Annotated in this window: 51 protein-coding genes (1 of these 51 running past the window's edge); 18 read left to right on the top strand and 33 right to left on the bottom strand. The window is 74.4% G+C overall.

Features of this window, described 5'->3' with window-relative positions; all coding sequences use genetic code 11:
• Positions 1-180 precede the first annotated feature (180 nt).
• From AC07D6_RS04500 to AC07D6_RS04515, 4 genes are all read right to left on the bottom strand, one after another.
• Positions 181-357: a hypothetical protein gene (locus AC07D6_RS04500; protein WP_315878622.1), complete on the bottom strand. Its 177-nt coding sequence runs from the start codon at positions 355-357 to the stop codon at positions 181-183.
• 208 nt (positions 358-565) lie between these two features.
• A complete protein-coding gene (locus AC07D6_RS04505; RefSeq protein ID WP_315878623.1) occupies positions 566-766 on the bottom strand; it encodes an antitoxin in 201 nt (66 codons plus the stop codon).
• An 85-nt stretch (positions 767-851) separates the two neighbouring features.
• Positions 852-1,709, bottom strand: a complete 858-nt coding sequence (locus tag AC07D6_RS04510) for an arylamine N-acetyltransferase family protein (protein WP_479041905.1) — start codon at positions 1,707-1,709, stop codon at positions 852-854.
• A gap of 65 nt (positions 1,710-1,774) precedes the next feature.
• Entirely contained in the window at positions 1,775-3,613 is a 1,839-nt protein-coding gene (locus tag AC07D6_RS04515; protein WP_479041907.1) for a serine hydrolase domain-containing protein, read from the bottom strand.
• Between the two features lie 173 nt (positions 3,614-3,786).
• Between AC07D6_RS04515 and AC07D6_RS04520 the strand changes: the two genes are divergently transcribed.
• Positions 3,787-4,944 (top strand): calcium:cation antiporter, encoded by a 1,158-nt coding sequence (locus tag AC07D6_RS04520; protein ID WP_479041909.1) that lies wholly within the window; start codon positions 3,787-3,789, stop codon positions 4,942-4,944.
• Between the two features lie 34 nt (positions 4,945-4,978).
• Here AC07D6_RS04520 and AC07D6_RS04525 read toward each other — a convergent pair whose 3' ends face one another.
• Both AC07D6_RS04525 and paaK read right to left on the bottom strand, forming a co-directional pair.
• Positions 4,979-7,402, bottom strand: coding sequence for a penicillin acylase family protein (locus AC07D6_RS04525; RefSeq protein WP_479041911.1), 2,424 nt, complete (start codon positions 7,400-7,402; stop codon positions 4,979-4,981).
• A gap of 91 nt (positions 7,403-7,493) precedes the next feature.
• Positions 7,494-8,777, bottom strand: coding sequence for a phenylacetate--CoA ligase PaaK (gene paaK / locus AC07D6_RS04530; RefSeq protein ID WP_479041913.1), 1,284 nt, complete (start codon positions 8,775-8,777; stop codon positions 7,494-7,496).
• Positions 8,778-9,364: 587 nt separating this feature from the next.
• On the opposite strand from paaK, the gene AC07D6_RS04535 reads away from it, so the two are divergent.
• From AC07D6_RS04535 to AC07D6_RS04545, 3 genes are all read left to right on the top strand, one after another.
• On the top strand, positions 9,365-9,973 hold the full coding sequence (locus tag AC07D6_RS04535; RefSeq protein WP_479041915.1) for a CGNR zinc finger domain-containing protein: 609 nt from the start codon (positions 9,365-9,367) through the stop codon (positions 9,971-9,973).
• A 186-nt stretch (positions 9,974-10,159) separates the two neighbouring features.
• Positions 10,160-10,660, top strand: a complete 501-nt coding sequence (locus AC07D6_RS04540) for a hypothetical protein (protein WP_315878630.1) — start codon at positions 10,160-10,162, stop codon at positions 10,658-10,660.
• Positions 10,661-10,674: 14 nt separating this feature from the next.
• On the top strand, positions 10,675-11,073 hold the full coding sequence (locus tag AC07D6_RS04545; RefSeq protein ID WP_315878631.1) for an RNA-binding S4 domain-containing protein: 399 nt from the start codon (positions 10,675-10,677) through the stop codon (positions 11,071-11,073).
• A 9-nt stretch (positions 11,074-11,082) separates the two neighbouring features.
• Here the strand turns inward: AC07D6_RS04545 and AC07D6_RS04550 are convergent, their stop codons facing one another.
• Complete coding sequence (locus tag AC07D6_RS04550; RefSeq protein ID WP_479041917.1) at positions 11,083-13,305, bottom strand: terpene synthase family protein; 2,223 nt, start codon at positions 13,303-13,305, stop codon at positions 11,083-11,085.
• A gap of 226 nt (positions 13,306-13,531) precedes the next feature.
• On the bottom strand, positions 13,532-14,647 hold the full coding sequence (locus AC07D6_RS04555; RefSeq protein ID WP_479041919.1) for an aminoglycoside phosphotransferase family protein: 1,116 nt from the start codon (positions 14,645-14,647) through the stop codon (positions 13,532-13,534).
• 232 nt (positions 14,648-14,879) lie between these two features.
• Between AC07D6_RS04555 and AC07D6_RS04560 the strand changes: the two genes are divergently transcribed.
• Complete coding sequence (locus AC07D6_RS04560) at positions 14,880-16,370, top strand: DNA-binding protein NsdB (protein ID WP_479041921.1); 1,491 nt, start codon at positions 14,880-14,882, stop codon at positions 16,368-16,370.
• 182 nt (positions 16,371-16,552) lie between these two features.
• Here the strand turns inward: AC07D6_RS04560 and AC07D6_RS04565 are convergent, their stop codons facing one another.
• Complete coding sequence (locus AC07D6_RS04565) at positions 16,553-18,028, bottom strand: PP2C family protein-serine/threonine phosphatase (protein ID WP_479041923.1); 1,476 nt, start codon at positions 18,026-18,028, stop codon at positions 16,553-16,555.
• Between the two features lie 398 nt (positions 18,029-18,426).
• On the opposite strand from AC07D6_RS04565, the gene AC07D6_RS04570 reads away from it, so the two are divergent.
• Positions 18,427-19,461, top strand: coding sequence for an NAD-dependent epimerase/dehydratase family protein (locus AC07D6_RS04570; protein WP_479041925.1), 1,035 nt, complete (start codon positions 18,427-18,429; stop codon positions 19,459-19,461).
• Between the two features lie 96 nt (positions 19,462-19,557).
• Here AC07D6_RS04570 and AC07D6_RS04575 read toward each other — a convergent pair whose 3' ends face one another.
• Complete coding sequence (locus AC07D6_RS04575) at positions 19,558-20,427, bottom strand: VOC family protein (RefSeq protein ID WP_479041927.1); 870 nt, start codon at positions 20,425-20,427, stop codon at positions 19,558-19,560.
• Between the two features lie 201 nt (positions 20,428-20,628).
• Here AC07D6_RS04575 and AC07D6_RS04580 point away from each other — a divergent pair, with 201 nt between their 5' ends.
• Positions 20,629-22,137 carry a DUF6056 family protein gene (locus AC07D6_RS04580; RefSeq protein ID WP_479041928.1) on the top strand — a complete coding sequence of 503 codons (1,509 nt, stop codon included), beginning with the start codon at positions 20,629-20,631 and terminating at the stop codon, positions 22,135-22,137.
• Between the two features lie 24 nt (positions 22,138-22,161).
• Here the strand turns inward: AC07D6_RS04580 and AC07D6_RS04585 are convergent, their stop codons facing one another.
• The 3 genes from AC07D6_RS04585 to AC07D6_RS04595 all read right to left on the bottom strand — a co-directional run bounded on the left by AC07D6_RS04585 (position 22,162) and on the right by AC07D6_RS04595 (position 25,112).
• Positions 22,162-23,136 (bottom strand): glycosyltransferase family 2 protein, encoded by a 975-nt coding sequence (locus tag AC07D6_RS04585; RefSeq protein ID WP_315878639.1) that lies wholly within the window; start codon positions 23,134-23,136, stop codon positions 22,162-22,164.
• 551 nt (positions 23,137-23,687) lie between these two features.
• Entirely contained in the window at positions 23,688-24,566 is an 879-nt protein-coding gene (locus tag AC07D6_RS04590; protein ID WP_315878001.1) for a trypsin-like serine protease, read from the bottom strand.
• Between the two features lie 252 nt (positions 24,567-24,818).
• The gene (locus tag AC07D6_RS04595; protein WP_315878000.1) at positions 24,819-25,112 is read right to left on the bottom strand and encodes a hypothetical protein; all 294 of its coding nucleotides are present in this window, start codon (positions 25,110-25,112) and stop codon (positions 24,819-24,821) included.
• 214 nt (positions 25,113-25,326) lie between these two features.
• On the opposite strand from AC07D6_RS04595, the gene AC07D6_RS04600 reads away from it, so the two are divergent.
• The gene (locus tag AC07D6_RS04600; protein WP_479041931.1) at positions 25,327-26,163 is read left to right on the top strand and encodes a lytic polysaccharide monooxygenase auxiliary activity family 9 protein; all 837 of its coding nucleotides are present in this window, start codon (positions 25,327-25,329) and stop codon (positions 26,161-26,163) included.
• 315 nt (positions 26,164-26,478) lie between these two features.
• Here the strand turns inward: AC07D6_RS04600 and AC07D6_RS04605 are convergent, their stop codons facing one another.
• The 5 genes from AC07D6_RS04605 to AC07D6_RS04625 form a co-directional block, all read right to left on the bottom strand.
• The gene (locus tag AC07D6_RS04605; RefSeq protein ID WP_479041933.1) at positions 26,479-30,240 is read right to left on the bottom strand and encodes a hypothetical protein; all 3,762 of its coding nucleotides are present in this window, start codon (positions 30,238-30,240) and stop codon (positions 26,479-26,481) included.
• Positions 30,237-32,063: a hypothetical protein gene (locus tag AC07D6_RS04610; protein ID WP_479041935.1), complete on the bottom strand. Its 1,827-nt coding sequence runs from the start codon at positions 32,061-32,063 to the stop codon at positions 30,237-30,239. The genes AC07D6_RS04605 and AC07D6_RS04610 overlap by 4 nt, the downstream gene beginning before the upstream one ends.
• A gap of 308 nt (positions 32,064-32,371) precedes the next feature.
• The gene (locus AC07D6_RS04615) at positions 32,372-34,831 is read right to left on the bottom strand and encodes a SpoIIE family protein phosphatase (RefSeq protein WP_479041937.1); all 2,460 of its coding nucleotides are present in this window, start codon (positions 34,829-34,831) and stop codon (positions 32,372-32,374) included.
• Positions 34,832-34,945: 114 nt separating this feature from the next.
• Positions 34,946-35,242 carry a VOC family protein gene (locus AC07D6_RS04620; protein ID WP_479041939.1) on the bottom strand — a complete coding sequence of 99 codons (297 nt, stop codon included), beginning with the start codon at positions 35,240-35,242 and terminating at the stop codon, positions 34,946-34,948.
• Between the two features lie 543 nt (positions 35,243-35,785).
• Positions 35,786-37,834, bottom strand: a complete 2,049-nt coding sequence (locus AC07D6_RS04625) for an FUSC family protein (RefSeq protein ID WP_479041941.1) — start codon at positions 37,832-37,834, stop codon at positions 35,786-35,788.
• Positions 37,835-37,966: 132 nt separating this feature from the next.
• Between AC07D6_RS04625 and AC07D6_RS04630 the strand changes: the two genes are divergently transcribed.
• The gene (locus AC07D6_RS04630) at positions 37,967-38,221 is read left to right on the top strand and encodes a hypothetical protein (RefSeq protein ID WP_479041943.1); all 255 of its coding nucleotides are present in this window, start codon (positions 37,967-37,969) and stop codon (positions 38,219-38,221) included.
• Positions 38,222-38,300: 79 nt separating this feature from the next.
• Complete coding sequence (locus AC07D6_RS04635; RefSeq protein WP_479041945.1) at positions 38,301-39,011, top strand: hypothetical protein; 711 nt, start codon at positions 38,301-38,303, stop codon at positions 39,009-39,011.
• A 57-nt stretch (positions 39,012-39,068) separates the two neighbouring features.
• Here the strand turns inward: AC07D6_RS04635 and AC07D6_RS04640 are convergent, their stop codons facing one another.
• From AC07D6_RS04640 to AC07D6_RS04685, 10 genes are all read right to left on the bottom strand, one after another.
• Positions 39,069-40,529, bottom strand: a complete 1,461-nt coding sequence (locus tag AC07D6_RS04640) for an aminotransferase class I/II-fold pyridoxal phosphate-dependent enzyme (protein WP_479041948.1) — start codon at positions 40,527-40,529, stop codon at positions 39,069-39,071.
• 84 nt (positions 40,530-40,613) lie between these two features.
• Positions 40,614-40,889 (bottom strand): gas vesicle protein K, encoded by a 276-nt coding sequence (locus AC07D6_RS04645; protein ID WP_315877992.1) that lies wholly within the window; start codon positions 40,887-40,889, stop codon positions 40,614-40,616.
• On the bottom strand, positions 40,886-41,071 hold the full coding sequence (locus tag AC07D6_RS04650) for a gas vesicle protein (RefSeq protein ID WP_315877991.1): 186 nt from the start codon (positions 41,069-41,071) through the stop codon (positions 40,886-40,888). The genes AC07D6_RS04645 and AC07D6_RS04650 overlap by 4 nt, the downstream gene beginning before the upstream one ends.
• Entirely contained in the window at positions 41,068-41,862 is a 795-nt protein-coding gene (locus tag AC07D6_RS04655; RefSeq protein ID WP_315877990.1) for a GvpL/GvpF family gas vesicle protein, read from the bottom strand. Before AC07D6_RS04655 ends, AC07D6_RS04650 begins: the two co-directional genes overlap by 4 nt.
• The gene (locus tag AC07D6_RS04660; RefSeq protein ID WP_315877989.1) at positions 41,859-42,173 is read right to left on the bottom strand and encodes a gas vesicle protein; all 315 of its coding nucleotides are present in this window, start codon (positions 42,171-42,173) and stop codon (positions 41,859-41,861) included. Before AC07D6_RS04660 ends, AC07D6_RS04655 begins: the two co-directional genes overlap by 4 nt.
• Positions 42,170-42,406 (bottom strand): gas vesicle protein GvpG, encoded by a 237-nt coding sequence (locus AC07D6_RS04665; RefSeq protein WP_315877988.1) that lies wholly within the window; start codon positions 42,404-42,406, stop codon positions 42,170-42,172. The genes AC07D6_RS04660 and AC07D6_RS04665 overlap by 4 nt, the downstream gene beginning before the upstream one ends.
• A gap of 3 nt (positions 42,407-42,409) precedes the next feature.
• Positions 42,410-43,126 carry a GvpL/GvpF family gas vesicle protein gene (locus AC07D6_RS04670; RefSeq protein WP_315877987.1) on the bottom strand — a complete coding sequence of 239 codons (717 nt, stop codon included), beginning with the start codon at positions 43,124-43,126 and terminating at the stop codon, positions 42,410-42,412.
• Complete coding sequence (gene gvpJ, locus AC07D6_RS04675; RefSeq protein ID WP_479041951.1) at positions 43,123-43,509, bottom strand: gas vesicle protein GvpJ; 387 nt, start codon at positions 43,507-43,509, stop codon at positions 43,123-43,125. Before gvpJ ends, AC07D6_RS04670 begins: the two co-directional genes overlap by 4 nt.
• 111 nt (positions 43,510-43,620) lie before the next feature.
• A complete protein-coding gene (locus AC07D6_RS04680; RefSeq protein WP_391653350.1) occupies positions 43,621-43,923 on the bottom strand; it encodes a gas vesicle protein GvpO in 303 nt (100 codons plus the stop codon).
• Positions 43,924-43,975: 52 nt separating this feature from the next.
• Positions 43,976-44,254 carry a GlsB/YeaQ/YmgE family stress response membrane protein gene (locus tag AC07D6_RS04685; RefSeq protein WP_479041953.1) on the bottom strand — a complete coding sequence of 93 codons (279 nt, stop codon included), beginning with the start codon at positions 44,252-44,254 and terminating at the stop codon, positions 43,976-43,978.
• A 249-nt stretch (positions 44,255-44,503) separates the two neighbouring features.
• Here AC07D6_RS04685 and AC07D6_RS04690 point away from each other — a divergent pair, with 249 nt between their 5' ends.
• The gene (locus AC07D6_RS04690) at positions 44,504-44,761 is read left to right on the top strand and encodes a WhiB family transcriptional regulator (protein ID WP_479041955.1); all 258 of its coding nucleotides are present in this window, start codon (positions 44,504-44,506) and stop codon (positions 44,759-44,761) included.
• Positions 44,762-44,814: 53 nt separating this feature from the next.
• Here AC07D6_RS04690 and AC07D6_RS04695 read toward each other — a convergent pair whose 3' ends face one another.
• The 3 genes from AC07D6_RS04695 to AC07D6_RS04705 all read right to left on the bottom strand — a co-directional run bounded on the left by AC07D6_RS04695 (position 44,815) and on the right by AC07D6_RS04705 (position 47,119).
• Positions 44,815-45,252 carry a hypothetical protein gene (locus tag AC07D6_RS04695; RefSeq protein WP_479041957.1) on the bottom strand — a complete coding sequence of 146 codons (438 nt, stop codon included), beginning with the start codon at positions 45,250-45,252 and terminating at the stop codon, positions 44,815-44,817.
• A gap of 200 nt (positions 45,253-45,452) precedes the next feature.
• Positions 45,453-46,238, bottom strand: coding sequence for a class I SAM-dependent methyltransferase (locus AC07D6_RS04700; RefSeq protein WP_479041959.1), 786 nt, complete (start codon positions 46,236-46,238; stop codon positions 45,453-45,455).
• A gap of 428 nt (positions 46,239-46,666) precedes the next feature.
• Positions 46,667-47,119, bottom strand: coding sequence for an Imm63 family immunity protein (locus AC07D6_RS04705; RefSeq protein ID WP_479041961.1), 453 nt, complete (start codon positions 47,117-47,119; stop codon positions 46,667-46,669).
• A gap of 91 nt (positions 47,120-47,210) precedes the next feature.
• Between AC07D6_RS04705 and AC07D6_RS04710 the strand changes: the two genes are divergently transcribed.
• The 6 genes from AC07D6_RS04710 to AC07D6_RS04735 all read left to right on the top strand — a co-directional run bounded on the left by AC07D6_RS04710 (position 47,211) and on the right by AC07D6_RS04735 (position 53,717).
• Positions 47,211-47,894 carry an acetoacetate decarboxylase family protein gene (locus AC07D6_RS04710; RefSeq protein WP_479041963.1) on the top strand — a complete coding sequence of 228 codons (684 nt, stop codon included), beginning with the start codon at positions 47,211-47,213 and terminating at the stop codon, positions 47,892-47,894.
• A 342-nt stretch (positions 47,895-48,236) separates the two neighbouring features.
• Positions 48,237-49,442, top strand: a complete 1,206-nt coding sequence (locus AC07D6_RS04715) for an FAD-dependent monooxygenase (protein ID WP_479041965.1) — start codon at positions 48,237-48,239, stop codon at positions 49,440-49,442.
• Between the two features lie 283 nt (positions 49,443-49,725).
• On the top strand, positions 49,726-50,253 hold the full coding sequence (locus AC07D6_RS04720; RefSeq protein WP_315877977.1) for a hypothetical protein: 528 nt from the start codon (positions 49,726-49,728) through the stop codon (positions 50,251-50,253).
• A gap of 223 nt (positions 50,254-50,476) precedes the next feature.
• A complete protein-coding gene (locus tag AC07D6_RS04725) occupies positions 50,477-50,647 on the top strand; it encodes a hypothetical protein (RefSeq protein ID WP_315877976.1) in 171 nt (56 codons plus the stop codon).
• A gap of 803 nt (positions 50,648-51,450) precedes the next feature.
• A complete protein-coding gene (ppk2, locus tag AC07D6_RS04730; RefSeq protein WP_479041967.1) occupies positions 51,451-52,476 on the top strand; it encodes a polyphosphate kinase 2 in 1,026 nt (341 codons plus the stop codon).
• Positions 52,477-52,772: 296 nt separating this feature from the next.
• Complete coding sequence (locus AC07D6_RS04735) at positions 52,773-53,717, top strand: DUF5995 family protein (protein WP_479041969.1); 945 nt, start codon at positions 52,773-52,775, stop codon at positions 53,715-53,717.
• Positions 53,718-53,820: 103 nt separating this feature from the next.
• Here the strand turns inward: AC07D6_RS04735 and AC07D6_RS04740 are convergent, their stop codons facing one another.
• Positions 53,821-55,278 (bottom strand): sulfatase-like hydrolase/transferase, encoded by a 1,458-nt coding sequence (locus AC07D6_RS04740; protein WP_479041971.1) that lies wholly within the window; start codon positions 55,276-55,278, stop codon positions 53,821-53,823.
• Positions 55,279-55,508: 230 nt separating this feature from the next.
• Positions 55,509-55,613, bottom strand: coding sequence for a putative leader peptide (locus AC07D6_RS04745; protein ID WP_479042337.1), 105 nt, complete (start codon positions 55,611-55,613; stop codon positions 55,509-55,511).
• 404 nt (positions 55,614-56,017) lie between these two features.
• Here AC07D6_RS04745 and AC07D6_RS04750 point away from each other — a divergent pair, with 404 nt between their 5' ends.
• Positions 56,018-56,096, top strand: partial view of a carboxylate-amine ligase gene (locus AC07D6_RS04750; protein ID WP_479041973.1) — the 5' end (the start) only. Its footprint extends 1,085 nt past the window's final position; 79 of the gene's 1,164 nt are visible here — the first part of the coding sequence; it begins with the start codon at positions 56,018-56,020; the stop codon falls past the right edge of the window.

The following is a 56,096-nucleotide window of genomic DNA, read 5'->3' on the forward strand; positions in this document are numbered from 1 at the left end:
GGGGCGGGGCGCCGCCGGGTGGGTGTTGCGGGGGGGGGGGGGGGGGGCGCGGGGGGGCGGGGGGGGGGGGGGGGGGGGGGGGGCGGGCCCCCCCCCCCCCCCGCCCCGCCCGCCCGGACAGCGGCCCGGGCGGGCACCCCGCAAGGTGCCCGCCCGGAAGCGACGTCGCTGGGGAACCGGTCAGTCCATCTCCCAGCAGACCGCGTCGAACGTGGCGGCCTGGGCCTTGCCCGCCTGGACGTAGCTGCCGTCCACCCAGCAGCCCCTCATGTCGCTCGTGTGCGCGGCGGCGGGGGAGGCGGTGAAGAAGCCGACCGCGAGCAGACCGGCCAGAGCGATCGAGACGCGACGAAGCATGTTTCTCTCCTTTGAGTGAGTGGGGACTCGCCACGACTCTTCACCAGCCGGGGCGGTACCGCACGCCGGGACGTACGACCGGGTGGTCCGCCCCTCTCCGCCCCCCGCCCCTCCACCCGTCCGCGCGCGGGTGCCCGCTCCCGTGAACGGCCCCGGGCCGGCCGCGTCGCGCGGCCGGCCCGGGGACCCATGCGGGGGAGAGGAGGAGTCACGTGGGGGGCGGCGGTTCCCGGCGCTGCTCGGGGTCGCGGCCCAGCTGGTCCTTGAGCCGCTCCTGCGCGGTGTCGACCTGGCCGCTGTACTGGCCCTGCGTCCGCTTGTCGACGTAGTCACCGGCCTTGTCGACGCCCTTGCCGACGTGGCCCTCGTGCCCCTTCAGCATGTTCTTGAGCTTGTCCATCATGGACATGGGTCGTCCTCTCGCCGAGTGACCCCCTGCCGTCCAGTCTCCCCGCCCCGCCCCCCGCCCGCATCCGGGAACGGACCCCCGCGACTCAGGCCCGTCCGGCCGTCTCGCGCCGGGAACCCAGCCACTCCTCGTGAGCGCGGCCCACCCGCTCCCACAGGGTCGCCCGATCGGCCGCGTCCAGGTCGCCCAGGTCACGGCGGAAGGCGCCCTCCAGCAGCCCGAACCACTCCTCCGGGGTGTCCACGACACGCTCCTGCGCGCCCGCGGCGCCGATCCGCAGGAGCACCCGGCCGCGCAGCACGTGCACGGTGTCCGGGTCGCGGCGCAGCGCCGTGAACGTCGTCATGAACGGCGAGTCCGCGGCCGTCGACAGCCGCCGGTGCTCGTCGGCGAAGTCCTCCGGCGAGGCCGCCTCCCCCCGGAACTCCATCACGGGGAACGTGCTGCGCGCGTCGTGGTGGAACGTCCACCCGCCCGGCTCGGCCACCGAGGGTTCCATCCGGTACGTGAACGGGCCCCGCCGGTACGTCCCGGCGCGCAGCGGCAGCGGCTCGTGCGGCCCGTCGCCCAGGCCGACGTCCACGAACCACCCCTCACCGCCCACCCGCACCGTCAGCGCCATGTGGTCGCCGGTCGCGCCCCGCCCCGCCGGGTCCTGGTGGACCCCGCCGACGTGCCGGGCCACGTCGTACCCGAGGGCCTCCAGCAGCGCGGCGAAACCACCGTTCAGGTGGAAGCAGTAGCCGCCCTGCCCGGCCGCGAACCGGCGCACCGACAGCTCCGCCTCCATCCCGGGCGGCCGGCCGAGCTGGATGCCGACGTTCTCGTACGGGATCCGCTCCAGGTGGGCCCGCTGCAACGCGAACAGCTCCTCCACGGACGGGCTCCCGGAGGGAACGACACCGAGACGCTCCAGGTACCTCGCGAAACCTTCTGGGATCATGGTGCCCGACCATAATCCGCCGGGCGGCCGGGGCGGTCGGCGGGGTGGGAGGGGGCGGGCGCCGCTCAGTCGGCCGACGCCGTCCAGCCGTCCGCCTCGATCAGTGCCGCGTCCGACGGCCGCGCCTCGTCGAACAGCGTCCGCCCGCCGTCCAGGACGCGCAGCCCGTCCACGTACACGCCGCGCCCCACGTAGCGCGTGTCCGTCGCGTACCGCCAGCGCAGCCGTACGGGACCGGCGCCCGACCACGCCGACAGGTCGGCCTCCAACCGGTGCCAGACCCGCCCCGACCAGCCCGTCACCGACCCGCCCGGGTGCCCCGCCGGCTCCCCGCCCGGCCGTACGGTGACGAACGGCACCGGCCGCCACCCCGCCGCCCCGCCCCCGGCCGGCTCCGCCGACGCCTCCAGGACGAGCGTGTCCGCGCCCGGCTCGGTGTCCCACCACAGTGCGCACCGCAGCCGCGCCCGCGCCGTCACGGGCCGTACGGCCGGCAGGGTCAGCGTCGCCGCCGCGGCCGACGCCGTCCCGGCGAACCAGGCGGTGCGGCCGTGCGCCGGGCGCACCGGCACCGCCCGGGCCAGGCGGTCGGCGGCGGCGACCCGCGGCGCCGACCCCGAGCGCCAGCTCCGCACCGGGTGCACCGAGTTGCCCAGCAGCACCAGGAACGAGTCGGTCGTCGGGTCCAGCACCAGGCTCGTCCCGGTGAACCCGGTGTGCCCGGCCGTGCGCGGCGTGGCCATCGCGCCCATGTACCAGTGCTGGTACAGCTCGAAGCCCAGCCCGTGCTCGTCGCCGGGGAACGCGGTGTTGAAGTCCGTGAACATCAGCTCCACCGACTCCGGACGCAGGATCCGCGCGGAGCCGTAGGCACCGCCGTTCAGCAGCGTACGGGCGAGGACCGCCAGGTCCCAGGCGCGGGAGAAGACCCCCGCGTGCCCGGCGACCCCGCCGAACCCGTACGCGTTCTCGTCGTGCACCTCGCCCCACACCATGCCCCGGTCGATCCCCGACCACGGCCGGCGCGCGTCCTCCGTCGCGGCGATCCCCGGCCGCCAGGAGGCGGGCGGGTTGAACCGGGTGCGCCGCATCCCGAGCGGACCCGTGATCCGCTCGCGCAGCAGCACGTCCAGCGACCGCCCGGTGACCTCCTCCAGCAGCAACTGCAACGCGATCAGGTTCAGGTCGGAGTACCGGTACACCGTGCCGGGCGGGTCCAGGGGCCGCTCCTCCCACAGCAGCCGCAGCTTCCCCTCCCGCGTCGGCTCCAGGTACAGCGGCAGCCAGGCGCGCAGCCCCGAGGTGTGCGTCAGCAGGTGACGCACCGTGATGCCGTCCTTCCCGCCGCCGCCGAAGTCCGGCAGGCGCTCGGCCACCCGGCCCTCCAGCTCCAGCGCGCCGCGCTCCAGCAGTTGCACCACCAGGATCGACGTGAACAGCTTCGTCAGCGACGCCAGGTCGAAGACGGTGTCCTCGCGCATCGGGATCCGCTGCTCCGGCGGCAGCTCCACGCCCCGCCCGGTCGTCTCGTCGTAGGCCGCGTAGCGCACCGCGTAGCCGATCGCCCGGTGCAGCGCCACGGTGGGGCCGCGCCCCGCGAGGAGCACCGCGCCGGCGTACCAGGGGTGCGCGGGGGAGGGGCCGAGGAACCGCTCGGCGTCGGCGACCAGCAGGTCGAGGTGGCGGGGCAGCAGACCGGCCCGCTCGGCCGTGCCGTGCCGCAGCACCGGCCCGGCCGCCCCCCGCGGGGCCCCGGTCGAAGCGTCCCGCGCGGCCCCGGAGCCCTCCCGGCCGGCCGCGGCGGCGCCCGGAAGCGGGCCGATCACCAGCGCACCCCCCAGTGCCAGCGCCCCGCCGCCGAACCCGCGGCGCCCGATCCCGCCCCCACCCGGCTCCCGCACCATGCCCGCCCTCCCCGCCCACGGCACCGCCGTCTGAAGGAAACCTTCGCCGTCGCGCACATCAGGTGAAACTTTCTTACCGCCGCATCCGCCCGTCAAGGAGGCGGACGGCGGAACCGAGACCCCGCCGGCCCCGTCGGCGTGCGGGCCGTCCGCGGCTCTGGCAGCGTGGCCGCATGGGTACGCAGACCGACGGGGACCGGGGCCGCGCCACCGGGCCGGAGCCCGGGGGCGGGGCCGCCGCGCCGCGGCCGTGGCGCCAGAGCACCACCTGGGTCCCGCTCCTGGCGCTGGCCGTCCTCGCCCTCGGCTGGGGCCGCGACCTGCCCGGACCCGCCGTCGCCGTCGTCGGGCTCTGCCTGGTCGGGGCCGTCCTGTCCGCCGTCCACCACGCCGAGGTGGTCGCCCACCGGGTCGGCGAGCCCTTCGGGTCGCTCGTCCTCGCCGTCGCCGTGACCGTCATCGAGGTCGGCCTGATCGTCATGCTGATGGCCTCGGGCGGCGACAAGGCGGCCACGTACGCCCGTGACACCGTCTTCGCCGCCGTCATGATCACCTGCAACGGCATCGTCGGCCTGTCCCTGCTCGCGGCGACCCTCCGCGGCCGTCGCGTCGCCGTCTTCAACGCCGAGGGCTCCGGCGGCGCCCTCGCCACCGTCACCACCCTCGCCACGACGACCCTCGTGCTGCCCGCCTTCACCACCGGCGCCTCGGGCCCCGAGTTCACCGGGGCGCAGTTGACCTTCGCCGCCGTGGCCTCCCTCAGCCTGTACGGGCTCTTCGTCACCGTGCAGACCGTCCGCCACCGGGACTACTTCCTGCCCGTCACCACCGAGGGTCGGCCCCTCGACCCGACCGCGCACGCCCCGCCGCCCTCCCGCGCGGCCACCGGGTGGAGCCTCGGCCTGCTCATGGCGGCCCTCGTCGCCGTCGTCGGCCTGGCCAAGCTCGCCTCGCCGACGATCGAGTCCGGCGTGGCGTCCGCCGGCCTGCCCACGGCGGTCGTCGGCGTCGTCATCGCCCTCATGGTGCTGCTGCCGGAGACCCTGGCCGCGCTGCGGGCCGCGCGCGGCGGGCGCGTCCAGACCAGCCTCAACCTGGCCTACGGCTCCGCGATCGCCAGCATCGGGCTGACCGTGCCGGCGATCGCGCTCGTCTCCGTGTGGATGTCCGGGCCCCTGGTCCTGGGACTGGGCGACGTCCACCTGGTGCTGCTGGCGCTCACCGCCGTGGTGAGCGCCCTGACCGTGGTGCCCGGACGCGCCACACTCCTGCAGAGCGGCGTCCACCTGCTGCTGTTCGCCGCCTTCCTGTTCCTCTCGTTCAGCCCCTGAGGGCCGCCCCTCCGGGGGGAGGCGGCCCCCGGGGTCACTGCGCCACGCGCACCACCCGCAGCGCCGGGTCGCGCAGGATGTCCCGCTCGCAGAACCGCGCGGTCACCCACCGCTCCTGCGAGTACAGCCGGGTCTGGTCGGCGTGGTGCGGCGAGCCCGGGTCGGAGGACTGGGAGTACGACAGCAGCGTCCGCGCGACCGGGCACCGGCTGTCGTCCCAGCCGACCGCCTGGACGTGGCTCGTGCCGTGCCGCACCTCCGTGTAGCCGCCGCCCGCCGCGTCCCACACGGGGACCGTCATGTTCCACACGCCCGTGTTCGTGCCGCCGTGCACGGGGATGCGCTGCCCGCCCCGCACCACGAACTGGTGCTCGCCCAGCGGGGCGTCGAGCGGGATGCCGGCGGCGCGCAGCTCGTCGACCGCCCCGCGCAGCGCCGTGGCGAAGCCGGGCGCACCGGTGTTCAGGCCGCGCGGCGTGCCCACCGGGTCGGCCGCGGAGAACGGCACCTTCCACCGCTCGGCGTTCGTCGTCTCCCGCTGGAGCCGGATCCAGAACCGGTCGAACAGCAGCGCGCCCCGGCTCGCGGTGTCCATCCGGCGGTCCCACCGCGCGAGCGCCCCGCACGCCTCCGGGTCGCCCGGGAGCGCCGCCGGGCACGCCCGCACCACGTCGTCGGCGGTCAGGTCGGCGGCGGGCACCCGGTTGGCGAACTGCTGCCGCTGGAGGTCGGCCACGGTCAGCCCGCCCCGGTCGGCCATCGCCGCCACGTCCTCGATGGCGCCGCGCGTCCGCAGCGACCGCTCCGTTCCCACGTCGCCGAAGACCCGCTCGTACCGGGTCAGCGGCCGGTCGGCGTTGGACAGCCAGGCACTGTCGTTGGAGTTCTCCGCGTACGGGGCGTCCTGGAGCAGCGGCCAGCGCGCCGGGCCCATGATGCCGGGCTGCACCGCGTCCGGGTCCCGGCCCAGCACGCAGTCGCCGCGCGACCCGTCGAGCACGGCGACGCCCGTCGCCGGGTACAGGGTGCGGCCCAGCGGCGTCGAGCACTGCCCGGCCAGCTCGTCCGTGATCCTCGGCACGACCTGCGCCTGCGCGAGGAGCGTGCCGCCGTTCCGGTCGGAGGCCACCGTGTTCACCCACGGCAGGCCCTGCGTGCGGCGCAGCGCCGCCGCCATGTCCCGCGTGGAGCGGGCCTTGGCGAGGCCGAGCGAGGTGTCCGTCATGCGGAGGTTCCCCGTGTTGGGGTCGTGCAGCGCGTACGCGGTCGTCGCCGTCCACGGCAGCGGGTCGCCGCCGAAGGAGGTGACGACCGGCCCGTACCGCGTCCACCACTGCGTACGGGTCACCGGCTCGCCGTCCGCGACGGGCACGGTCACGGTCCGCCGCACCATCCGCTCGGCCTCGCCGTCCACCAGGTACGCGGTGGGGTCGGCCGGGTCGAGGGTCAACTGGTGCAGGTTCATGGTCCGGCCGGTGGCGACGGTGTGGCTCCACGCCACCTTGTCGGTGAAGCCGACCTGCACGAGCGGCGCGCCCAGCAGCGAGGCGCCCTGCACGTTCAGCTCGCCGGGGATCGTCTGCTGCGACTGCCAGAACCGGCGGCCGCCGTGCCACGGGTAGTGCGGGTTGCCGAGCAGCAGGCCCCGGCCGTTCGCGGTGGTGGTGCCGGCGAACGCCACGGCGTTGGAGCCCATCGTCGCGTTCCGCTCGTCGAACAGCTCCCGCGCCGCCCCGGCCACCCGGCCCGGGTCGGCGCCGGGGCCGGGGGCCGTGCCGGAGGCGGGCGGCCGGGCGGCCGTGATGGCGTCGACGAAGGCGCCCTCGCCGCCGAGGACCGCGAGCGCGTACGCCCGCCGGGCCACGTCGAGGCCGCTGACCGGGTGGACCCACGCCTTGCCGGCGCACGCCGGGTCCGTCACCCTGTTCTGCTTCAGCCAGGCGTTGTACCCGGCCGCCCAACCCCGCATCAGCTCCTTCTGCGCACGGCTGGGCCCGGCGGGCGCCGGCCGGGCGAGCAGCCGCTCCACGGTGCGCGCGTCGCGCACCCCGGCGAAGTACAGGTCGCTGGAGAGGTTCGTGCGGGCCGACGACAGCGACCCGTCCGTCGTGGCGTCCGGGCCGAAGTGCCGCGACCGCTCGCCCCGTACGGTCACGAACCCGTCGGCGAGCACGCACACCTGGTCGGCGGCCTGCGCCCAGCCGGTGCCGAAGCCCAGGGAGGCGTAGTCCTTCGCCAGGATGTGCGGGATGCCGTACTCGGTGTAGCGGATGGTCGCCGACAGGCCGCCCGCCGAGGGGCGGTGGTCGCCCGCCGCGGGTGGCGGGGCCGCGGTGGCCGGCAGCGTGGCGGCGGCCGTGGCGAACACGGCCGCGGCGACCGGTAACAGGCGTCTCAGACTGGTGCGGAACAGCAACGCGTCTCCCAACTGGGGTGTGTGCCAGGTCGGTTGTCCCATGCACTCACCCTCGGGGGCGCACTGTCATCCTCCTTGGGGCGGATCCGTGATCATCCCCCGGACCCCCGGCGGCCCGGAGATTCCCTCAGGGTCACCGGAGGTCGACGATCCGCTTGATCTTCCCCACCGACCGCTCCAGCGTCCCCGGGTCCACCACCTCCACCGCGACCGTCACCCCGACACCGTCCTTGACGGCCGCCCGTACCTCCACCGCCGCCTCGACCCGCCGCCGCGGCGCCGTGTCCGCGCGCGCCTCGACCCGCACGGTCAGCGCGTCCAGCCGCCCTTCGCGGGTCAGCCGCAGCTGGAAGTGGGGGGCCAGCCCCGGTGTGCGCAGCAGGACCTCCTCGATCTGCGTCGGGAAGAGGTTCACCCCCCGCAGGATCACCATGTCGTCGCTGCGGCCCGTCACCTTCTCCATCCGCCGGAACGCCCGCGCCGTCCCCGGCAGCAGCCGCGACAGGTCCCGCGTCCGGTACCGCACCACCGGCACGGCCTCCTTGGTGAGCGAGGTGAACACCAGCTCCCCCCGCTCCCCGTCCGGCAGCACCTCGCCCGTCACCGGGTCGACGACCTCCGGGTAGAAGTGGTCCTCCCAGACGTGCAGCCCGTCCTTCGTCTCCACGTACTCCTGCGCCACACCGGGCCCGATCACCTCCGACAGCCCGTATATGTCGACCGCGTCGATCGCGAACCGCTCCTCGATCTCCCGCCGCATCTCCTCCGTCCACGGCTCCGCGCCGAAGATCCCCACCTTCAGCGACGTCGAGCGCGGGTCGACGCCCTGCCGTTCGAACTCGTCCAGCAGCGTCAGCATGTACGAGGGCGTGATCATGATCACTTCCGGCCGGAAGTCGAGGATCAGCCGCACCTGGCGCGCCGTCATCCCCCCGGAGGCCGGGACCACCGTGCAGCCCAGCCGCTCCGCCCCGCCGTGCGCCCCGAGCCCGCCCGTGAACAGCCCGTACCCGTAGGCCACGTGCACCATCTGCCCCGGCCGGCCCCCGGCCGCGCGGATCGACCGGGCCACCACGTCCGCCCACGTGTCGAGGTCCCGTTCGGTGTAGCCGACCACCGTGGGCCGACCCGTCGTGCCGCTCGACGCGTGGATGCGCCGCACCCGCGACCGGTCCACCGCGAACATCCCGAAGGGGTACTCGTCCCGCAGGTCCGCCTTGGTGGTGAAGGGGAACCGGCCCAGGTCCGCCAGCGACCGGCAGTCCTCCGGCCGCACCCCCGCCGCGTCGAACGACCGCCGGTAGAAGGGCACGTTGTCGTACGCGTGCCGCAGCGTCGACCGCAGCCGCTCCAGTTGCAGCGCCGCCAGTTCCTCCCGACCCAGCCGCTCCCCGGCGTCCCACAGGTCCTCCGTCATGCACCGTCCTCCGCCCGTCCCGCACCGACCCGTCACGCGGCGACCGACCATTCGGTCGAACCGCTCCCGACCAGTTACCCCGCGGAGCCCCTCCCCGGCAAGCCCCCCGACGAACCCGACCCGCCCCGGCTCGCCCCGCCCGGACCGGTCACCCCTGCTGCCCGGCTCGCCCTACCCCTGGTCGTTCGGCTCGCCCCGCCCGCCTAACTCACCCCCGCCCGTCCCGCCCCGGTCGCCCCTGCTGCCCGGCTCACCCCGCCCGCTCCCTGGCCCGTCCCGGTCGCCCGCCCTGCCCTCTGTCGCCCAACCTCCCCGCCCGCCCCGCCCGCCCGACCCGCGTCGCCCCGCCACCACCGGGGGAGCCGCCACCGCCGGGGGACCCGCTCCCCGCCGGGGCGCCGTCCAGCCGGTGGACCGGGGCGGCGCCCTCCCACCGACCGGGCAGGCGGGAAGGGGCCGCGGACTTGCGCGTGAACCTCCCCGGTCCCGCGGTCGGCTTTCGCGGTCCGCGCCCGCCGAGGGGCGCGTCCCACCCCGGGCCCGCCGCGGCGGGCCCGGTCTCATCCGACCGGGTTACCGTTGCGGCCATGGCCGCGCACGCCCCCTCGACCCGACTCGCCCTCGCCCTCGCCGTCACCGTCCGCCACGACGGCGGGGGCGGCGTCGCCGACGACCTGACCACCCCCGAGGCCCTCACCGCCTGGGTGCGGGACCACGCGGCCGACCTGCCCGCCGCGGTGCCCGGCCCCGCCGCGGACGCCGCGGCCCTCGCCGCCGTGCGCGAGGTCCGCGCGGCGGTCCGCGCCCTGTTCGCCCGCGCGGTGCCCGGCGAACCGAGCCGGGCCGACGCCGACCGCCTCATGCCCGTGCCGGACGCCCTCGACGTCCTCAACGCCGCCGCGGCCGCCGCCCCCCTCGTACCGCGGCTGACGTGGCGGCCCGACGGGGAGCCGGCCGCCCGGCACGTCCCCGCCGCGGCCCTTGCCGGCACCGACCCCGGGCGGGTCCTGGCGGCCGTCCTCGCCCACGCCGCCATCGTCTTCCTCGCCGGCCCGGACCGGCCCCTGCTGCGCGCCTGCCACGCCCCGCGCTGCGTCCGCTACTTCCTGAAGGGCCACCCCCGCCAGGAGTGGTGCACCCCCTCCTGCGGCAACCGGGCCCGCGTCGCCCGCCACCACACCCGCCACCACCCCTGACCCGCCGCCCGCTCCGCCCCGATCGGCCCCCGCCCGCCCCGCCCCGACCGGCCCCCGGCCCCGTCCGCGGCATCGCCCGAACCGGTGAACCGCCCGGCCCGGCACGCCTTCCGGGCCCGCGCCGCACCCCGCCGCCGACCCCGCCCCACCCGCCGTGCGACGCCCCCGGCCCCGTACCATGGGCCCATGTCCTTCCTCCGCCGCCGCAGCCCCGCCACACCCGCGGGCCCGGACTTCGACGTCCTGGCCATGGACCCGGGCGACTGGCCCGGTAATCTCGGCGCCGGCCTGCTCCCCGCCCCCGACGGCACGTGCCAGGGCGTCTTCCTCCGCTACGACCTCTTCGGCGGCCGCGGCCCCGCGATGATCATCGGCAACCTGCCGGAGGGCTCCCCGGCCCGGGAGCTCGCCGAGGGGCAGGTCCCCTTCGAGGTGGCCCAGCTCCTCGCGGCGCTGGACATGGACGAGCACGTCGAGGTCGCCGAGACCGAGGACGTCCCGGTCATGCAGGGCGACAACCTCCTCATCGTGCGCCGCCTGAAGCTCACGGAGAGCCGGATCTCCTGCGTCCAGTTCGATCGCAGCGACAACGTCCTGGTGACCATCGCCAGCTGGGACCGGCCCATCACCGACGACCTGTACGCCCTCCTCAAGCCGCTCCCCGCGGAACTCTTCCAGCAGGGCTGACCCCGAGGACCGCCATGACAGCGACGGACGAGGCGAACCCGAACGCGACGGCACGCGTCGACAGCTGGATCTGGGCCGTACGCCTCACCAAGACCCGCTCCCAGGCCGCCACGGCCTGCCGCGCCGGACACGTCCGCGTCAACGGCGACCGCGCCAAGCCCGCCCAGGCCGTCAAGCCGGGCGACGAGGTGCGCGTCTTCCACGCCGGCCGCGAACGCGTCGTCGAGGTGAAGCGGGTCCTCACCAAGCGCGTCGGCGCCCCCGTCGCGGCCGAGGCGTACACGGACAAGACCCCGCCCCCGCCGCCCCGCGAGCACGTCGCCCTCGCCGGCGTCCGCGACCGGGGCGCGGGACGCCCCACCAAGCGCGAGCGCCGCGAACTGGACCAGCTCCGCGGCGCCCGCCGCCCGTAGCGACCGCCGCTAGGAGGCGAGCAGCGCCGCCACGCGGGCCGCCGAGGTCCCCGGACCCGTCGGCCCGCCCAGCGCGGGCACGCCCGTCGCCGGGGCTCCGGCCCGGTCCCGGAGCAGGACCTCCTCCTGGTACCGCTCGCAGTCGCGGTGCCAGGTGTGGATGCCGGCCATCCAGTTCTCCAGCTGCCGCACGTACCCGTCCAGCACGGCGCGGGTCTCCCGGTCGAGCCCCAGGTCGTCGTAGAGCACGGGGAGTTCCTCCGCGGCGACGTGCTGGAACTGCCGCATCCGGGAGTTCATCAGGTCCCCGGTGATCGCCACGGCCGTCGGATGGTCCACGTCGAAGAAGTTCTGCGTGACGAGCACGCAGTTGTGCACCTCGCCCTCGAACTCGATCTCCTTCTGGTACGAGTAGAGGTCGTTCAGCAGCGTCGCGTAGTCGATCGCCGCGTTCTCCAGCGATCGCACCGGCCCGCTGCGGTAGACCTCCGGCGGGACGCGGTTGCCGTGCCCGATCCGGCACAGGGCGATCGTCATGTCGGAGCCGAACGTGGCCCGTCGCATCTCGATGTAGTCCACGGGTTCCGGGATCCGGTTCTGCGCCTGGTTCGCCAGCTCCCACAGCCAACTGTCGACCATGACCTCCACGGCCCGTCGGAACGCCGCGCGGTCCCGGTCGTTCATGGGTCCCGCCGTCCGCGGCCACAGGTCCGCCAGACCGCGTTCCAGCGCGTTCGCCGGGGCGGGCATCGAGGCGGGGGAGCCGTCCAGCGGCATGAACGACCTGAGCCGGTCGTTCTGGGCCCGCGCCCCCGCCAGGTCCCGCGTCCTGCCGTACACGACCGGGTACAGGTCGTCGCCGTACGTGCCCCAGGCCAGCCAGTGCGACGCCAGGTCCAGGTCGTCGGCGCTCGCCTCCGGGTGCAGCCCCGCCGCGCACAGCGGCAGGTCGTACCCGGCGAGCTTCCGCTCGTTCCAGACGCCGGACCCCGGCCGGCCGGGCTGCTCGTCCAGCAACCCCATTTCCCGGCTCCACGCGACGCACCGCTCCCTGGCGCCCTCCAGGTGCACGTTGTGCCGGACCCGGAACGGCATCTCGATGTGCGGCAGCACCGACGGCCCGACCCGCTGGAACGGCACGTGCGAGAAGCCGCGCCACCGCGCCGCCTCCGCGCGCGGCGTCAGCCGGACCGACGCGGCCGCCATCCCGAACGCGCCACCGCCCGGAGCGGCGTTCACCGCGCCCTCGTTCATGTACCGGCTGGAGCGCAGGTGCCACTCGTGGCCGCCCGACTGCCAGTCCTGGAGCCCCTTCGCGTACGCCAGGACCGCCGTGGTCTCCCGCGCGTCCAGGCCCCGCTCCGCGCACATCGGCGCCACCTCGGTCAGCGCCGTGTGCTCGAACTGCTGGAGCCGGGAGGTCAGCAGGTCGTTGACGGCGTCCGCGGCCTCCTGCGTCGAACAGCCCAGGAACCGCTCCAGGACCAGCACGCCGTTGCTGTTCTCGCCCTCGTCCTCCACCTCGCGCTGGTACGAGAACAGGTCGTTGCGCAGGTGCACCGCGTCGGAGAAGGCGTCCCGCAGCACCCGCAACGGCCGCGCGTCGGCCACCGACTCCGGCACCTCCGCGCCCGCCGCGTATTCCACGAGCCCCGCCGACCAGGGCGCGCCGCCCACCTTGCGGCGCATCTCGATGTACTCCAGCGGGTTCGCGACGCGCCCCTCGTTGATGTTGGACAGCTCCCACAGGGACTCGTTCAGCAGGTTCTCGGTCGCCACCGCGAACCGCGCCCGCCAGGCCGGCGACATCGCGGGCACCGTTCGCGCCCACAGGTCCGCGAGGCCCGCCTCGACCGGGTTCTCCGGCTCCGGCCGCGGCGCCGACGGGTCCGCCGGCATGAACGCCGGCAGCCGGTCCAGGTGGGCCTTGCCGCCCTCCCGGTCCTGCGTGCGCTTGAAGACCTCCAGGAAGTGGTCGTCGAAGAAGAAGACCCACACGTACCAGTCCGTGACGAGGGACAGGGCGTCGGCGTCGCAGTCCGGGTGGGTGTACGCGCACAGCAGCGCGTAGTCGTGGGAGTCGAGGTCGCGCTCCTCCCAGATCCCCGACCCCTCCAGCATCCCCATGCGCCGGGCCCACGCCCTCGTGTGGACGCGCGCCGCGTCCACGTGCGGATTGAGCCGTGCGGGATACGGCACGTAGAACTCGGGGAGTGCGAACGGTTGTGCCATGCGTGTCCCATGCCTTTCGGTGGGCGTGACGATCCGCGCGGGCCCTGCCCGTGCCCCGGCGGGCACGCGTGGACCGCGCACTGGTCATATGAACGCCGAACGGGGCGTGCGGGTCACGGGCGCCCCGCGGACGGGGCGGCCCGGCTCCACGGCCCGGCACGCGACGGCGCGCCGTGCCCCGGTGCGGACACCGGACGCACGGCGCGCCATCCCCCCCGTCGTACGGTCAGCGCGTGCCGACCGCCGCGCGCACGGCCCGCCGTGCCAGCGCGCAGTCGTCGTGCAGCCGCCGCAACAGCAGCCGCTGCTCCTCCCCGGGCGAGACCGTGCCGGGCTGGACGGGGACCGAGCCCGCGGGCGGCGCCTCCCTCATCGTGCGCTGCACCGCCGTCTCGTACGTCCGGATCTCCCGCGTCAGGACGAGCATCAGGTTCACCAGGAACGCGTCGCGCGCCGCGGGCCCACCGGCCTGCGCGTGCTGGCTGATCCGCCGCCGCGCGACGGGCGCGTCCCCCAGCACGGTCCACAGCGTCGCCAGGTCGTAGCCGGGCAGGTACCAGCCGGCGTGCTCCCAGTCGACCAGGACCGGCCCGGCCGGCGAGAGCAGCATGTTCGACAGCAGGGCGTCGCCGTGGCAGAACTGCCCCATGCCGTGCCGGCCGCCGGCGTGCGCCAGCCCGTGCAGCAGCTTCTGCAGGTCGTCGCGGTCCCGGTCGGTGAACAGCCCCAGCTCGTGGTAGCGGGCGATCCGCGACGCGTAGTCCAGGGGCGCGTCGAACGTCCCGGCCGGCGGGCGCCACCTGTTCAGCTGCGTGACCGCCCCGAGGACGGCCTTGACGTCCGCCCGCGGCGGCGCCTCCGCCACGTGACGGCTCAGCGCCGCGGCCCGGCCCGGCATCCGCTCGACGACCAGCGTCCCGTCGTCCGGGTCCGCCGCGATCAGCCGCGGCACCCGCACGGGGGGGCGGTGCCGGACGAACGCGCGGTAGGCGGCGATCTCGTGCCGGAACCGCTCGACCCACACGGGGGAGTGGTCCAGTAAACACTTCGCGACGGCGGTGGCCCGCCCCGTCGTGCCGACGAGGAGCACCGAGCGCCCGCTGCGCCGCATCACCTGCACGGGGTTGAACTCGGGGCAGATGCGCTGCACCGAGGCGACCGCCTTCCGCAGCTGGGCGCCCTGGGGCCCCGACAGGTCGATCCTCCCGCTGAGCGGACCGGTCACCGCCCCCGCCCAGCGCCTGTTCCGGCCCACCTGGGCCGGACCCGGGTACGGGCCGCTGCCGGCCGGTACCGTACGGGGCCGGGGCGGGGCGGACACGGAGGACGATGCTGTGTACATGGGGGAGGCAGATCCCTTCGTGTGCCGACGACTGCGTACGCTGCCCCGTCCCGTCTCCGGTCCGACACCCTGGGGAATGAGGGCCGTCGCCGGGACGGGGTGGCGCGTTCCTACCTGACACCCCGCCACGGGTGGCTAACCACCTTGCGCACCCTGGCGAACCCTGGCGAATAGTCGCCACCCCCATGGCGGAGGGCTACTGTCAACTCAGCCGAGAACCTGGGGGCTTGACGTGACAGGACGACCCAACACCCGCCTCTGTGACCTGTTCGGCCTCGCCGGCTGGTCGAAGGGCGAGCTCGCGCGGCTGGTCAACCGGCAGGCGGCGGCCATGGGCCACCCCCAGCTGGCCACGGACACCTCGCGGGTCCGGCGCTGGATCGACATGGGGGAGACCCCGCGCGATCCCGTGCCGAGGGTGCTGGCGGCCCTGTTCACCGAGCGACTCGGTCGTGTCGTGACCATCGAGGACCTCGGGTTCGTACGGCACGGGCGCGCCGGGAGACGGCGGGACGTCAAGCACACCGACAATCCCGACGGGCTGCCGTGGGCACCCGAACGCACGGCCACGGTCCTCACCGAATTCACGGGAATGGACCTCATGCTCAACCGACGCGGCTTGGTGGGCGCGGGCGCCGTGCTCACCGCGGGCTCCGCCATCACCAGCGCCATGCACGACTGGTTCCGTACCGACACCGGGAAACCCGGTACCCACGGCCACTCTGCCGCCCGCCACGCGGACCCGGCGGGGCTGGACCGCTACGAGGCCGCCCCCATCGGGCTGCAGGAGGTCGAGGAGCTGGAGACCTCCGTCGAGGTGTTCCGCGCCTGGGACGCCGCCAAGGGCGGCGGCCTCCAGCGCAAGGCCGTCGTCGGCCAGCTCAACGAGGTGGGCGGAATGCTCGCCTACCGTCACCCCGACCCCATCCAGCGGCGCCTGTGGGGCGTCGCGGCCAACCTCGCCGTCCTCGCCGGCTGGATGTCCCACGACGTGGGCCTGGAGCCCACGGCGCAGAAGTACTTCATCATCGCCGCGCACGCGGCCCGCGAGGGCGGCGACCGGCCCCGCGCCGGCGAGGCCCTGTCCCGCTGCGCCCGCCAGATGGTCCACCTCGGCCGGCCCGCCGAGGCGCTGGACCTGATCCAGCTCGCCAAGTTCGGCTCCGGCGACGAGATGCTGCCGCGCACCCGGGCGATGCTCCACACGATCGAGGCGTGGGCGCACGCCTCCATGGGCCGCGGCCAGGCGATGCGCCGCACCCTGGGCGAGGCGGAGGAGCTGTTCGTCTCCGACAAGGGGGACGGCCCGCTGCCGGTGTGGATGCAGACCTTCAAGTCCGAGGACCTGTACGGCATGCAGGCCCTCGCCTACCGGACGCTCGCCGAGCACGAGCCGTCCGCCGCCAAGCAGGCGCAGCACTTCGCCCAGAAGGCCCTGGAGCTGCGGATCGACGGCCGCGAGCGCTCCAAGATCTTCGATCACCTGTCCATGGCCTCGGCCTGCTTCATCGCCGACGACCCGGAGCAGGCGGACCGGTACGCCCGGCTCGCACTGGCCGCGATGGGCGGCAACTCGTCCCAGCGGACCTGGGACCGGTTGGGGGACATGTACGGGCTCACCGACCGGTACGCCGACCACTCCGGGATCAGGGACCTGCGGGAGCGGATCGAGCACGCGCTGCCGAAGGACCAGGCGAAGAAGCTGGGCATCAAGGGGATCTGACCGGGGCGGGCCGGACGAAGCCCCGCCTCACGCACACCACCGCGCACCGACAGGCCACGCGGTCCGTTCCGACACGCGGTTCGCCCCGATACACCGTCCGTTCCGACACGCCGTCCGCCCCGATACATCGTCCGTTCCGACACGCCGTCCGCCTCCCGGCACGTGCCCGGGGAGGGGCCCTTCTACGACGGGCCGCCCACCCTGACCGCCACGACACAGGCGTCGTCGACGCGTCCCGTGCCGCCGAACTCCTCGACCACCATCCGCACACAGTCCTGCGCGTCGCGCGCACGGGCGAACCCCGGCGCGAGGGCCAGCAGCCGCTCCGTGCCCGGCGTGTCCGCGCCGAGCCCGGCCTCGCCCCTGGTCAGCCCGTCCGTGTGGAGCAGCAGCAGATCACCGGGGCGCAGCCGGACCTCGGCCTGCTCGTAGGCGGCGCCCGACGCGGTCGCGCCCAGCAGGACGCCCTCCGGCCGGTCCAGCGCGCACCCCGTCCCGTCGCGGAACAGCAGCGGGGCGGGGTGTCCCGCCTGCGCCCAGCGCAGCGTCCGCGTCACCGGGTCGTAGCGGCAGCACAGGGCGCTGCCGAGGGCGGGCTGCGCGGCGGTCTCCAACAGCTGGTTGAGGTGGCCCAGCAGCGCCCCCGGCCGGATGCCGGCCACGGCGAGGCCGCGCAGGGCACCGAGCAGCATCGCCATCGACGACGTGGCGGACACGCCGTGGCCCGTGAGGTCACCGACCGTGAGCAGCGCGTTCCCGTCGGGCAGCTCCAGCACGTCGTACCAGTCGCCGCCGATCCGGCTGCTGCTGCAGGACGGCAGGTAGTGCCCGGCGACGTCGAGCGCGGCGGGGCCGCTCCCGGCGAGCCGCAGCGGCCCGCGCCAGGACGGCAGGACCGCCTCCTGGAGCTCCACCGCGAGCCGGTGCTCGGTCTGCTCCCGCTCGTGCTGCCGGCGCAGCGATTCGCGGGACTCGCGGACGGCGCGCTGGCTGCGGCGCAGTTCGCTGACGTCCCGGAACACCGCCCACATGGACGCCGTGCGGCCCTCGCCGTCGAGGACCGGTTCGCCCGCCATGTGCAGGGTGCGCACGCGGCCGTCGGCCCGTACGACCCGGAACTCCCCGTCGATCGGCTTGCCGTCGACGAGACAGCCCGTCACCAGTTGGGTGAGGAGCGGCTGGTCCTCCACGAACACCAGGGACGGCAGCTCGTCCAGGGACATCGGCCCGGCCCCGGGGGAGCGGCCGACGATCCGGTACAGCTCCTCGGACCAGCTCACCTCGTCCGTCAGCAGGTTCCACTCGGCGCTGCCGACACGGGTGAGCAGGCAGCCGGTCGCCTCCTCGCCGTACGGGCGGCCGTCCCGCTCGCCCGGCCCGGAGTCCTGGTCCGCGGACCCCTCCCGCCGCGCGGCCCGCTCCGGGACGCCCTCCTTGAGCTGCCCGAGCTGCGCGCCCAGGTCGTCGAGCTGGTGCACGGCCAGGTCGCACAGGGCGCGCTGCCAGCGGGCCCGCGGGTCGGTCTCGTCGGACGCGGCGTCCCGGCGTACGGCGTCCACCTCTCCGCGCAACCGGCGGGTCTGCGAGATGAGGGCGTCCACCGGGCCGCGCTCCGGCGGCTGCTGGCTGGGACGGTCCGCGAACAGAGGGGACGGCATGGGGATCTCCGATACAGGCGCGCGGCCATGGCTTGAAAAGCAAGGACCACCCACGACTGTGACACAGGGGCGCAAGGGCCGTAAGCCGTTTGGCAACACTCGGATCGGCCATGTCGCCGGCATATGCCAAAGGCCGGAAGGGTTCCGGCCAAGGTGGCCGGAACCCTTGGGAAGCGTGTGCGAACGCGATTTTCCCGAGGTCCCGGTGAGGTCCCGGTCCCGCCGGGCCGCCCCGCACGTCGCGGCCCGGTGTCACCCGGAAGGATCATCGCGCCCCGCCCCTGCGCGGAGGTGAACCGGCGCGAACCGGGTACCCGGAACGCACCGGGGGCGCATCCGCGCGCCGCCCGGTGGAGGCAGGGTCCCACGGACCGGACGACCGACGGAGGGAAGCACCCGTGACCGCACAGCCAGGCAAGAGGGTCGTCGTCACCGGGGCCACCGGGAACGTCGGCACCAGCGTCGTCACCGCCCTCGCCGACGACCCGCGCGTCGGCTCCGTCCTCGGCGTGGCGCGCCGCCGCCCCGGCTGGTCCCCGCCCCGTACCGAATGGGCGGAGGCGGACGTGGAGAAGGACGGCGACCGCGAGCTGACCGCCCTCTTCGAGGGCGCCGACGCCGTGGTCCACCTGGCCTGGGCGTTCCAGCCGACCCACGATCCGCTCGCCACCTGGCGCACCAACGTCCTGGGCGGCATGCGCGTCTTCCGCGCGGTCGCCGCGGCCCGCGTCCCCGCCCTGGTGTACGCCTCGTCGGTCGGCGCGTACTCGCCGGGGCCGAAGGACCGGCCCGTCGACGAGTCCTGGCCCACCCACGGCTGGCCGGAGGCCGCGTACTGCCGCGAGAAGGCGTACCTCGAGCGCGTCCTGGACGGTTTCGAACCCCGCAACCCCGACGTCCGCGTCGTCCGGATGCGCACGGCCTTCCTCTTCAAGGAGGCGTCCGCGAGCGAGCAGCTGCGCATCTTCGCGGGGAACCTCGTCCCCGGCCGGCTCGCCGACCCGCGCTTCGTGCCCGCCGTGCCCGACATCGAAGGACTCGTCTTCCAGGCGCTGCACACCGACGACGCCGCGGACGGCTATCGCCGCGCGGTCCTCGACGACGGCGCCCGCGGCGCGTACAACCTGGCGGCCGACCCGCCGCTGGGGCCCGACGACCTCGCCGCGCTCCTCGACGCCAAGGTCGTCCGCCTGCCGCGCCGGGCCGCCCGCGCCGCGCTCGCCGCGGCCTGGACGCTCCGCCTGGTGCCGTCCTCGCCGCAGCTGTTCGACGCGTTCCTGCGGCTGCCGCTGATGGACTGCTCCCGCGCCCGGGACGAGCTGGGGTGGAGCCCCCGGCACACGGCGAGGGAAGCCGTCGAGGCGCTCCTGCGGGGACTGCGGGAGGGCGCCGGCATGGACACGGCCCCGCTGCACCCCCGCAAGGCGGGCTGACCGCGCGGCGGGGGCGCACGCGCTCCGGGCGGACGGGCCCCGCCGGCCCCGGTTCCCGCCGGTCTCGGCCGGGGTGCCCGTGGCCGCCGGGGAAGGTCAGTCGGGCGGCTCCATGGCGGGCGCGTCCACGTCCGCCGCCCCGGTGGCGTCCCCGGCGGGGTCGGCGTCCCCCGAGTCCGTCAGGGTGAACAGTCCGCCGTCCGGGTCGCGCAGCGTCGCCTGGGCCCCCGGCTCGTGGCTGATCACCGTCCCGCCGTGCCGCAGCGCGGCCGTCACCCGCCCCTCCACGTCCGGCACCGGGAAGTGCACCTGCCAGCGCGGCCGGATCGCCGGGTCCGGGGCCTCCTCCAGCGCGCCCGACGACAGTCGTGCCACCGCCCGCCCGGCGCTGCGCAGAACGACCTCGTCGCCCTCGTACTCCACGTCGCAGTGGCCCGGCCGCCCGCACGCCCAGTCCAGGACCTCCCCGTAGAAGATCGCCGCCTCGAACGCGTCCCGCGTGTGCAGCCGCACCCACGCCGGCGCCGCCGACCGCCCCGCCCCCCACCCGGTGGGCGCCTCGCCCTCCCAGATGCCGAACACCGCGCCGTCCCGGTCCGCCGCCAGCGCCCCGCGCCCCAGGGCGAACGCGACCGGCCCGACCGCCACCGTGCCGCTGCGCTCCCGGATGCGCCCCGCCGTCACGTCCGCGTTCCGCACGGCGAAGTACGGCGTCCAGGCCACGGCCACGTGGAACGCCGACGCCAGCGCGCCCACTCCGGCGATCAACTTGCCGCCGGACAGCGCGACGCTGAACTCCTCCCCGAGCCGGGCGGGCCGGAACTCCCACCCCATGACGGCCCCGTAGAAGTCGTGTGCGGCCCGCAGGTCGCGGGTCATCAGACTGACCCAGCACGGCGCCCCGTAGACCGTGCTGCTCGTTGCCGCCGCCCCCGAAGCCGTGGCAGCCGTCGGTTCTCTGGTCATGTGCCAACCATCCCGGTGTCGCCTCGCGCGTCGTCCGACCGCTGTCCCATCCTGTCACTTTTTATCCGATAGGCGCTCTTTTCTCCGCTTTTGTCGCAGCGGGTCGCCCCGCGGAGTGCCGGGCCCCCGGCGGAACGGCGGCGCGGAAAAACTCCTCTACGGTGTCGGATCAGTGTTTTCCCCCGAAAGGCAGTGGTGAGAATGGCCGTCGGCGCGCCCCGCGTCACCGACCCCGACGACGAGGACACGGGGCGGGGCGACGGCCCGCGCCCCGCCCGGCGGCCCGCCGTCACGGCGGGTGTCCTCGCCCTCGCGGCCCTGCCGCTCGCCCTGCTGGTGGCCGCCTCCGGCCTGGGCCGGTACGTCCGCCCCTCGGCGGACGAGTGGTGCTTCCTGCCGCTGGTCCGCGACCACGGCGTCGCCGGGATCGTCGAGCAGTTCTACGCGACCGACAACGGCCGCCTCGCCAACGGCCTCCTCGTCGGCCTCTACGCGAAGTTCCCGGTCGCCGGACACCAGTGGTACGCCCCGGTCAGCGCGGTGGCCGTGCTCGGCCTGCTCTGGGCCCTCACCGCCCTGCTGCTGCGCCGCACCGGGCTGCGGGCACCGCGCGGCACGGCGCTCCTGGCCGCCGCCATGACGAGCGCCGTGTTCCTGCTCGCCACCCCGAACACGTACAAGACCTTCTACTGGCCCGCCGCCTCGGTCTCCCACACCCTCGCCCCCGTCCTGGCCGCCGGCGCCGCCCTGCCGCTGCTCGCGGCCCGCGGCCGGCGCGGCCGGGCCGCCGCCCTCGCCACCGTCCTCCTGGCCGGGGTCTTCATGGGCACGCTCTCCGAGGAGGCGTCGGTCGTCGCCCTGGTCGTGCTCGGCGCCGCCGTCGTCCTCGCGCCGCAGGTCCTCGCCGCACGCGTGCGCCGCGCCGTCCGCGTCTGGGCGCTCACGGGCGCGGCGGGCGTCGCCGTCGGCACGCTCCTGCTGGTCACGTCCCCCGGCTCGCGCAACCGCCGCGAGCGCTACGACGCCGAGACCGTCTCCATGCTCGCCCCGGACTCCCTCCTCACCTCCCTCGAGCTGTTCGTCCGCATCCTGGAGGACATCCTCACGACCTGGCAGTACGCGGGCGCCGTCGCCGCCGGTGTCCTGCTGGGCCTCCTGGCCCGCCGCCGCCCGGACGCCGGGCCCGCCGTCCTCCTGCCGTACCGCCCGCTGCGGCTGCTGTCCCTCGGCGCGCTGGTGTTCCTCGCCTCCGGCTACCTGTGCACCGTCATCACGTACCCGGTCTTCGGCACGCGGGTCCTCACCACGGAGCGCACCTGGAACGACTACCTGCTGCTGTACGTCCTGCTGCTCGTCGCCGCCGGCGCGTTCCTCGGCCGGGCGGTGCGCCGCGCCGGGCGGCCCGCCACCGTCCGGTACGCCGTCGCCGCGGGCTGCGCCGCCGTGTGCGCCCTGACCGTCGCCGGCCTCGCCGCCCCGCTGTACCAGCTCGGCGGCGACATGCGGGCCCGCGCCGAGCGCTGGGACCGCCAGGACCGGTTCCTGCGCGAGCGGGCCGCGAGCGGCGCCCGGACCGCCCCGTACACGCCGAACACGGTCAGCCGCATGCTGGAGCCGTTCGGCGGGGGCGGCAGGCACCAGTGGCCGGCGCGCTGCGTCGCCGACTACTACCACCTGGACCGCGTCACCGACGGGCGGCGCGCCCCGTAGGGCGCCCACCCGCCCCCGCCCGGGTCAGGGCCGGCCCGCCCGGGCGGGGGCGCGGTCGGCCGCGGGGCTCCCGGACGCGTCCCGCTCGGTCTCCCGCACCACGTAGTGGGGGCGCCGCTTCGACTCGTGGTAGATCCTCCCCACGTACTCGCCGATCACCCCGAGCGTCGCCAGCTGCACGCCGCTCAACCCGACGACCGCCGTGATCAGCGTCGCGTACCCCGGCGTGTCGACGCCGTTCAGCAGCGCGTTCGCCACGATCCACAACGCGTAGGCGAACGCCGAGAGGAACAGCCACAGGCCGGTGTGCACGGCCAGCCGCAGCGGGCGGCTGTTGAACGACAGGAGCCCGTCGACGCCGTAGTTCAGCAGCCGCCTGCCACCCCACTTCGACGCGCCCGCGGCCCGCTCCACGTTCTCGTAGCGGAAGCTGACCGTGTCGAAGCCGATCCACGAGAACAGGCCCTTGGAGAACCGGTTGCTCTCCGGCAGCGACAGGACCGCCTCCACGGCGCGCCGCGACAACAGCCTGAAGTCGCCGGCCCCGTCGGCGATCTCCACCTCCATGAACCGCCGCACCAGCCGGTAGTAGGCGCGGCTGAACGCCTTGCGGACCGCGCCCTCGCCGGCCCGGTCCCGCTGCGCCACCACCTGGTCGTAGCCGTGCAGGCGCAGCTCCAGCATCCGGGGGAGCAGCTCCGGCGGGTGCTGGAGGTCGGCGTCCATCAGCACCACCGCCGCGCCCCGGGACATCCGCATCCCGGCGAGCATCGCCGACTCCTTGCCGAAGTTCCGGCTGAACGACGTGTACCGCACCCGCGCGTCGGTGCGGGCCAGCTCCCGCAGCCGCTCCACCGTCCCGTCGCGGCTGCCGTCGTCCACGTAGCAGATCTCGAAGGCGGCCCCCGTGGGTTCCAGCGCGGCCACGACCGCCGCGTGGAAGTCGCCGATCACCTCGCTCTCGTCGAAACAGGGAACGACGACCGAGACATCCACCATTGCTGACCCACTCCATGCACGCCGATGCGGGACGCCCCTCCGGTACCCGCCGCACACGGAAGATGCCGAGGGGACCGCCGAGGTTGCCTCCACCTCGCTACCAGCGCCGCACGGCCCCGGTCCGCCCGCCACCCGGGTCGCCCGGACGGGTGCCGGGCCCGGCGGCGGCGCCCGTACGAACGGCCCCGGCCCCCCACCAGGGGGACCGGGGCCGGGGGCCGGCGCTCGCGGTGTCCGCGCGGGCGGCCGACGGGACGTCACCCGTCGGCCGCCCGCGCGGCCCTCCTCACCGCGGCGCCCGCGGAAGGGCCGGCCCCCGCTCCGCCGGGCGGAGCGGACGCGGGCGTCCTCGGTGCCGGCGCCGTCGCGGGACCGCGCGGAGAAGCCGCCGCTCCCCGGACCCGCGCCGCCACCGGCCACCGGGACCCCTCCGGTCACGAGGGGCCCCTCTGATCGGGAACCCGGTCCCCGGGTCTCCCCTTGCACAACCGGAGACCGGGTTCCCCGCCGCGCGCGGGACGGACGGCCCGTCCCGCGTCACCCGCCCGCCCCTACGGGAGGGACACGAACGGGTCCAGGAACGCCCGGGCGCCGGGCGCGTCCAGGCGGTAGGCCACATTCGTCGCGTAGCACGGGCCGTCACCGGTGATCGTCGTCGCCACCAGCGTCCGCGCCCCGTCCACCCGGGCGAAGTTCGGCCCGCCCGAGTCGCCGTAGCAGGCCCCGCCGTTCCCCTGCGGCGCGGTCATCCCGAGCCGCACCCACGACGCGTTGAGCGCGTTGAACGACACGGGCGCCTTCATCCGCACGCCGCCGCCCGGATGGGTGTGGCCGCCCGGCCCGCGCCGCGCCTCCTGCGTGCCGTATCCGGCGACGGTGAACGACGCCTCCTCCAGGCCCCGCGGGCCGAGCGCGCCCAGCGCCCCGGCCCGGGGCAGCGCCGCCGGGGTGAACGACCAGCGGGCGGCGACCCGCGCGGCGGGCAGCTCGACCACCGCGATGTCGTACGTGTCGGAGGCGGACCCGGGGTAGCGCGGGTGGTGGTGCGCGGTGCCCTCGACGGCGACGTCGCGGGCGACGGCCGCCGGGTCGCCGGGGTGGCGCCCGGCCGCCTCGTCGAGGGCGCCCTGGACGTCCTGGTCGAGGGAGACGAAGAACCGCGCGTTCTCCGGCCGGTCGGCGGTGCAGTGCGCGGCGGTGAGGAACGTGTCGGCGTCGATCATGGTGCCGGAGCACACCCAGTCGACCCGGTCCGGTGTCGCGGGGTCGCCGTCGTCGTCCCAGGTGGCGACCAGCGCGCCGACCTCGGTGCGCTCGGGCGCCGGCGTCGCGTGGTACGAGTTGATCGCGGAGGACGGCACGGCCGCGCCGACGACGACGGCGCAGGCCATCGCCAGGACGGCGCCCGTACGGGCAGGGGTGACGGTCAAGAGAAACCCTTCCGGACGGCGAGTGAACAGGTGCTTCTCCTGCGGGGTGACCGAAAGTGAAGCGCGTGGCGCCCACCCGGGGAAAGAGGGAAACCCCTGGCCCACCCCTACACCCCTGCGCCGCCCCGCCCCGGCCGCGCCGCTCCCCGCCGGCCGCCCGGCCCCGTGCCGCCCCCGGCCCGCCCCGCCGGCCTCCGGTTCCCGGCGCGGCCGGGGCGGGGGAGAGGGGCGGGCGCCGCGCGGGGCGCGGTGTCAGCCTCCCAGCGGCAGGCCGCCGGTCGGCAGGCCGTCGGTCGGGAGCCCGGTGGTGGGCAGGCCGCCGAGCAGCCCGCCACCGACGGGCAGGCCCGCCGGGTGGCCCTCGTCCTGCGCCTCGCTCCCGGTCAGGGACCCGAGCGGCCCGGTCGTGTTGAGGTCGGTCGCCACCGGCGTGCTGATCGACGAGGGCGGCGCCTCGGCGGCCGTGGCGGGGACGGCCGCGACCATCCCCGCACCGGCGATGCCGGCGCAGACCGTGAGGAGGCGGGTGCCGGTACGGATGCTCATGTGTCACTCCTGACGTGAGGCGGACGGAGGCTGCCTTCCAGCCCCACTGGGCAACGACGCGGCCGGTGCGGCGACACGGCCGGGCCGCGGCGGGACGGCCGGGCCGCGGCGGGACGCGAAGTCGCCCCCCACCCCTTGAACTTGGTCTAGTCCAATGCCAAGCTGCTTGTGAGCCGCCCGACTTGAGTCCCCCACTGAGGAAGGGACCCCCCACATGTCACTGCGAAAGACCACCCGCGTAGCGGCGGCAGCCGCCGCGGCACCCCTGCTCGTCGTCCTGACCCCCGTGCAGGCGACGGCGCACGGCACCATGTACGGCCCGGTCAGCCGCGTCGCCACCTGCTACGCCGAAGGCCCGGAGAACCCGGACACCCAGGTGTGCAAGGACCTCGTCGCCACGAGCGGCACGCAGCCGCTCTACGACTGGAACGAGGTCAACATCGCCAACGCCAACGGGCAGCACCGCCAGCTGATCCCCGACGGCAAGCTCTGCTCGGCCAACCGCGAGAAGTACAAGGCGCTCGACTGGGCCCGCACCGACTGGGCGGCCACGCCCGTCTCCCCGGGCGCGCTGCATTTCAAGTACCGCGTCACCGCCGCGCACCCCGGCACGATGACCGTCTACATCACCAAGGAGGGATACGACCCCACCAAGCCGCTGAAGTGGTCGGACCTCGACCAGACCCCGGTCGCCGTGGCGAACGTCGCGAGGACGGCGCCGACCGGCTGGTACGAGTTCAACGGCACCCTGCCGCAGCGGACCGGCCGCCACCTGCTGTACAAGATCTGGCAGCGCAACGACAGCCCGGAGGCGTTCTACAGCTGCTCCGACGTCACGTTCTCCGCGGCGGCCGTCGCCTCCGCGCCGAAGGCGCCGACCGAGAAGCAGATCCAGGCGGGCCTGTCCAAGTCGACGGTCAGCCACCACGGCCACGGCGGTGACACGACGGCCCAGGAGCGCAACGTGCTGCCCCAGACCCTGGCCAGCGTGGCCGCGGTCGGCATCACGGCCGCCTGCTTCCTCACCACCCGCCGCCGCAGGACCTCCTGACGGCCCGCCGGCGGTCCGGCGCGGAGCCCCCGGGCCCGCGCCGGACCGCCGGCGTTCAGCGCGACCGGCCCCGGCTCCGCGAAGTCCCGCAGCCGCGCCGTTCCTTCCACAGTCACCGGCGTCCGCGCCCGGCCCGCGCGTCCGCCACGGCCTCACCCGGGAACCCCCCGAACCCCCACTTCGGGAGGACCGCCCGGGCAGGGCGACCGGGGTCGGACCCCTCAACGCGACGGAGAGGCCCGCCCCAGCAGGGCGCGCCCTCCCCAAGGCGGTGGGGACGGGCCTGTCGGGGCGGGCGCGTCGGGGCCGCGCTCCTTACGGGTCGTTGCCGCCGGTGTTGCTGAGCGCCTCATAGATGCCGATGGACGCCAGGTATCCGTTGCCGACGCTGGTGACGCCGCGCAGCACCACTGTGGCGCCCACCTTGTACACCGGATTCTTGAGATTCGTGGTGATGGTGGAGGTCACGCCGCTGAGGGTGAGGAGGATGTAGGTGCCCGCCTGGCGGTACCATTCAACCTTCTTGTCCTTTTCGTTGTACATGATGGCGGTGCCGGCGAGCGTCAGGACGCCGGACGCCACGTCGAGGACACACTTCCCGTTGTCGTACCAGGCGGGTTTGTTGCCGGGTGTCTTGTGGAGCTTGTACAGCGTTCCCGTGAAGAAGGCGATGAGGTATCCCGTCCAGCGCAGCCCTCTTGCCCAATGGCTCATGGTGATGTCGGCGGGCCAGAAACTGGGAGCAAAACCGAGGGCCAGCCGGGCGAAGTTGAGACCTCCGGCCCAGTTCTTGAGTTTGGCCGCCAGGGGAGATTTCTTGTCGTCGATGCGCCGGTCCGTAGCGACCGCACTGAGAAGCCCGCCCACGAAGGAAGCGATGGCGGATCCCATGCCCATGAACAGATAGGCGGTTTTCAGCACATCGGCGTTCGGGGTCGTGGTCGGCCCGCCGTCTCGCGGTCCGCAGAGCTTGTCGAACAGCTTCTCGTCGGCCAGGAGGTCGATGCCGTCGGGCAGCTTCTTGCCGAGGACGATGCGGTTGATCTGCACCGTGGGGATGGCCAGGGCCAGGCACACCACGCCCCGGTACGTGAGGTTCACCCGGTCCTTGGTCCCCAGGAGCTCGTGGAGGAACTCCACGATGGCCCGCACCCAGGGAATGTCGCACGGCGCGTCCAGCGCCTTCTTCAAGGCGGCCGGGAACCGGGGGGAGAGTTCGAGGAACTTGTCGATGACGGTGGCTCCGCCGTCCAGCGCGCTTTGTGCCACCTCGACCGCCGCGCACCACAGAGCGGCGATGTTCGCCTGCCCGGGGTTGTTGACGGCTGCGATGATCTTGTCGGCCAGCTCCTGGGTCAGGGCGTCGGCGACGCCTCCCAGTGCCTCCTCCACCGCGTCGCACACCTCCCCCACGAGGGACGACAGATCGTCCTTCGTGTCGGGGTCGGTGTCCGCGAGGAGGTCTTCCATCAGGCCGGTGACGGTTCCGCTGACGGTGGCGGCTCCCTCGATCAGCGTTCTGACGGTGCCGGCCGTACTGTCGAAGTGCGACGGTGTCTTGCCCTTGAGATCGTCCGGCGGCTTCAGGTTCTCCAGCTCTCCCTTGGCCTTCTGGAAGTTCTCGCTCACGCTCTTACGCCACTTGGCGCTCTCCTTCTTGAGGCGGGCTTCGGCGTAGGTGAGCCCGTTGTCGATGATCTTCTCGTACGTCTCGGCGGTCTTGAGGATCTCGTCCCATCCGAGCATGTGGCGGAACCAGGCGATCAGGTCGATGCCGATCAGCTTCAGGACGCTGTTGATGGCCTTCAGGACGTGGGCTGCCGTCTTGAGTACGAAGGTGAACACCTTCCCCGCGATCTCGACGACGCACTCTATGCCCTCCTTGACCGCCTGGAAGAGCATCTTGGCGCTCTTCTTGAGCTGTTCGATCCGCTTCTTCGCCCAGGCGACGATGGCGTCCCAGGCGGCACCGACGTCGTCCCAGAAGCTGAACACCCGGGCGTCACCCGGTGCGGTGCTGCCCGCACGGGGCAGGTCGGGCGGCGTGGGAGAGGTCTCCGCCCGCCAGCCCTTCTGCTCGCTGCAGGTGATCTTCAGTGTGGAGCGCGGTGTGGTGAGCCCCTGCCCGGCATCGTCGCTGAGTGTCTCTTCGACGGTGGTGAACACGCACCCCCGGGTGGGTTTGACGCGCTCGGTGGGCTGGGTGAGGGACGGCAGGACGATGCCCACGGCCTCCACCACGTCGTTGGGCTGATCCTGGACGATCTTGGACCCGTCGCCCCGTTTCGCTTCCTTCAGGCTGTCGACGCCCTGGATGCCGTGGAGGACGGTGTTGGCCTTGCCGCTGGGCCGGACGATCACCCGCCCCTTGAAGGCCGCCGACTGGAGGTACAGCGCCGCCGGGGTGACTCCGGTGGCGAAGGCGATCACCTGCAGGCGGCCGCTGCCGTCGCAGACGAGCTTGGAGTCGCGGTCGGGCCCCAGGCGCCGCATCTCGTGGTTGACCAGCACGTAGCACGTCTGCGAGGCGCGGGCCGTGATCTCCAGTCGGGACGCGGGGTTGCCGTCGGGGTCCACGAGCGTGATCGACGACGTGTAGGAGTCCACGCACAGGCTCTTGGGCTGCTTCGCCGCCTGCTCCTCCGCCTCGAACGCGGTGGCGTCGATCGGCGGGACCGGCCCGGTGGCCGTGGCGAACGACGCGCCACCGCTCCAGCCCAGGGGGCGTTTCTCCCACAGGGTCGTCGTGGGGTCCTGCCACAGGTGGGTCAGTCGCCCCTTGGAGTCGGCAACCGCCAACTCCGCCGGGTGGGAGGCGTTCTTGCTGGCCGCCAGCGTGACGGCGTTCTCCAGGAACTCCGTCGGCAGGTGGAAGGTCAGGGACTCGCTGCCACGGTCGCCCGGGATGTAGGTGAGGCCCTTCGCGACATCCTTGTGGAGGGCCCACACGCCGATCTTGTCCCCGGCGTCCGTGACGACGATCGAGTGGATGTCCTTCAGGTCCTCGTCGATGGTCTGGTACGTGTCCCCTTTGCCGTCGGGGAAGACCACCAGTCCGTGGTTGGTCCCCGCGTACACGTCGGACGTCATGTCGTCGTCGTCCTGACCGGGGTAGGTGACCGGGGTCACGCAGTAGTACTCGAGGTCCTTGGGAAGCGCGTCGTTGTCGGAGCCGGGGCTGAAGGACCACGTGCGGTTCCCGTGTGCCTCCTTGGCCGTCAGTTGGGTACGGGTGCCGCCTTTGCCGTCGCCGGTGGGCGCACGGTAGAGGAAGAACGTCGCGCGGTGCCCGTCGTGGTGCCCTGCGGCCACTTGTTCGACCGAGGACAGGTCTTCCGGGTATTCCCGCTTCTTCGCCGTACCCTCCGGGAGGAACGCCTCGTAATAGGCGTACTTCTTCTCGGAGCCGGTGCCCGTGGCGCCGGCGACCGTCAGCAGGGGCCCGTCGGTGCTGTCCCCAGTCGGCGTGTCCTCGGCGCTGTCGTCGGTCCCCAGGCACACCTGCTGTACCTCGAAGTCGTTGGGCACCCCGCTGATCTTCGTCATGATGGCGGGCAGCTTCTGCCACTCCTCGGGGGCGGTGTTGGCCGGTATGAGGGTGGCCGCGAAGAGTTCCCGGGTCTCCGCCTCGTTGTCTTTCGTGCTGCGGACCGCCACCGCGACGCTGATCCTTCCCTTCGCGTCCTGCACGGTGTCGAAGGCACAGACCTGCGTGACGTCCTTGCCGAGGTGCTTGGCGAACTCCTTCGACAGATCGATCATCTGCCAGCCGGTACGCGAGGTGTTGTCGAAACGGTGCATCCACAGGTGCCCGTACGTGCCCAGCGACAGCAGCATGGGATGACCGGCGCCGTCCTGCAGGAGGCGGCATCCACGAGCCGGGTCGATGGGCGTCAGAGGGAGCTGGTTCGTCATCAGCTCACAGGAGATCCTCGCTTTGAGCGCCTTCCCCGTGGAGTTGTCGGGTTTCGGCAGGGTCACCACGTCGACGGGTGCGATCTCGGTGAGCTGCTTGCCCTGCTGTGCCCCCAGGAAGGTGGCGGGGACGTCCCGGGGCCGGGTTGGGGCGGTGGTCATGCCGGGTCCTCCTGACGCGCGGTCTTGTAGGTCACTTCTGCTGCCAGAATTCCCCCCTGGTCGATCGTCCCGTTGCGGAAGTAGAACTCTCCGCCGGCAGGCAGCGTCAGCGGCAGGGAGAGATGCCTGACGGCCTCCTCGAGCGCACTGTCGATGTTCCTGCCGTCGACGCTCATGTCTTCCTTGACGCTCTTCTTCTTTTTTCCGGTGTACTCGCTGTAGAGGCTGTTCGCGGCGTTCTTCGCGGCGTCGTAGTACTTGTCAAGATCCCATTCATTTCCGTCCCCCGTGCAATGGGCGAAGCCGCGGGCACACTTCACCCGGGCCGGCCACGTCAGGCCCTGGTCGACCTGCCGCAGGACCATTTCCATGTCATTGGTCTTGCTGTTCCGCTGTGTCACCAGCTCGAAGTAGTCCAGCCAGCGGACCGTGTTGTCTTCCCAGCGACCTGCCAGTTCGGCTTCGCACTGGTCGGGTTCCTGCCCCGTGCGGACGGTCAGCTTGTACAGCGTCAGATCGCCGTACAGCGCGAAGCGGTTCTTCTTGTCGTACGGGTAGTTCCAGTGGGCCCTGACGAAACTGTAGACGTGGTGGACGATGAAGGGGGGATCGTCCGCGACGGGGTCGGCACTGTAGGTGACCAGGGCCGTCGTTCTCAGTTCTTCGTGCGCCACTGTGTAAGGGGCGCCCCACTGCGTGCTCTTGAGCTTTTCCTTCGAGATCACCGAGGCGAGTGTTCCCACGTTCTCGGCCATCAGCCGGTGGAGCGGCTTGAAGAGCAGCGGCAGTGTGAACGCCTTCGGTCCGAACCGGATGATGCCGTCACAGTCGTCGTCCGAGGTGATCCACGGCTGCTCGTGCCGGTGCGGCACCGGGCGAATGGGGCCGGGAGTACCCGCCTTGGTGATGGAGTAGAAGTCGACGGTGCTGATGTCCGGGTTCTGGTCGCAGCGCGTCGTCGAGAACGTCACCTCCACCGGCTTCATCTCGTCCGGGACACCGTATTCGTCACTCCCCGTCGTGTCGGTACTGGCCGGGTGGTTCACCGAGTACCCCACGACGAAGGAACGCCCGTTTCCTTCCTTGCTCTTCTTGTAGTGGAAGTCCAGGAATCCGGCCAGCACGGAGAGCACCAGTTCCTGCCGTTGCGCGTCGTGTTCCTCCATGTCGAACGAGGAGTGGTCGCGGTCGTACGCCGACAAGTCCGCGTCCTTGATTCCGACGTACAGGTGTTTGATGCTGTACATCTTCTCCTGGCGCTTCCGAAGGGCCTCCCTGGTGTCCTCGGACACGTACGTGGAATCCGCGGCCTGTCCGTGGTTCCAGTCGCCCAGTTGCGGCCGAGTCTCTATGCCCAGGAACCAGCTCCCCTTTTCGCTGAAGGCGTGTTTCTCTATGCGGACGCGCCCCGAGCTTCCTCTCTCGCTGAACACCGCGGTTCCGGAGATCAGGCGGAACTTGAGGATCAAACGCTGCGAGTCGCTCCGGTGGACGAGGAACTCCGGCCTCACCCGGGCGTCGATGTAATCGCTCCACTCGCTGCCCTGCTTTATGTCCGGCGGCTTTTCGTTCTTGGCGATCTTCTCGTACTGGTACTCCCCGTCACTGCCCGGCTTCCGCCGCAGACGAATGGTCTTCGGTATGACCTTGAGGGCGTCGAGTTGGTCGTTGACGGCCTTCTGCTTGACGGAGACGACCATGTCGTACACCAGCAGCATCTGCCGATTCGAGAGCAGCTCGTGATCGTCGAAAGCAGGGGAGCTCGCGTCGACGGGGAGATGAGACTCCGCCTGCAGTTCGGAAAGTGACTGTTCGAGTGACATGCGTAATCCTTCCCGGATGCGTCACATGAATGGCGCGCCGTCCGCTGCCGGGAAACCCCGACTCGGCGAAGGCGCGGAGAGGTACGACCCCCTGGAGATGCCCCCCATCCACGGTCACTCCGTCGCCGTGGACTGTCGCGCGCATACCGCCGAACGGGTGAAGCGGTCTTCAGCGGGCGCGTCGGTGAACTGCGAGACGTCCGTCCTGGATGCCTCTGTTGCCGGCGGGGACCCTGCACGGCGAGGGAACGGAGCCCGGCGCGCCCCGGGCCTGCCGACCGGTGGTCCTGCCGCCCCCGGCAGCGCCGCTACCCCCCCAGCGCCCCGGCCGCCCCGACCGGACCCCGGTCGCCGGGCGTGCCGTTCAGTGGCTGTTCCGTCCAGACCGTCTTGCCGTCACGGGTGTACCGGGCGCCCCAGCGCTCGGTCAGCTGCGCCACCAGGAACAGGCCGCGGCCACCCTCGTCGGTGCTACGGGCCCGCCGCAGGTGCGGGGCCGTCGTACTGCCGTCGGACACCTCGCAGATCAGCGCCGAGTCCCGGATCAGGCGAAGCTGCACCGGCCCGGACGCGTACCGGTAGGCGTTGGTCACCAGTTCGCTGACGATCAGCTCCGTCGTGAGCACCAGGTCGTCCAGCCCCCACTCCTCCAGCCGCGTCGCCGTCAGCCGCCGCGCCCGCTGCGCCGCGGTCGGCTCGGCCGGCAGCGTCCACGTCGCCACCCTGTCGTCGGCGAGGACCCGCGTCCGGGCGAGGAGCACCGCCACGTCGTCGGTGGGGTGCTCGGGCATCACGGTCCGGGTCACCTTCGCGCACAGGGCGTCCAGGTCGCTCTCCCGCTCGCCCAGCACCTCGTACAGCAGCGCGAGCCCCTCTTCGATGTCGTACCGGCCCGACTCGACGAGCCCGTCCGTGTAGAGGGCGAGCAGACTGCCCTCCGGCAGCTCGAACTCGACGCTCTCGAACGGCAGACCGCCCAGTCCCAGCGGTGGACCGGCGGGCAGTTCGGCGAGTTCGGGCCGCCCGTCCGGCGTGACCACCACGGGGGGCGGATGCCCGGCCCGTGCCAGCGAACAGCGCCGCGAGATCGGGTCGTACACCGCGTACAGACACGTGGCGCCCACGATCTGCTCCCCGGTCACCGGACCCGTCGCCTCCTGCTCCCCGGCGATCCGCCCGACCAGGTCGTCCAACTGCGACAGCACCTCGTCGGGCTCCAGGTCGAGCCCGGCCAGGGTGTGCACGGCCGTGCGCAGCCGCCCCATCGTCGCCGCCGCCGGCACCCCGTGCCCGACCACGTCGCCCACCACCAGGGCGACGCGGGCGCCGGACAGCGGGATCACGTCGAACCAGTCCCCGCCGACCTCCGTGGCGTCGCCCGCCGGCAGGTACCGGTGGGCGACCTGCACCGCCGGGTGCTCCGGCACGTCCGCCGGGAGGAGGCTCCGCTGCAGCGACAGCGCCGCCGTCCGCTGCTGCGTGTAGCGGCGGGCGTTGTCGATGGAGACGGCGGCCCGCGCGGCGAACTCCGCGGCCAGCGTCAGGTCGTCCTCCTCGAACGGGTCGGGCCGGTACGCGCGCCACAGGCTCACCACGCCCAGCACGGCCCCGCGGGCGCTCAGCGGCACCACCATCAGCGAGTGCGCGTCCGCCTCCCGCCCCGCCGGTCCGGTGCCCTCCGCCCGCCCCGCCCCGCCCGTCTCCAGCAGGGGCCGCCGCTCCCGCAGGCACCGCGCCTGGGGCGGGTCCGGAGCGAACACCACCTCGCCGCCGGGGCGGCGCGCGGCCGGCGGCGGCAGCTCCGTGACGCAGCTCAGCGCCGCCCGGTGCAGGCGCCCCGAGGTGTCCGACTCGGGCTCCCCACCCCGTACGACCGGTTCCAGCAGGTCCACGGCCACGCAGTCCGCGAGGCCGGGCACCGCCACCCGCGCCAGCTCCTGCGCCGTACGGGCGACGTCGAGGGTCGTGCCGATCCGCTCGCTGGCGTCGTTCAGCAGGGCGAGCCGCCGCCGGGCCCGCTCCCGGTCGGTCACGTCCTCCACGAACTGGGTGACGCCCAGCACCTCCCCGGCCGGGTCCTGCATCCGGAAGGCCGACACGGCCACGAACCGCTCCCGGCCCGGCGGATCGGACAGCAGCCGGCACGGCTGCTCGGTGAAGATCAGGGGACGGCCGGTCTCCACGACCGACCGCAGCCCGTGCTCCGCGGTCCGCGCGTCCGGCGCGACGAGGAAATCACCCAGCCGAGCCCCCCGCAGCGCGTCGGCGGGTGCGTCCGCGAACAGGGCGACGGCCTGGTTGACCCGCAGGATGCCCAGGTCCGGGCCGTGCACGCTGACCCCGATGGGGCAGCGGCGGAAGATCCCGTCGAGCAGCGACCGGTCGGTCTCCCACTGGATCACCTCGTCCGCCGGCGCGCCGGCCAGGAACCACTCCTCGTGGTACCCGGCCCGCAGGACGAGCCGCGCGCGAAAACCCATCCGCAGCGTCCGCCCGTCCTTCCGGCGCACCGGCAGCACCCCGAACCAGCCGCCCGCCCCGACGCACGCCGTGATCGCCTCCGAGGCGGCGGCCCGGTCCGCCACGTCGACCAGCGCGCTCAGCGCGTGGCGGCCGATGACGTCCTCGGCCCGGTAGCCGAGCAGGTCCTCGGCGAGCTTGCTCCAGCCGACGACCGTGCCCCGCGCGTCGAGGACGGCCGTCGCCGCCCGGTGAAGGGAGAAGGGGTCCTCCGGGCTCTCGGTGAACGTTCGCAGCGGCGTGTCCATCGCCATCACCCTCGTACGGGAGGACGGCCCCGGCAAGCGCTGCCGGGGCCCCGGAGCCCGGTGGTCCCGGGCTCCGGGAGCGGGCCGGCCCGTCGCACCGCCCCGCTCCCGGCCTCAGCCCCGGGCCGGAGCGAGGACGACGAACCCGGCGCCGGCCGGGTCGGCGCAGATCGCCAACCGGCCGGTGCCCTCCGCGTCCTTCGGCCCCGTCCGGACCGTGCCGCCGCCCGCCGCGACCCCGGCGACCGCCTCGCCGTCCAGCCGGAAGACGCCGTAGTCGCCCGCCTCCGGGCCCACGGGCCGGTACTCCCAGCCGAAGACGGACCGGTAGGACCCGGCGGCCGCCCCGGTGTCGGGCGCACCGAGGTCCAGCCGGCACGGGGAGCCGGGGACGAAGTCAGTGGTGATCACGGTGGTTCCTTCCGTCACGCGGCGGGCCCGGGGCGGACGCGGGACCCGGGCGGGGCGGGGGACCCTCACGGCTCAGCGTGGCACCCCCGCCCCCCGGCCGCGCGCCCGTGGCGGGCGAACCGGTGACGCGCGGCCCCCTCCGGAGGCGTGCGGGTGGCGGAACGGCCGTCCCGGGGCGTGGACCGCCTTCACCGCGGTCGCGGCCGGTCGCTGTCCGCCCCGTGGCGGGCCCGCCACCGGCCCCGCGGCTCCTTGGGTACGCCCGGCCCCCCGCCTGGGCGTCGCGCCGCGTCGTGCGTGCCGTCCCGCCGGGCCCGGTGCCGGGCCGCCGCGCCCGTCGCGGCCCGGCCCGGCGGGAGGTGACGCACCGCGCCGGGAGCAGCGCGTTCCGGCGGACGGACACGGTGCCGCCGGGCCGCACCCGGCCCCCGGTGACCGCGCCGCCACCGCGTCCGCCCCGCCGTCCCCTCCCCGCCGCCCGTCGGCCTGCCCGCGGCGGGCGGGGCGAGCGGGGACGCCCGCCGGGTCCCGTCCGGGCGGCGGCTACTCGGCGGCCAGTGCCTCCGACAGCTCCTCCAGGGACTCCAACAACTGGCGCGCCCCCGCCCGCACGACGGGGTCGGCGGACGCCTCCGCCGCGTCGAGCGCCGCCCGGACCTCGCCCCAGCGCGGCACGCGCCGCTCCCTGATGTCCGCCGCGCCCCGCTCCGCCGCCCCGCGCAGCGCCTCCGCCAGCGCCGCGGCGCCCGGCGACGGGGCGGCCGAGGGGTCCGGCAGGTGTGCCTCCAGCACCACCGCGGCCCGCGCGAACCGGCCGACCGCCCGCCCCGACGCGTCGGTGGCCGTCCGCGACAGCCCCCGGTGCCGCACCGGCTCGTGCGCGGCCCGGTCCACCGCCTCCCGCCAGGCGACCCGGGCGGCGCGGGCGTCCAGCAGCGCCTCCCGGACGGCACCCGTCGCGAGCCGGTCCGGCCGGGCGTACCGCTCCAGCACCTCGGCGCCGTACCGGGCCGCCGCCGCCAGCCAGTCGGCCAGCCGGGCGCGCAGCCGGGGCGTCTCCCACGCCGGGTACAGGGCGTAGGCCAGCATCGCGAGGACCCCGCCCAGCAGGGTCAGCACCACCCGCTCCGGGACGGTCTGGGTCCACTGCGCGCCCGCCATGCCGAGCAGGAACACGACGTACGCGGAGACGAACACCTGCACGGTGGTGTACCCGGTCCGCAGCAGCAGGTACGTCGCGAAGGCGCTGGCGACGGCGAGTGCCGCCGACGCGTACGCGCCCGGGGTGGCCAGCCGCACCACGCCCGTCGCCAGGGCCACCCCCACCAGTGTCCCGGCGAAACGGGCCACCGAACGCGCGTACGTCTGACTGAAGTCGGGCCGCATCGACATGACGGCGGCGAGCGGCGCCCAGTAGCCGTGCCCCAGCGGCAGCGCCGCCCCCAGGAGGTACCCGGCCGTGGCGACCGCCGTCACCCGGATCGCGTGCCGCAGGTACGGCGAGTCGCGGTACCGCACCTCGGCCCGGACGTCCCGCACGACGACCGGGACCAGGCTCAGCAGGCCCGGTTGCGCGCGGAGCTCCTCGGGGCCCGCCCGCCGGCCGGTGGGCCCCGCCGCCTTCACCACCGCCTCCAGGAGCGCGGCGAGCCGGGCGGCGGCCCGCCGGGCGGGCGCCGTCCCCAGGACGGCCGGGGTGTCCGGGGTGCGCAGCGCGGCGAGGGCGCCGGGCGGCACGTCGAGCGGCGCGCCGTGCCGGACCGCCCGGGCGGCCGCGTCCAGTACCGCCCCGGCCGCGTCCAGCAGCTCCCGCGCGCGGTCACGGCCGGGGCCCTCCGCGGGCGCGCCCACCGCCGGGTCGGCCAGGGACGCCAGGACGGGACGGATCCGCTCGGCCAGCCCCCGGACGCCGTGCAGCTCGCCGGGGCGGCGGCGGGCCTGCCGGGGCGTGACGGCGGCGGCGTTGCGGGCCGTCATCAGCGGGACCGGGTCGAACGAGGCGTACGGGTCGTGGCGCAGCCGCCGGGCGTAGTCCGCCACGGTCGCCAGCGCGTCGGCGAGCGCGTCGCGCTGCGGGCCCCAGCGGCGCACCGGGAACAGCACGATCAGCCCGGCCTGGACCACCCCGCCCGCCGCGATCACCGCCGCGTGCACGGCGGCGTCCGCGACCGACGTGGGCAGGGTGACCGTGACCAGCATGATCGCCACGTTGGACGAGGCGATCAGCCCCACGGTCGGCCCCGCCGTCCACGCCAGGCCCGAGAGGAACGTCCACACGGCCAGCAGCACCAGGAACACCGCCAGGTGCCCGCCGCAGACGTAGCCCAGGAACGTGGAGACGGACAGGGTCAGCCCGGAGACCAGCGCCAGCGTCGGCCGCGGCCGCCAACTGCGCTGGAACGTGGCCATGGCCGCCTGGAACGCACCGAACGCCGAACTGGCCGCCATCGCCGGACCGCCCACGGCGGCGCTCACCAGCACCACCAGCGCCAGCCCGGCGGCGGCGCGCAGCGCCACGAGCGGCTCCAGCCGCCGCCGCTGCACCGCGAGACCCGAGCGGGCGGTCGCCTTCAGGGCGCGGAGCCAGGTCATGGCGTCGAGGGTAGGTCGTCCCCTCCCACCCGCCCGGTCGTCCCGCCGGGGCGTGTCGTGGCCGGGCGGGGGAGATAGATCCACCGGCCGGCGGGTACCCGGGCCTCCCACCACGCCGAACTGGGAGACGACATGAACGACGAGACGTCACGCGACCGCGCCCGCGAGCGGAGCCGCGAGGCGCCCGGCGCCGGCTCGGGCGCGGAGGACACGGCACACCGCCGCGACGTGCCCGGCACGGCGAGCACGGCCGAGGGCTACCGGCCGGGTGAGGGCACGGCGGGCGGAGAGCAGCTCGCCGGGGTCGAGAAGGACCCCGAGGACCGCGCGGTACCGACGGAGGGGGCGGACGGGCCGGACCGCGCGGACGGCGACAGCCGGGGCTGACCGGCGAACACCCCGGCGGGCAGGGCAACCATTCGTGGTTCACGGCGGTCGAACCCCCTGAACTGACGAAAGGGGACCCATGTACGCCGTACGGCGGAGACCGGCCCTGCTGGCCGTCGGCATGGCGGCGCTCGCCGTGTTCGCGGCGTGCCTCCACACGGTGCTCCCGGTGCTGACCGAGGACGTCGGGACCCGGGGCTACCGGCTGGACCCGCCCCGGTCGGTGGGCGCGTTCCAGGAGGAGAGGCGCTTCGGGGACACGTACGTCGGCCGCGTGAGCTGCGGGGGGATGCCTTCGGACTCGGACTGCGAACTCGTGCAGACCGAGGTGGGAGGCATCGGCATCAACCCGAGCGACGCGCGCCGCATCGTCGTCGGGGCCTCCGGCACGGGTGCCGACTACGAGGCGGGGGAGCCGGGCGGGGAGTACAGCCGGTACCTCGTCTTCCGCGGGCTCCAGGGGAATGTGCCCGACCCGGACGCGGCGCTGCGCGCCATGTTCCGCTCGATCGACCGGGGCGAACAGTCCCCCTTCCGGCCCTCGGGCGAGAAGTGGGACGGCCCTCCCCGGCCCGTCCGCCTCGACGGGTACGAGGGGGCGGTCATGCGGTGCCGCGAGGGCGAGTACACGTACCAGGACATGCACGGCACCGCCATCACGAGACCGGTCGCCATGTGCGTCTGGGCCGACCACAGCACCGTCGCCGCCACCGAGCTCGACACGTCCGTGCAGGAGCTCAGGCGGCTGACCACCGAGCTCTACCGCACGGCGCGCGTCCAGAAGAAGTGACCGCGGGGAGCGGCCGGCCCCGCCACCGCGGCGGGTCCGGAGCGGGTCCGGCGCCCCTCACCCGGCGGTGACCCGGAACGTCTCCAGCGTCCCGTCGGCCGCGTCGGGCACCAGCATCCCCGCGGCGACCCCGCTGCGCAGGTAGTCCACCACGTCCTGCGTGATGACCTCGCCCGGCGCGACCACCGGGACCCCCGGCGGGTAGGGGCTGATCATCTCCGCGGCGATCCGGCCCGCGGCCTTCTCCGCCGGTACGTGCTCGGCCTCCGCGAAGAACGCCGTACGGGGCAGCATCGCCTGCTCCAGCTCCAGCGCGCCCGGCTTCGGAAGGCGCACCGGGCGCGGCCGTTCGAGGGAGTCCGCGTTCTCGACCAGGGCCCGCAGCGCGTCGCACAGCACGTTCTCGGTCCGGTCGTCGTCGGCGTGCGTCAGGATCGCGCTGATCCGGCACGTGTCGGACGCGCCGACGTCGACGTGGCGCTCCGCCCGCAGCCACTCGGCGGCCTGCATGCCGCTGATGCCCAGTTCCCGCACATCGATGGTGATCTTCAGCGGGTCGATCTCCGCCGTGAGGCCCTCCCGTACGACGGCGTCGTCGAGGAGCCGCAGCCCCGGCAGGCCCGCGACCGCCTCCCGCACCCGGCCGGCCCGCCGCAGCGCGGTCTCCAGCAGGTCGTGGCCCTGCTCGACCATCTGCCGCCGCCACCCGTCGAGCGTCGCGTACACCAGCGACGACGAGCTGGTCGTGCCCAGCAGGTCCTCCCGCTGCTGCAGCACCTCGGGGGACACGCGGTCGCCCTGGAGGTGGAAGACGGAACTCTGCTCGACCGCCCCGCCCATCTTGTGCACGCTCGTCACGACCAGGTCGGCCCCGGCGTCCATGCCCCACGACGGCAGCTCCGGGTGGAACGGCAGGTGGGCGCCCCACGCCTCGTCGACGATGAGCGGCACGCCGTACGCGTGGCACACCTCGGCGACACCGCGGATGTCCGCGCACGACCCCCAGTCGGTCGGGGTGATCAGCAGCATGCCCTTGGCGTCCGGGTGGGCCTCCAGGGACCGGCGCACGTCGTCCGGCTCCGGCGGGTGCGCCAGGTGGCGTTCCGCGTCGAACTTCGGGTGGACCCACACCGGCTCCACCCCGTTGACGATCACCGCGGCGATCACCGATTTGTGGGCGTTGCGGGAGATCAGCAGCTTCTCACCGGGCCCGGCCACCGCCAGCATCGCGGTCTTCACCGAGAGCGAACTGCCGCACGTGGAGAAGAAGGCGTGCTCCGCCCCCACCGCGTCCGCCATCAGCTCCTGGGCCTGCGAGAGCACCCCCTGCGACTCGCGGCGGTCGTCCAGGCCGTTCAGCGACAGCACGTCCGCCCGGAACAGGTCCTCCCCGAGGATCTCCAGCACCCTGGGATCGACGCCGAGGCCCTGCTTGTGCCCCGGCGGGCCGTACACGACGTCCCCGCGCCGCCTGAACTCCTCCAGCGCTTCGAGGACGGGCACCCGAGAGTGATCCATGAGTCGTCTCCCTCGTACGTTCCGGCACCGCGCCCCGCTGCGCGGGGGCGGTCTCCGGCCCGGGTACCCGATCCGTCCCGCGGGTCACAGCAGCGGGCCGAGCGGTCCCAGGTCGATGTTCAGGTCCTCCGGCTCCAGCCCGAACCGGGTCCGCAGGACCTCCATGCGGTCCTCCAGCAGCATCAGCGTCATGCCGATCCGCTCCTCCTGGTCCTCCGTCAGCTCCCCGCCCTCCACCCGGCGCAGCGCCTGGCGCTCCATCAGCTGCCGCAGCAGCTCGATCACGGTGAGGACGAGACGGGCGAGGTCCCGTTCTACGGAGTCGGGGTCCAGTTCCACCCGGCGGCGCGGTTCGTTCATGCCGGCTGCTCCCACGGCACGGGCATCTCGTCGCTGACCGCGCTGATCAGCGCCTTCAGGTCGACCCGTACGAGGTCGACGTCGGCGATGCTGAGCGTCAGGTCGCCGGTGAGGACGACCCCGCCGGCGAGCAGCCGGTCCAGCAGGTCGACGAGGGCGATCCTGCGGTGCTCCACGGTCACGCCGCGTCCTCCTCCGCGATCCCGGCGAACGAGTACGCCGCCCACGGCCCGGTCAGTTCGACCCGTACGCCCTCCTCCTCGGACGCCCGGCCCACGAGGGCGACGAAGCCCTCGGCGCGTTCGCGGGCGACGAGGTAGGCGGCGTTCAGGACGTTGACCCCGCCCGTGTCGCCGGCGAGCCGCGGGTCCTGCGGCGGGTGCAGGGCCGCCGCCTCGGCGTACGCGGAGAGCCGGCCGTGCAGCGCGCGGCTCACGTCCTCGGCGCGCCGCCGGCCCTCCTCCCGGCCGTTGCGCTCCCGCAGCCGCCGGCGCAGGTAGTCCCGGCCGCCGACCGCTCCGGCCGGCGCCTCCCGGGGCGTGGGCCGCGCGGCGGGCGCGGCGGGTTCCGCGTACACCTTCACCCCCCACTCGACCCGCCCGTCGAGCCGCTCCAGGGCCCGTACGAACCGGTCGTGCCCCTCGTCCAGCAGCCGCCGCACCCCGCTGTCGTCGCGGCACACCGTGGCGAGCCGGAGCGGCAGCGGCGAGGTGACCGCGGTGAGCGCCGCCAGGACGGCGTCGTGGCAGCGGGCCGTGGCGGCCAGCCAGTCCAGGTCCTCCAGCCGGGCGCGCAGCGGCCCCTCGTCGAACTCCTCGGCGGGGACCGCGTCCACCACGGCGACCAGGTCGCCGTGGCGCAGCAGCCGGGGCGGTTCCCCGGTGATCCCGGCGGAGCCCTCCGGCAGGACGCCGTCGAAGGGCCGGCACACGGCGTACACGTACCGCAGGGGTGGGGTGGGGGTGGTGGTCATGCCGTACGCTCCTCCAGTTCCGCGAGGCGCCGCCGCAGCTCCTCGTTCTCGCTCGCCAGCGCGTCGCGGCGGGCGTGCGAGGAGAGCGCCGGGTCGTGGCGCCACCAGTCGATGCCCATCTCCTGGGCGCGTTCCACCGAGGCGACGACGAGCCGCAGCTTGATGGTCAGCAGCTCGATGTCGAGCAGGTTGATGCGGATGTCGCCCGCGATCACGATCCCCTTGTCGAGGACGCGTTCCAGGATGTCCGCGAGGTTCGCGCCCCCGCCCTCGGACGCGAACGGGGCGGGCGGGCGGCCGGGTGTCGTCATGGGCCGTCGACCCCTTTCTCCAGTCGGTCGAGGAGCTCGTCCTCCAGTCGGTCGAACGTCTCCTCGTCGATCTCCCCGGCCTCCAGCCGTTCCGTGAGGCGGGCGAGCTCACGGCGGACGGCGGCCGGGTCGTAGTGCTGCCGTTCCGCCTCCTCCACCACCCGCCGCAGCACCCACGCGGTTCCGCGCAGGGGCGCGGCGGGCAGCAGGAGCAGCTCTCCGAGCAGGCCCACGGCCTACTCCACGAAGCTGTACGGCGGAAGCGGCCCGTTCACCTGCAGCACGAGGTGGCCGTGGTCCCTGCCCAGCGCCTCCACCGCGGCGGTGAAGTCCTCGGCCCGGTCCCGTTCGACGAGGAACGACAGGTTCGCCAGCCGGCCGGTGCCCTCCGGCCCGGGCCGGCACTCCACCGCGGCCCCTTCCAGGGCCTCCTGCACGAGGACCGCGTCCCGTGCCTCCCGGTGCTTCACGGCCACCGCGACGCGCTCGCCGAGGGCGAGCTTCTGCTCGTACGTGCCGCCGCCCACCGCCCGGTGGTCCTGGCTCAGCGCCCGCAGCTCCGGGTTGTCGACGAGGACCTGGTGCAGCACGGCCTCCTCGTCGTGGGCCGCCTTCACGTTGTACTCGACCTTGCCGTCGAGGCTCTTGAGCCGCTCCAGGTAGTGCGCCTCCCGCTCCCGCAGGGCGGCCAGCACGGCGTCGTCGTCGGGGGAGACCCCGCCGAACCGCAGCGGCAGCACCGTGCCGCTCGCGCCCGCCTCGCCGAGCACGTTCTGGTGGGCGAGCAGGTCACGCCGCTTCGGTCGCAGGTTCTCGGGCGCGTCGCTCACCAGCGCGGCGAGCTCGCCGTGGACGAGGATCCGCACGGGGCGTGGGGGGTCGCCCACGCCGTTCGCCTTCTCCGGGAGCGCGGGGTGCGAGCTGCGGGTGATGCCGTAGACGTACGTGCTCACTTCTCCTGCTCCTCCTTCTTCTGCTGCCGGGACGACGTCCGGCCGAGGGTTTCGGACACCGTCTGCGCCGCGCCCTGCAGCGCGCCCTTGGTCTTGCCGTGGGCACCGGACTGGGTCATGTCCTCGACGACGTCGGTGAGCTGCGCCGGCGCCTTGCGGCCGGTCTCCAGGTCGAGGCGGTTGCACGCCTCGGCGAAGCGCAGGTACGTGTCGACGCTGGCGACGACGACCCGGACGTCGACCTTGAGGATCTCGATGCCGACGAGCGAGACGCGCACGAACGCGTCGATGACGAGCCCGCGGTCGAGGACGAGTTCCAGGACGTCGTACAGGCCGCTGCTGCCGCCGGAGCCGCCCATGGGTGTTCGGGTGTCAACCGTCATGTCCTTCCGCCTTTCTGACGAACGGTCAGTTGCTTGATGGTCGTTGTCGGTCCGTGGTGCGGAGGGGGTCGGGATCGGGGCTTTCGGCGGGGGTCGGAACGGCCGGTCGGATCAGTGGGCCTGGTCGTCGGCCCGGCCGCGTTCGTAGCGGCGGACGCGGCGGTACCCGGTGAGCCCGCCGTCCTCGTCGAGCTCCACCTCGTACGAGGCGAGCAGGCTCGTCGTGTCGGGGATGCGGGACACCTCGACGATCTCGACGGTCAACCGCCAGCCGTCTTCGGTGCGCTGGAAGGACGACACGGACTCGGGTTCCTGCCCGGTGAGTTGGGCGAGCTGCTCGCAGGCGAGCCGCAGGGTTTCGGTTGTGTTGGCCATGACCGCCTCCGGGTTGCCGCCTCTTGGGGTCGCAAACATGGGGGACTGGAAGGCGGCGGTCCCACCGGGACCGCCGCCGTCGCGCTACGGGTCAGGCGTGCCGGTGCGACCGGTCGGCGCCGGTGACGAGTCGGTACAGCGCGAGCAGGATCACCGAGCCGACGATGGCGGCGATCCAGGTGGAGAGGTTGAAGAAGCCGTCGATGGAGTCGACCCCGAAGAGGACCTTGCCCAGCCAGCCGCCGAGAAGACCACCGGCGATGCCGATGAGCATGGTGATGATGACACCGCCCGGGTCGCGCCCCGGCATCAGGGCTTTGGCGATCATGCCGGCGAGCAGGCCGATGAGGATCCACGCGATGATGCCCATGGAGTCTCCTACCGTCGTATGCGGACAATTGGCTCGTCTCAGCGCCTTTACCGTCCCGGCGATTCCAAACCCTTGGCCAGAGGAGGTGCCTTTTACCGCACAACTCGCTGGCATGTGCCTTTTCGCGCACTTTCGTCATGCGGAGCGGCCGGGACCGTTTCAATGCCGTGGTGACGGTCAGTCGCATCAGGTACGCGGTCGTGCGCAACCGGAGGACCGCGTACCCACCGACGAGCGAAGGAGACTTCCGTGGAGGACTGGCGACAGTCGGCCGCGTGCCGCGAAGAGGACCCGGACCTGTTCTTCCCCGTGGGCACCAGCAGCCCGGCCCTGATGCAGACGGAGGAGGCCAAGCGGGTCTGCCGACGCTGCCCGGTGCGTGAGCAGTGCCTCCGGTGGGCGCTGGAGACCGGGCAGGACTTCGGGGTGTGGGGCGGCGCCGACGAGGAGGAGCGGCGTGCGCTGCGGCGTCGCGCGGCCCGCGCCGCCCGCCGCACGGGCGGTTGACCGTGCGGCGGGCGGCGCGGTCGGGCGGACGGGCCGGCGGCGCGCCGTGCCGGTCAGCCGGCGGCGAGCGGCAGGGCGGCCGCCACCGCGTCGCGCTCCTTGCGGCACGTCAGCGGGAAGATGATCTGCATGCCCTGGTCGCTGTCCGGCGAAGACACGACGAACGACGAGTTCAGGATCCGCTCCTTGACCTCGGACCGCACCAGGCCGGCGCGCGGGATCGTCGTCACGAGGCCCTTGGGCCGCGCGAACACCGGGTCGGCTTCGAAGAGGAACAGGCGGTGGCCGGTCATCCCCAGGTACAGGGGGACCCTGGCCGGGACCACCGCCATGGCCCCGCCGCTCATCAGCGCCGACGCCGCCGCGAACACCGCCGTGCGGCGCACCGATACGGGGTTCAGGTTCACGACGGCCGTCACCTCGACCCGTTCCCCGGCTTCGAGCAGGGGTTCGATGGCGGCCAGCAGCAGCCGACGGCGCTTTGCGTTCACGGGGCGGTACTCCTGACGGGCGGGGCCGTATCGGCGCGAAGGGTCGGCACACTGTGCCACACCCGCCGGGGGCCCGGCGCACCCGGCTGCCGCGGAGCGGCCGGGCCGCAGGGCCGGGCGGCGTCGCCCTCCGCGCCCCGCCCGGCCGGGACCCCGGCCGCGCCGTCCCGGCCCGGGGCGCCGGGTCCCCCCTCGTCCGGTCAGGTCACATCGTCCGGTCGGGCCGCGTCGTCCGGTCGGGCCGCGTCGGGCATCGGCCCGCCGGGCCGCCGGGCGACGAAGACGAATTCCCGGCCCGGCCGGTCCGGGGCGTCGCGGACCTCCTCCACGACGAACCCCTGAGCGACGAGGTCCGCCTCGACCTCCGCCCGCTCGCGGAAGCGCAGCGTCGACTCCGACGTCATCACCTCCCCGTCCGCCGCGAACACGTGGGTCCACCGGAACGTCACCAGCGGCAGCCCCACGTCGACCAGTTCGACCCAGCTCTCGACCGCCCCCACACCGGGGACCTCCGTCACGCCGTACGAAGCGTCGCGGTTCCACTCCTCCCAGGCGCGCCGGGCCGGGTCCCGCGTCTCGAAGACCAGCCGGCCACCGGGCCGCAGCGCCTCGCGGGCGCCGCGCAGCGTCCCCCGCCAGTCCCGCGGGTCGGTGATCTCCTGGGCGACGTTCGCCGTCATGGTCGCCATGTCCACCTCCAGCGGGGGGAGCGCGCCCGCGTCCCCGTGGATCCACCGCACCCGCTCGCCGCCCGCCTTCCCCCGCGCCACGTCGAGGGAGGCCACGGCGGGATCGACCCCGACCACGTCGATGCCCCGGTCGGCCAGCAGCAGGGCGAACACCCCGGTCCCGCACCCGATGTCGAGCACCCGCCGCGCCCCGAACTCCTCGGTCATGCGGACGTACGCGTCGAGGTCGCTCCGATCGGGATCGAGCGGGTCGTAGAGCGAAGCGAGCCGCGGATTCCCGAACCCTTCGTCAGCCATGGCCCGAACGTACGCGCCCCCACCGCCGACAACCAGGGTGCGTACGACCGGCCGGGTACGCCCGCGGAGCCGACGCGCCCGGCGGCGGCCGTGCCCCACGGCCCGGTCCGGTCCGGCAGGGGCCGGTGGCGCGGGTCCGCGCCGACGCCCTCCGGGGCGGGACGGCCGTACGCCCGGGGATGAGGGCGCCTACGGCTTCCGACCCCCCGCCGTCGAGAGCGGCGACGTGGCCGCCCTCCCCGTACGCGCCCGCCCGCCCCCGCGGCGACCGCGGGGGCGGAAGCGCGGGAGGAGGCCGCCGACGACGCCCGCCGGGCGCCCGCCCGGCCTGCCGGACCGTCCGGGAGAACACCGGTCGCAGCGGTACGGCCCCGGCGCTCCTCCGGAGGGCGACGGCCGGCGGGCCCGGCGGCTCGGGCACGCGCCCCCTACCCCAGGGGCGGTGGGGGCAGCGCGGGGACGAGGCGGACGTGTTCCGGGTCGCGGAGCGAGGCGACGAGTTCCTCCCGGCGGCGCCGCGCCCACGCGGGGCGGAGGACGTGCAGCAGGGAGAACTGCCGCCGCCACAGCGTCACCCGGAAGGGCTCGCCCTCGCGGGGGTGCCGGCGCGCCCAGACGCCGGCCGCCTCGAAGGTGGAGTCCCTGAACGCCCAGTACAGCAACTCCTCGGGGGCGCGGGTGACGAGCTCCAGGATCTTCCGGCCGCGCTCGTAGGCGAGGTAGCGCAGCTCCCCGTCCCCGCCGACCTCGATGAACGGGTACGCGCCGTCACGGAACCCGAACCCCGGCACCTGCCGGTCGGAGAGCCCGGCGAGCCGCCCCAGTTCCGCCAGCCGCCCCTCCAGGCACCGCCGCACCCGGACCTGCTCGTCCTCGGACACGCCCGCCACCTCCCGAGCCCGGCACCCGCTTCTCGTCAAAGCGACGTTAACAGGTGGGTGCGCCCGCGCGCCCACGGGGAAGGCGGAAGGGGTGACCGAGAGCTACCCGCCACCCCCTTGGCGCCTGCGCGGCACCCTGCACGCCGCCCTGTGGTGGGTGGGCGAGCACCGCCTCCCGCGCTGGCCCCTGCCGGCGGGCGTCCGCGCGCTGAGGCTTGGACGGCGGTGCGGCGTGGTGACGTTCTGGGTCGACTACCGGCCCGGCGGCACGCTCGTCTACCGCGAGCTGCTGGTGGCCCTCGCCGTCCGTCGCGGCCTGTCCGTCGGGGCCTGCGCGGTGGAGGCGTGGGTGGACGACCCCCGGTCACTGGCGGGGGGCCGGGCCCTGTGGGGCATCCCCAAGCGCCCGGCGGCCTTCGCCTTCGACGAGCCGGCCCCGGCCCTGCTGAGCACGGCGCTGCTCACGGACCGGACCCCGGCGCACCCCCGGAAGAGCCCGGAGACCCCGGCGGTGACGGCGCTGCACCACCCGCTCCTGCGCCTCCCCGGCAGGCTGCCCCTCCGCGCCCGCCTGTTCCAGCCCGCCCTGGACCGCCGGCAGCCGTGCGAGGTGCCGCTCCGCCTCTCGGGGGCGGTCTGGCTCACCCGGACGCGCCTGCGCACCACCCCGGACGCCCCGCTCGGCTACCTGGTGGGACTGCGCCCCCTGGCGGCGTGCTCGCTGCGGGACTTCGACTTCACCATCGCCCCGGCCGAGCCCCCGCGGACGGCGTGACGCGGAGGCGGCCGGTCACCGGCCACCGGGGCGGCCGTACGGATCGGCTTCCCCGCCCGGCTGAAGGAGCTCCACGGAACCGGCGTCAGGAGCGACGGCGTCCACGCCCAGGAGACCGTCGGCTGGATCGCGTCCACCGCGTGACCCTCCCGTGCGGGGCCGGACGCGCCCCGGGAACCACCGGCGGAGCGCGCCCGGCCCACCGGCCGCGGGCGGGCGGGACGCGCCGACGCGGACCCGTCCGCCCTGGCGGGACCGCCGTGTCGACGCGTCCCCAAGTCGGGCGGATGCTACTTTTCCCCGCGAAACGCGACGCGTCGTGGGCGGCAGGGGAGTGCGTACGTGAAGGTCGTCTGTGTCGGCGGCGGGCCCGCCGGGCTGTACCTGTCGATCCTGCTCAAGCGGCGGGACCCGGGCCACGACGTCACCGTCCACGAACGCGACCCCGCCGGCTCGACGTACGGCTGGGGCGTCACGTACTGGGGCGGGCTGCTGGAGAAGCTCTACGCCTGCGACCCCCCGTCCGCGCACGCCATCAGCGCGGACTCGGTCCGCTGGAGCGGCGGCACCGCGCACATCCGCGGTACGACGACGACCCGTCCCGGTGATCAGGGCTTCGGCATCGGCCGCCACCGGCTGCTCGACGTCCTCGCCCGCCGCGCCGAGGAACTGGGCGTGCGCCTCGTGTTCGCCCACGAGGTCGACAGCGCCCGCGGCCTGCCCGACGCGGACCTGGTCGTCGCCGGCGACGGCGTCCACAGCGCCCTGCGCGACCGCCACGCACACCACTTCGGCACCAAGGGCACCGCCGGCCGCAACAAGTACGTCTGGCTCGGCACGACCAAGGTCTTCGACACCTTCACCTTCGCCTTCACCGACACCCCGCACGGCTGGATCTGGTGTTACGCCTACCCCTACGGCCCGGACCGCAGCACCTGCGTCGTCGAGTGCTCCCCGCGGACGTGGCAGGCTCTGGACCTCGACCGGATGCGCCACGCCGAGTGCCTGGCCAGGCTCCAGGACCTCTTCGCGGAACCGCTGGGCGGCCACCGGCTGATCGGGCGGCCGCAGGAGGACGGCCGCGCCCCGTGGCTGTCGTTCCGCACCCTGACCAACCGCACGTGGTTCCGCGACAACCTCGTCCTGATCGGGGACGCCGCCCACACCACCCACTACTCCATCGGCGCCGGCACGACCCTCGCCCTCGAAGACGCCATGGCACTCGCCGACGCACTGCACACGACCCCCGTCCTGCGCGACGCGCTCACCCGCTACGAACGCGAACGCACCACCGCCCTGCTCCCTCTGCAGAGCGCGGCCCGCTACAGCGCACAGTGGTACGAGAACCTGCCCCGCTACGCCCGCCTGCCACCGCCGCAGATGTTCGCCCTCCTGGGACAGCGGCACTCCCCGCTCCTCCCGCACGTCCCGCCGCGGCTCTACCACCGGATCGACCGGGCCGCCCACCGGCTGGAGCCGCTGCGCAGGCTCAAGCACTGGCTGGGCCCCAGGGTCGCCCGCACCCTGGAGGCGTCCCGCCCCAGGTGAGAGCGGTCCGCGAGGCGGGCGCGGGCGGGACCCGTGGCTGGACAAGGGTTGCCTTCCACGGTCGGAGCGGTCCGCGGAGCGGGTGCGGGGCGGCGGACGCGCCCCGGCCGGACGAGACGGACGAGGCGGCCGGGACGTACGGCCGGATCACCGTGACCGGATTCGTCCCCGTCCGCCCGGCGGTGCGCGGGCCCTTCGGTGCGGTGCCGTCCGCGCTGCGCATAAGGTCACCTCCGTGCCCCCGCGGACAACGTCCGTCCCCGTCGAGCCCGGAAGGCGTCACGTGTACCGAGAACGACTCCCCAAGACCTGGACGATCGCCTGCGTCTGCGTCTACCTCGCCATGGTCGTGAAGCTGGGCGTCGACGCGATCCCCGAGGACACGGGGGTGTGGCTGGCCGTCTCCGCCGCCTTCCTCCTGGTGCTCCTGCCCTGCGTCGCCGTGCCGATCTCGAAGGCCGTCTACCACCGCATCGTCATCGACCCGGACCAGGGCGTCCTGCGCGTCGGCCGCGAGCGGCTCGCCCTCGCCGACATCGACCCCGCCTCCGTCCACGCCGCACTGCGGGAACAGGAACCCGGCACGGTGGCCCGCTACGCCGCCTCCGCCCAGGCCGTCGACGCGCCCGTGCCCGGGCTGCGCGCGGCGGACCGGGGCGCGCCCCGCCTGGTCGGCGGCGGCTGGGGCGTCCCCATGGGGATGGGCACCGCGGTCCTCACCACACGGGGCGGCGAGGAGCTGTCCATCGCCACGCACGACCGGAACGCCTTCCTGACCGCCCTGGCCGCCGCCGTGTCCGCGAAGGCGTAGCGCGGACACGGGTCCCCCGGGGCACCGGTCACCGACACCGCCCGTCGCGACGGTGCCGGTGACCGGCCCGTCCCGGCGGGCTCGTACCGGACGCCGGACGGTGTGCGTTACCTCTCGTTCCGTTACCCGCTGTCACAGCTTCCCTCTAAGCTGCCGACAGACATGCCGGGGGCGGGCCCGCCCGTGGCAGCGGTAGAGGCGCTACAGGAAGCGGAGTCAGCTCGTGTTCCAGGAGACCCCGATCTACAGCCGGCTCGTCGAGGAGAGAGGTGATGTCCCGCAGGCGGTGCGCGGCGAGGCCGAACGCATACAGAGGGACCTCGGGCGACTGATCGCGTTGAGCCCGCACCCCCCGCTCGGCGGCCAGCACTACCGCCCGCAGGCGACCCACTAGGCCGCTGGTGCCACCGCCGACGGGCAGGCACCGGCGCACACGCACCGGCGACGCCCGCGGCCGTGGGGCGGGCCGCCCTTCCGGCGGGGCCCCGGCCGCCACGGCGTAAGGACCGGGCGTTCCGGACGCGTACGCGAAAGGGCGGTGGCGGGGGGCCCGGCTGGACGACGCCGGGGCGAGCGGGGCAGGAGGAGGGCGGCGGGACGGCGCCGAGGACCGGCGAGCGGACCTCCGGACCTCCGACGCCCCCACGGACACGGCCGGGCGAACCCTCCGGGCCGTCCGTCCGCGAGGACGAGACCGCCCGGCCTCCGGCGGCCGCCGCTCCCCGACCGCGCATCGTCGCCGGCCGCCGCTCCCCGGGGCCGGACGGGGCCGTGGGCCGGTCCCAGGGGCCGGGCCGACGCGCACCGTACCGGCCTCCTCGATCCTGCCCGCCCCTGGCGTCGCCGGCGAAGGACGGGACGAGCCGGTGGCCGGCACCCGGCGGGACACGGGCGGCTCCCACCGGGGGGCACCTCCCGCCGGGAGCGCCGCAGGACGTCCCCGGAGGCGCCGCGCCCGGTGCCGGGGCCGAAGGCCGGGAAGCCGCCGGGGCGGGCCGCGAGCACCCGACCGGGTGCACCCCCGCCCTCCGGGACGTCGGCCCCCCGGACCACGGGGCCGCCGGAGAAGCGGACGCGCACGCCGCCGGTCCTGCGACCGACCCCGGGCCGACCCGGCACCGGCGCACCCGGGGCCGAGGGGGAGCGGACGCGGCCACCGGCACGTCCCGCCGGAGAGACTGGGGCGATCCGGGGAAGGTGGGGAGTGTGAACGACAGTGAGAAGGACCAGGAGCGGTCGGAAGAACTGCTCGACGGACTGACCGTCGACACCAGCAGGCCGGAGCAGCCCATCCTGCTGGACGGGTCCGGCGCGGCCATCGAGACCTGGCGGGAGAACTACCCGTACGGGGCGAAGATCCGGCGCGGCGACTACGAGCGGCGCAAGCGCGTCCTGCAGATCGAGATGCTGAAGCTCCAGCGGTGGGTGAAGGACACCGGGCAACGTCTCGTGGTCCTCTGCGAAGGGCGTGACGCGGCGGGCAAGGGCGGGACCATCCAGCGGTTCACGGAGCGGCTCAACCCCCGCGGCGCCCGCGTGGTCGCGCTGGACAAGCCCACCGAGAAGGAAGCCACCCAGTGGTACTTCCAGCGGTACGTGGCGCACCTGCCGGCGGCCGGCGAGATCGTCTTCTTCGACCGGTCCTGGTACAACCGGGCCGGTGTCGAGCGCGTCATGGGCTTCTGCACCCAGGAGCAGTACGAGCTGTTCCTGAGACAGTGCCCGGTCTTCGAGCGGATGCTCGTCGAGGACGGCGTCCTCCTCGTGAAGTTCTGGTTCTCCGTCTCCCGGGCCGAGCAGCGCACCCGGTTCGCGATCCGGCAGGTGGATCCGGTGCGGCAGTGGAAGCTCTCGCCCGTGGACCTCGAATCGCTGGACCGGTGGGACGACTACACCACCGCCAAGGTCGAGATGTTCCGCGCCACCGACACGCCCCACGCCCCGTGGACGGTCGTCAAGAACAACGACAAGCGGCGCGGCCGCCTGGAGGCGATGCGCAGCCTGCTGTGGCGCTTCGACTACGCGAGGAAGGACGAGCAGGTCCTGGGCGAACCGGACCCGCTGATCGTGGGTGCCGCGGACACCCTGCTGGAGGCGGGGGAGGAGAGCACCAATCTGTCCCCCACCCCGCTCGCCCACCCCGCGGGCCGCCCCGGGACCCACCCGGAGAGCCCCGGGGAGGGGGAGGCGAACCGGCCGCCGCGGGGCGCTTCCGGCGGCTGACCGCGCGACCGGCCCGGCCCCGGGCCGTGTGCCGCGGAACGCGCCGGAACGCGCCGGAGGGCGTCGAGGACGGCGAGGACGGCGAGCGGCCACCCGCCCCTCCCGGGACCGCCCTTCCCGGGACCGCCCTTCCCGGGCCTCCCTCGAAGGCCCCGCTGCCGCGCCCGGCTGACGGTGCGCCGGCCGGTTCCCCGCCGTGGGTCCGGTCGTCCCGCGTCGCCCCGCGGCCGTAACCGGCCCTTCCCCCGTCTCGTTCCAGCAGCGGGACCACCGGGGAGAGCTGGGAGGGGCGGCCCATGGCCTGTCGACCGCGCGGAATCCGTACGATCATCGCCGTCGTGACGGCGGGCGCCATCACCCTGACCGGCGGCACGGCCGCGGCCTTCGCGCCGCCGCCCGCCCGGTCCGGGCACCCGAGCTGCCAGGGCCCGGTCCTCGCGTGCGTGCGGGAAGCCCGCCGCACCCTGGAGGCCGTCCGCGACGAGCTGCGCTGCGACCACCGCGCCCCCTTCCCGGCGATCTACGTACACCTCCAGCGCTCGCTGGAGACGGCGGTCGCCGAGGGCGGGCACTTCGAGGAGCCGTCGTGGCTCGCGGGCCGCCTCAACACCGGCTTCGTCAACCTCTACCTCGACGCCTACGAGGCCGACCGGGCGGGCCGTCCCGTCCCGCGGGCATGGCGCGCGGCGTTCGACGCGGCGCGCACGGCCGACGTCAACGCCGGCCAGGACGTGCTTCTCGGGGCGAACGCGCACATCCAGCGGGACCTGCCCCACGTGATCGCCGCGCTGGGGCTCACCCGCCCCGACGGCGGTACGCGCAAGGCCGACTACGACCGCTTCCAGAAGGTCCTGGACCGCGCCTACGGGCCCGCGGTGCGGGACGTCGCCCACCGCTACGACCCGCTCGTCGCCCTGGGGGACGACCGCTGGAACCCCGTCGCGGGCCGCACCGCCGGCGAACTCTTCCGCGAGTGGCGCGAGCAGGCGTGGGAACACGCCCGGCAACTCGCCGACGCCCCCGACCGGGAGGGCCGCGACCGCGTCGTGCGGAGGATCGAGACGAACGCCGCGCAGTGGGCACGGCTGCTGGGCGCCGTCCGCGCGCCCGGCTACCGCGCCGTCCGCGACACCTACTGCCGCACCCGGGCCCCGGGGCGGAGCGTGCCGCCGCCGCGTGCGGCGACCGGAGGGACCGAACGGACCGAACGGGCCGGAGGGAGTGGACGGGCCGGGCGCTGAACCGCCGGGCCGGGAACCGGCCCCGGCCCGCCGCCGCGGGGGCAGCCCGCGGCGACGGGCCGCGACGGCGCGGTGCGACGACGGGCCGTGACGGGCCGTCCGCTCAGCGGTCGCCGGCCGGGTAGGGCAGCAGCCCGGCGTCGATCCGCTCCCACCGGGCCCGCAGGTCCGCCAGGAGCGCCGGTTCCGCCGCCGCCCTGTCGGCCTGCTCCCGTTGGTCCGACGCGAGGTGGAAGAGGCGGTCCCGGCCGTCCTTGCCCCGGTGGTACTTCCAGTCGCCCAGCCGCAGCGCCCGCTCCCCGCGCACCCGCCAGAACAGGGGCCGTTCGGGCAGCCGCTCACCGCGCAGCAGGTAGCCGGCGAGGCTGGTGCCGTCGAGGGGGTGGGTCGGGTCCGGCCGGGCGCCCGCGACCTCCAGGAGCGTGGCCGTCCAGTCCGGCGAGAAGACCGGCTCGTGGCTGACCTGGCCGCCGTCGACGCGGGCCGGCCAGCGCAGGATCGTCGGCACCCTGATCCCGCCCTCCTGGAGGGAGCCCTTGTTGCCGGCCAGCGGCCAGTTGTAGGAGAAGCGCTCCCCGCCGTTGTCGCTGGCGAAGACGACGAGGGTGTCGCGCTCCCGCCCCGACCGTCTGAGAGCGGCGAGGACGCGGCCGACGGAGCGGTCGAGGTCCTCCACCATCTGCGTGTACTTCTCGACCGAACCGCCGTCCTGGTGCCACAGCGCACCGGACTCGCCCGCCTTGATGCGGCGGACGATCTCCGCGCTCGCCTCGGTGTCGCCGTCGGCGATCCACGGCCAGTGCGGCGTCGTGAAGTTGAGGTTGAGCAACCAGGGCCGGTCGTGCTCCCGCTCCACGTACTCCACGGCCCTCTCGGTGAGGATCCGGGTGTAGTACCGCAGGTCCTTGTACGGGGCGTCGCCCTCGTACAGGTCGTACTCGCCGCCCAGCCCGAGCTTGGAGTAGTACTCCAGGGCGCCCCCGAAGTTGCCGAAGAACTCCTCCCAACCCGACCGGACGGGGCTGTAGTCGGGCAGGTAGCCGCAGTGCCACTTGCCGATCAGCGCGGTGCGGTAGCCGGTCCGCCGCAGCAGGGAGGCGAGCGTGGGGTGCGTGGGCTCCAGGCCGACCGACTTGTTCGCGATCGGCTCGGCGAGCCCGCCCTTCGTGCGTCCCGGGTAGCGGCCGGTGTAGAGGCTGAACCGGGTGGGCGAGCAGGTCGACGAACCGGAGTACGCGTGGGTGAACCGGACCCCTTCGCGCGCCAGCCGGTCCAGGTGCGGCGTCCTGATGTGCGGGGAGCCGTACGACGACAGGTCGGCCCAGCCGAGGTCGTCACCGAGGATGAACAGGATGTTGGGGCGCGGCGAGCGCCGGTCCGGGGCGGCCCGGAAGGGACGCTCCCGCTGCGCCGCCCGCACCTGGGCCTGCGCCTGCCCGGCCGGCAGCCCCACGGCGGTCGCCGCCGCGACCGAGACGGCCGTGGCGGCGCCGAAGGAGCGGCGGGACAGGGGCGGGGCGGAGCGGTCGGGACGGTCGGGACGGTCGTACGAGGCAGTCACGGGGTCTCCAGGGAGGTCACGGAGGCGTGCCCGGGCAGCACGGGGCGCCGCCCGGCGCGGGACGGCGTGGCCGCACGCCGGGCGGCACGGCCCGGGAAGGGGGAAGGAAAGGAGGGGGAGGCGGAGCCGGAGCAGCGCGCCGCGGCACGGTGGCCTCTGGCGGCAGGGGCAGCGGCCCCCGTGGCAGGCGGTCGCGCCGGACCGTCAGGCCGGCGCCGTGTGTCGCGCGCTCAGGCGCGGCGACAGATCGCGCTCGCTACACGGACGAGGTCGACGTGGCGGCGCTCCACGAGAGTGACCGTGGGGTCACCGGAAGCCTGCATGGGCCAGAGCATCACGGAGCGTGGCGCATCTGTCAACAGCGGTTCGCATGGCGGACGTTCGACGGTGTCCGCTCCGGGTGGCGGGCGGCCCCGTCGAGGCGGGGCGGTGGGCGGTGGTGCCGTACGGCCGTGGGGCGGCCGGAGGGGAAGGGCTCCCGGTTGCGCGGCGGGACGACGGGGCGACCGGCCGTGGCGGTGGAGCCGCGGCTGTCGGCCGTGCGGTGGAGCGCGCGGCTCCGGGTCGCGCCGGTCGTCCGGGGCCGTCGGTCGGCGTCCGTCGAAGAGGCCGACCCTCTCGTACAGCGGAATTGGAATTCCGTATTCCGGAATGAAAGGGTCCAGGCGTGTTGTCCGATCTTCAGGGCATTCGGAGTGTACGAGCGCGGTCGGGCCGCGCACTGGCCTGAGGAGTGACGGTGACACTGGCTGTCGGAGTGGAGGAGGAGTTCCATGTCCTCGAGGTGGAGACCGGGATGCTGGTGCCCCGGGCCGGAG

It is taken from the genome of Streptomyces sp. NPDC045287 (assembly GCF_056432325.1).

What these genes read in the sequence shown, in the direction of transcription:
- AC07D6_RS04610 (WP_479041935.1), bottom strand. Translation starts at nt 32,063, where the DNA reads ATGTCACTCGAACAGTCACTTTCCGAACTGCAGGCGGAGTCTCATCTC.
- AC07D6_RS04550 (WP_479041917.1), bottom strand. Translation starts at nt 13,305, where the DNA reads ATGGCACAACCGTTCGCACTCCCCGAGTTCTACGTGCCGTATCCCGCA.
- AC07D6_RS04525 (WP_479041911.1), bottom strand. Translation starts at nt 7,402, where the DNA reads ATGGGACAACCGACCTGGCACACACCCCAGTTGGGAGACGCGTTGCTG.
- AC07D6_RS04700 (WP_479041959.1), bottom strand. Translation starts at nt 46,238, where the DNA reads ATGGCTGACGAAGGGTTCGGGAATCCGCGGCTCGCTTCGCTCTACGAC.
- paaK (WP_479041913.1), bottom strand. Translation starts at nt 8,777, where the DNA reads ATGACGGAGGACCTGTGGGACGCCGGGGAGCGGCTGGGTCGGGAGGAA.
- AC07D6_RS04640 (WP_479041948.1), bottom strand. Translation starts at nt 40,529, where the DNA reads ATGGATCACTCTCGGGTGCCCGTCCTCGAAGCGCTGGAGGAGTTCAGG.
- AC07D6_RS04500 (WP_315878622.1), bottom strand. Translation starts at nt 357, where the DNA reads ATGCTTCGTCGCGTCTCGATCGCTCTGGCCGGTCTGCTCGCGGTCGGC.
- AC07D6_RS04735 (WP_479041969.1), top strand. Translation starts at nt 52,773, where the DNA reads ATGGCCTGTCGACCGCGCGGAATCCGTACGATCATCGCCGTCGTGACG.
- AC07D6_RS04535 (WP_479041915.1), top strand. Translation starts at nt 9,365, where the DNA reads ATGGCCGCGCACGCCCCCTCGACCCGACTCGCCCTCGCCCTCGCCGTC.
- AC07D6_RS04585 (WP_315878639.1), bottom strand. Translation starts at nt 23,136, where the DNA reads ATGGTGGATGTCTCGGTCGTCGTTCCCTGTTTCGACGAGAGCGAGGTG.
- AC07D6_RS04685 (WP_479041953.1), bottom strand. Translation starts at nt 44,254, where the DNA reads ATGGGCATCATCGCGTGGATCCTCATCGGCCTGCTCGCCGGCATGATC.
- AC07D6_RS04520 (WP_479041909.1), top strand. Translation starts at nt 3,787, where the DNA reads ATGGGTACGCAGACCGACGGGGACCGGGGCCGCGCCACCGGGCCGGAG.
- AC07D6_RS04545 (WP_315878631.1), top strand. Translation starts at nt 10,675, where the DNA reads ATGACAGCGACGGACGAGGCGAACCCGAACGCGACGGCACGCGTCGAC.
- AC07D6_RS04515 (WP_479041907.1), bottom strand. Translation starts at nt 3,613, where the DNA reads ATGGTGCGGGAGCCGGGTGGGGGCGGGATCGGGCGCCGCGGGTTCGGC.
- AC07D6_RS04540 (WP_315878630.1), top strand. Translation starts at nt 10,160, where the DNA reads ATGTCCTTCCTCCGCCGCCGCAGCCCCGCCACACCCGCGGGCCCGGAC.
- AC07D6_RS04555 (WP_479041919.1), bottom strand. Translation starts at nt 14,647, where the DNA reads ATGTACACAGCATCGTCCTCCGTGTCCGCCCCGCCCCGGCCCCGTACG.
- AC07D6_RS04655 (WP_315877990.1), bottom strand. Translation starts at nt 41,862, where the DNA reads ATGACCACCACCCCCACCCCACCCCTGCGGTACGTGTACGCCGTGTGC.
- AC07D6_RS04605 (WP_479041933.1), bottom strand. Translation starts at nt 30,240, where the DNA reads ATGACCACCGCCCCAACCCGGCCCCGGGACGTCCCCGCCACCTTCCTG.
- AC07D6_RS04680 (WP_391653350.1), bottom strand. Translation starts at nt 43,923, where the DNA reads ATGTTTGCGACCCCAAGAGGCGGCAACCCGGAGGCGGTCATGGCCAAC.
- AC07D6_RS04510 (WP_479041905.1), bottom strand. Translation starts at nt 1,709, where the DNA reads ATGATCCCAGAAGGTTTCGCGAGGTACCTGGAGCGTCTCGGTGTCGTT.
- AC07D6_RS04575 (WP_479041927.1), bottom strand. Translation starts at nt 20,427, where the DNA reads ATGACCAGAGAACCGACGGCTGCCACGGCTTCGGGGGCGGCGGCAACG.
- AC07D6_RS04505 (WP_315878623.1), bottom strand. Translation starts at nt 766, where the DNA reads ATGTCCATGATGGACAAGCTCAAGAACATGCTGAAGGGGCACGAGGGC.
- AC07D6_RS04660 (WP_315877989.1), bottom strand. Translation starts at nt 42,173, where the DNA reads ATGACGACACCCGGCCGCCCGCCCGCCCCGTTCGCGTCCGAGGGCGGG.
- AC07D6_RS04635 (WP_479041945.1), top strand. Translation starts at nt 38,301, where the DNA reads ATGTACGCCGTACGGCGGAGACCGGCCCTGCTGGCCGTCGGCATGGCG.
- AC07D6_RS04600 (WP_479041931.1), top strand. Translation starts at nt 25,327, where the DNA reads ATGTCACTGCGAAAGACCACCCGCGTAGCGGCGGCAGCCGCCGCGGCA.
- AC07D6_RS04595 (WP_315878000.1), bottom strand. Translation starts at nt 25,112, where the DNA reads ATGAGCATCCGTACCGGCACCCGCCTCCTCACGGTCTGCGCCGGCATC.
- AC07D6_RS04580 (WP_479041928.1), top strand. Translation starts at nt 20,629, where the DNA reads ATGGCCGTCGGCGCGCCCCGCGTCACCGACCCCGACGACGAGGACACG.
- AC07D6_RS04645 (WP_315877992.1), bottom strand. Translation starts at nt 40,889, where the DNA reads ATGAACGAACCGCGCCGCCGGGTGGAACTGGACCCCGACTCCGTAGAA.
- gvpJ (WP_479041951.1), bottom strand. Translation starts at nt 43,509, where the DNA reads ATGACGGTTGACACCCGAACACCCATGGGCGGCTCCGGCGGCAGCAGC.
- AC07D6_RS04615 (WP_479041937.1), bottom strand. Translation starts at nt 34,831, where the DNA reads ATGGACACGCCGCTGCGAACGTTCACCGAGAGCCCGGAGGACCCCTTC.
- AC07D6_RS04625 (WP_479041941.1), bottom strand. Translation starts at nt 37,834, where the DNA reads ATGACCTGGCTCCGCGCCCTGAAGGCGACCGCCCGCTCGGGTCTCGCG.
- AC07D6_RS04630 (WP_479041943.1), top strand. Translation starts at nt 37,967, where the DNA reads ATGAACGACGAGACGTCACGCGACCGCGCCCGCGAGCGGAGCCGCGAG.
- AC07D6_RS04565 (WP_479041923.1), bottom strand. Translation starts at nt 18,028, where the DNA reads ATGCCGTCCCCTCTGTTCGCGGACCGTCCCAGCCAGCAGCCGCCGGAG.
- AC07D6_RS04745 (WP_479042337.1), bottom strand. Translation starts at nt 55,613, where the DNA reads ATGCTCTGGCCCATGCAGGCTTCCGGTGACCCCACGGTCACTCTCGTG.